Genomic DNA, 57,671 nt, shown 5'->3' on the forward strand with positions numbered 1-57,671 from the left:
TGGCTTTGAGGGTGTGGTTCCGGCGGCTGCCTGGAGTGCCTGGTACGCCAGTGGCACCACGCTTGCGCTCAGTACTGAGCAGGCACAGGCCGGCAGCCAGAGTCTGAAGGTTTCCACCCGCGCTGAGAATTCAAATCCGTCCTACGACCTGACGGCGGCGGTGGAAGCGGGTGCTGCGTATGACGTTGCGCTGTCTGTGCGGCATTCGGGGCCCAATGCGGCGCCGGTTCAGTTGACTCGAAAGTTGGCCTGCGAAGGAGAGGGTGACGACTATGCGGCTGTTGCCGGAACGGACAATGACCGGAACCCGATCAGTCTGGCGGCGGGTGAGTGGCACGACCTTACCGGCAGTTTTGAGGTGCCGGCGGGCTGTACCGTGAATGAACTGCGGTTGTATTTTGAAGGTACACCTCTGGAAGTGGAAACTTTCTATATTGATGAGTTTTCGGTTACTCCGCAGTGATTTGGGCTTTGTAGTTTAGTCCGGTGGCGGCAGGCCGCCGGGTACGGGTATTCAGGACCGGGCTGGGCGCCCCTCTTCAACCCATCCATGGGCGCTGCGGCGCAAACATCCTGTTTGCGACGCTCCTGAATACCCGCAACCGGCGGCCCGCCTTCGCTTTGTGGTTTTTAACTTCGTAGCCAGTGGTGGCTACGCCTGAAAATAGAATAAACATGCTCAAGAACGTTTTATTGAATTGGGCAGCAACTGTCCTTACCTCTGTGCTTTTTGCTGCCCATGCCCTCGCGCTAGGTAATCCATCCTTTGTGTCCAAATCCCCTACTCCGGAAGATTTCCGACTTGTGGATCGCAAGGTATCCGCGCACCTGCTTGTGGATAAGAACGCAGATGCGGCGATCCAGCTGGCGATGCGGAATTTACAGGCGGATATCGAGCGGGTCAGCGGTTCCAGGCCAGTACTACTCAATAAAGTGAACGACGTCAGCACCCATACCGTGATCGCCGGTGAAATTGGCAAGAGTGCACTGATTGATCGCCTGATCAGCGAGCAGCGGATTGATGTGAGCGAGATAGCGGATAAGTGGGAAAGCTACCTGATCCAGGTGGTGGACGAGCCGCTGACCGGTGTGGATAAGGCGCTGGTGATCGCGGGGAGCGACCGACGCGCGGTGGCTTACGGGATTTATGAGATCAGCGAACAGATTGGTGTTTCACCCTGGTACTGGTGGGCAGATGTGCCGGTACGCAAAGCTGAGCGGATTTACATTGATGCAGATACACGTGTGCTGGATTGGCCGCGGGTCAAATACCGGGGAATATTTCTCAATGATGAGGCGCCGGCACTGACGAACTGGGTCAAGGAGAAGTACGGGGATTACAACCACCAATTCTATGAAAAAGTGTTTGAGCTGATGATGCGCCTGAAGGCGAACTATCTGTGGCCGGCGATGTGGAACAATGCCTTCAACGACGACGATCCACTGAATATGGTGCGCGCGCACGAGTACGGGATTGTGATGGGAACATCCCACCACGAGCCGATGATGCGGGCGGACAAGGAATGGAACCGGTATAGGGAGAATTTCGGTTCAGGCCGCGGTAAAGGCGCGTGGGACTATGCCGTGAATGCAGATGGGCTCTACGATTTCTGGAAGGAAGGGGCGGAGCGCAACAAGCCTTACGACAGCATCTATACCCTCGGCATGCGCGGACAGGCGGATACGCCCATGAGCGAGGAGCAGAATATCGGCCTGCTGAAAACAATTGTGAAAGACCAGCGGGAAATTCTCGGAGAGGTGTTTGACGATCGGCCACTCACCGAGGTGCCACAGCTTTGGGCGCTGTACAAAGAGGTGCAAGGCTACTACGAAAGCGGTATGCGGGTGCCGGAGGATGTGACGCTGCTGTGGGCGGACGACAACTGGGGCAATATCCGCAGACTGCCGACGCCGGAAGAACGGCAGCGCAGTGGCGGTGCCGGGGTCTATTACCACTTCGACTACGTTGGCGGGCCGCGCTCCTACCGCTGGATCAATGTCACCCCTATTGCCAAAGTGTGGGAGCAGATGAATCTGGCTTATGCCTATGGCGCCGACCGGATATGGCTGGTGAATGTGGGCGACCTGAAGCCGCAGGAGTTTCCCACAGAATTCTTTTTGCGCATGGCATGGAATCCGGAGACCTGGCCGAAGGAGCGATTAGCGGAATTCGGCGAACTATGGGCCGCGCGCGAGTTTGGCGCCGAACACGCAGAAGAAATTGCCGCATTGATCCAGGGATACAGCCGCCACAATGGCCGGCGCAAACCGGAGCTGCTGGAGCCAGGCACTTACAGCCAACACCATTATCAGGAAGCCAGTCGGCTTGATTCGGAACTGGCGGAGATGGTCGCGCGAGCGGAGGACATCTACCGGAAAATACCCCCGCGGCACCGGGATGCGTTTTTTCAACTGGTGCTCTATCCAGTCAAAGCCAGTGCGGTGGTTTCTCAGCTCTATACAGCCACCGCCCGCAATCACCTCTACGCCAGCCAGGGGCGGGCCGATACCAATGCGTTCGCGAACAAAGTCGAAGACCTGTTTGCGCTGGATGCCAGCCTGAGCAAGCAGTTCCACCATATCAACGGCGGCAAGTGGAACCATATGATGTCTCAGCCGCATATCGGCTATACGCATTGGAACAACCCTCCGGCCAATACGATGCCCGCACTGGCCCGTTACCAGCCCCACGGGGAAGCGGACATGGGTGTCGCGGTGGAAGGCAGCGGACAATTCTGGCCGGCCAGCGGCAATCTGGTTCTTCCAGAGTTCAGCCCCTACGGCGAAGCGAGCCACACCATCGAGCTGTTCAACCGCGGGACAAAACCGTTCGATTTTTCCGCAACCACAAGCGCGCCCTGGATTCACCTCAGTAAAACCGAGGGTACCGTAATGCAGCATACACTGCCGCTGTCCGTATCCATCGACTGGGAAAACGCCCCCGTGGGGAGGCACCAGGAAAGCATCGACATCAGGGGTACTGGCTGGGGCAGCGCGCGCGTGCGGGTGAATAGCTTCAAACCGGATGCGGATACCGCGCAGAATAGTAAGGGCTTCGTGGAAGCGGGCGGCTACGTCGCGATTGAGGCGGCCAATTTCAGCCGCAAACGGGATGCGGACGGCGCAGCCTGGGAGGAAATTCCCCTGCACGGTCGCACCCATTCGTCCATCTCAGTATTTCCCGCGAGCGACCGGGTGTTTGAAAATCCGCAACAGGCGCCCTTCGTGGAGTACGATCTGACGCTGTTCACTGCCGGAGAGATCCGTATACAGGGACTGTTTGCGCCCAGCCTGAACTTTCGGCCTGGGCGCGGCATGCGCTATGCCATTGCGCTGGATGACGCAGAGCCGCAGGTGGTGGATATCCTGGCCGATCTGTCACCAAACGCGTGGGAAACGGCGGTGAAAGACGGCGTGCGTAAATCCGAGTCCATACACCGGGTCACGAAACCCGGGCAGCACAGGCTGCGTATCTATGCCATGGACCCTGGCGTTACACTGCAGAAGATCCTGGTGGATACCGGTGGCCTGGAACCCTCTTATCTCGGGCCGCCCGAGAGCCGCCTAGTTGGGACACCGTAACCGGAATCACTCCCCCTATAAATTTTCACGGCGGCCCCGCAAACAAAAAAGCCCACCGGTGCAACGGTGGGCTTTTTGTTTTGATATCAACAACGATGGCTAGCGAATAACCACGGTTGCTTCTGCAAATTGTGGCGCTGTCAGGTAGGCTCCCTGCCCCGATCCGACCGTGAGATGTACCCGGCCCCGATAAGGCTGGAAAATCCCCGTATTGTCCACGTAGGCGATATCGTCACTTTTGATGACGAACTGCAGCTTCGCCGATTCACCCGATGCCAGTTGCGTATGCCTGAATGCCTTGAGCTCACGAATCGGGACCTCAACCGGCGCGTCCGGCAGACTCAGGTAAACCTGACTGATTTCTCCACCGGCACGCTCACCGCTGTTGGTCAGAGTCACATCAATCGCAAGCTCCTCTCCCGGCGCAATGGTCTCGGGAACGCTCAAATTGCTGTAAGCGAACTGTGTGTAACTCAGACCGTGGCCAAATGGATAGAGCACATCGCCGGTAAAATAACGATAGGTGCGATTGGCAAACGAATAGCCCTTGAAGTCCGGCAGATCCTCGACACTGCGGTAGAAGGTTACCGGCAAACGACCAGACGGATTCGCATCGCCCCATAACAGGCGCGCCAGCGCGGTGCCGGTGGCTTCACCTGGATAGAACGCCTGCACGATCGCGTTGAGATTTTTGTCTTCCCAGTTGAGTGCCATCGCGCTGCCACTGAAGTTGACCATTACGATAGGTTTGCCCAGCGCTTTCAGTTTTCGCAGCAGGTCGTGCTGGACGGAAGGCAGTTTTATATGCGTGCGATCCCCGTGATCAAACCCTTCCAGCTGCACCGACATTTCCTCGCCCTCAAGCTCCGCAGAGATACCGCCGGTGAAAATGATGACTTCCGCCCCGCGCGCTATTTCTACCGCCTCGGCCGCGTAATCTCGGGATGTATTGACCCAGGTCAACTGGACTTCCGGTTCCAACGGGTCGCCCGATACCGTGCGTAGATACACGTCTGACAGGGTCAGGGAATATTCCCGCCCGGCGATAAGTGACACGGCACCGCCAACAGGTTGACCATCAAGCAACAGCTCACCACCGGTTTTGAACAGGTAGCTTCCCGAGGTTTGCGGAACCAGTACGCCTTTCCATACAACGCCAAAGTCTCCATTCACCGAGTCGTCAATGGGCGAGCGGGTCCAGTAAAAATCCACCACCGGATCGACGCGGGTGAACGCCGGGGCTTCCGCCAATGTCGTTGCCGGTATATAGCGGAAATCACGCGCTTTCTGGCCCCGCGCGAGATCGACGGGATAATACTCCGCTTTCAGGCCCGCCTGCAGTTCGCCAGCGCTATTGCGGTGAAACAGGTTTTCGGCACTGACGATTTCATAGTGTCCGTATTGATCGGCAATCAGTGCGGAGCCCGGCGCGTGGACCACATTGCCTGCTCCGGCACGCGAGCGAATCCCCTGAAGTGGGGTCACCGCATTGATCGGAGAACCATGGTAGTTCCCCACCAGTACCGAGAAATTGGTCGCGTTTGGGCCGATAACGGCAACTTTGGTGCCTTCCGCCAGGGGAAGTACGCCATCGTTTTTCAGCAGCACCATGGATTTTTCCGCGACTTTTTCCGTCAGCGCCAGGTGCTCTTCAGACCCCACGACCGACATGGGAATCTGCGTGTAAGGCACGGATTCGGCGGGGTCGAACATGCCGAGTTTGAAGCGCGTGGTAAACAGGCGTTTGACCGCCGTGTCGATGTCGCTTTCGTCGATCATGTCGCGCTGCAATGCGAACCCCAGGCTGGCGAAGGTGCTGAGGCGGCCGGTGCCGCAGTTCACATCAGTGCCGGCTTTCAATGCCCAGGCCGCGGCCTCCGCCGGGGCCCTGACCAGGTTGTGGGCATCGGGGTCGTAGAAATCGGCGATTGCGCCGCAGTCCGATACCACATGCCCGTCAAAGCCCCACTGGTCCCGCAGGGTTTCTTTCAGCAGCATATCGCTGCCACAGGCCGGCTCACCATTGACGCGGTTGTAGGCACACATGACCGCCTCCACATCCGCGTCCACCACAGCGGTCTTGAACGCAGGGAAATAGGTCTCGGCCAGGTCTTTCTTACTCGCCGTATAGTCATCGGAGTGACGGGATTTTTCCGGGCCGCTGTGCACGGCGAAATGTTTCGCCATCGCCGCAGTTTTGAGATAGCGGGGGTCGTCGCCCTGAAGTCCGTTGATAAAAGACAGCGCCATTTGCCCGGTGAGGTATGGATCTTCACCATAGGTCTCCTGCCCCCGGCCCCAGCGCGGGTCGCGGAAGATATTGATGTTAGGCGACCAGAATGTCAGTCCGGTATAGCGGAACGCCATACCGTTGTCGGCAAAGTAGTGGTGCTTGGCCCGCGCCTCATCGGAAATCGCCGTAGCTACTTCCCCCAACAGCTGATCGTCGAACGTTGCCGCCAGACCGATGGCCTGGGGAAAGACCGTGGCCTTGCCGGCGCGGGCCACGCCGTGCAGCGCTTCATTCCACCAGTCGTATTTTGCTACGCCCAGACGTTCAATGGCCGGGGCGTCATTGTAGAGCTGGCTGATTTTTTCCGACAGCGTCATCCGCGCCACCAGGTCGTCAACCCGCTGCGGCAGGGGAAGCGCAGTGTCTAGATACGGCATGCTGTCGGTAGCCGCCTGCGGCGCGGCGCCGGCATCAGCATGATCGGTGGTGCCTTCCGGCCCCTTGCTGCAGGCAGTGAGCAGCAGGATGCACAGCGGCAAGGTGAGAGCTTTATTCATTGTTATCTTCCTCAGTCTATCGCGGCAAAAAGTGTAACCAGTGTACCTGTATATTGTAAACGTTTACATTTGTTGGTAGCGTTACCCTTAACGGGTGCAGAATCCGCGCATGACGGCGCGCGACCGCTGGCGTAAAGCGCAAGAATAACAACCACCTGCACCACTGCGATGAGGAAGCAACAATGCAAGTCCGCCTGTCCCCTCGTGTGTGTCTGACCCTAGGACTCATCACCACTCTGCAACTTACAATGCCGGCTGCCGCGGAGGTCAGTCTGCCGCGGCTCGTCAGCGATGGCATGGTGCTGCAGCGGGATGCCGCCGTAAATATCTGGGGCCGGGCGGATGCGGGAGAAGAGGTCCGAGTTGAGTTTCAGGGCCAGCGGTACACAGCGGAGGCCGGCGACAGCGGCAACTGGTCGGTAACGCTCAAATCGCTTCCGGCCGGCGGCCCCTACACAATGACCATCGCCGGGGAAAACCGTATCGAGCTCAAGGATATTTTCATCGGCGATGTGTGGCTGGCTTCAGGACAGTCGAACATGGAGTATCCCATCAACCGGATCGTCCACCGCTTCGCCGATGAAATCGCCGCGGTCAACAACCCGCGTATTCGCCAGTTCCGGGTGCCCCAGACCTACGACTTCCATACCCCACGCACGGATCTGGAGGCAGGACAGTGGCTGCCGGCTACCCAGGAAAATATTCAGGACTTTTCGGCGGTCGCCTACTTCTTCGCCGCCGACATCGAGCACTCTGAAAGGGTGCCGATCGGCATCATCAACAGCAGCCTGGGAGGCTCGCCGGCGGAGGCCTGGGTCAGCGAGGAAACCCTGAAAAAATTTCCCGAACACCTCAATGAGCTTCAGCGTTTCAAGGACGATGGACTGATTGAACAAATTGAACGCTCGGACCGCAAACATAGCGAAGCCTGGCACCGGGAAGCCGATCACAACGACAGGGGTTACAAGCGCTGGCACGTGGAAGATCTGGAAGTCGACGATTGGTCCACCATGGCCGTACCCGGCTACTGGGCCGACACGGCTCTGGGAAAAACCAACGGCGTTGTCTGGTTCCGCAAAACCATCACCCTACCGGAAACACTCGCCGGAAAATCCGGTCTGCTGGAGCTAGGCCGCATCGTTGATGCAGACGAAACCTGGATCAACGGAGAGAAAGTGGGCAATACCACCTATCTCTACCCTCGCCGGCGCTACAGCGTGCCTGAGGGACTATTAAAAGCCGGTGAAAACACCATTGCCATCCGCGTGACCAATGGTGGTGGCCGCGGCGGCTTCGTCGAAGACAAACCCTACGCACTCACGGTGGCCGGCGAGCGCATTGATCTGCGCGGTAAATGGCACTACAAGCTGGGTACAACCATGGAGCCCGTGGGAAGTCAGACCTTTGTGCGCTGGAAACCCGCCGGCCTGTACAATGCCATGCTCCACCCGCTGCAGAAATATTCTGTCCGCGGTGCGCTCTGGTACCAGGGCGAATCCAATGTTGGGCGTGCGGACGAGTACAGACGGTTGTTACCGGCACTGATCCGCGATTGGCGCGAAGGTTGGAAACAAAATACCGGCAACAAGGAACTGCCCTTCCTGTTTGTACAACTGCCGAATTTCCTGGAGCCGCAGGACAAACCCGGCAACAGCGGATGGGCGGAATTTCGCGAAGCTCAGACAAGTGCACTCGAACTGCCCAATACCGCCATGGCGGTTACCATCGATGCCGGTGAGTGGAATGACATACATCCTCTGGATAAAAAAACGGTGGGCCAACGATTGGCACTGGCGGCGAGAAAGCTGGTCTACCGCCACGACAACATCACGGCTTACGGCCCGCAACTGACATCGGCGACGTTCACCGGAGATAAAGCGGTGCTGCGTTTTTCAAGCGCCCAGGGCGAGCTGATAGCGAAACCCTGCAATACGGATTGCCGTCATCGCGAAGCAGATTCTCCGCTGTTTGAATTTGCCATTGCCGGCAGCGACGGCCGCTATGTCTGGGCCAACACCCGAATTTCCGGTGACAGCGTCGAGGTCTGGAGCGATCAGGTGAGCCAACCGCATTCCGTACGCTATGCCTGGGCCGATAATCCGGCAGAGGCCAATCTTTACAATCGCGCGGGTCTGCCCGCGGCGCCCTTTCAGGTGGATCGAACAGACACCGGAAAAGCCTCTCAGCAGAAGTCTCCCACCACAGCAGCAGGAGTAACGCAGTGAACTATCGCCAACTGGGAAAGACCGGTTACCGGGTCAGTGAAATCGGCCTTGGCTGTTGGCAGCTGGGAGGAGATTTTGGGCCCATAGCGGACGATACCGCGAACGCGATTCTCGACGCAGCTGCCGCACATGACATCAACTTCTGGGATACCGCCGACGTGTATGGCGGCGGCCAGAGTGAACAGCGCATCGGCAACTTCCCACACAAACCCGACAATCTGCTGGTGGCAACCAAGGTGGGGCGCAACCCAACGCTGTACCCGGATGGTTACAGTCTCGCGACAGTGCGCGCGAGCCTGCAGGCCTCTGCCCGGCGCCTTGGTGTACACACCATCGACCTGGCCCAGCTGCACTGTGTGCCGCCTGCCGTGTTGGAACAGGGGGACATCTTCACCTGGATGGAAGAACTGCAGAACGAGGGCCTGGTCCGCCATTACGGCGCCAGCGTGGAAACCATCGAGGAAGCCTTTACCTGCCTGGAAAACCCGGGGCTCGCCACCCTGCAGATCATCTTCAACCTCTTCCGCCAGGACGCCGCAGAGGCGCTGTTGGACGCGGCAAAGGAAAAAAACGTAGGCGTTATCGTGCGCCTGCCGCTCGCCTCCGGCCTGCTTTCCGGCAAATTTACCCGCGACAGCCGCTTTGCCGAGGGCGACCACCGCAACTACAACCGCGATGGTGCCGCCTTTTCCGTAGGCGAAACCTTTGGCGGTATTCCATTTGAAAAAGGGGTAGAGCTGGCAGAAGGACTCAAGGCACTATTGCCAGATAGCGCGCATTGCGGTCAGGCAGCACAGGCACTGCGCTGGATTCTGGATCACCCGGCGGTTTCCACCGTCATTGCCGGCGCATCGAGTCCCCAACAAATCGCCAACAACGCGTCGGCTTCCGACCTTGCCCCCCTTTCCGAATCTACACATCGAACGCTGGCGGAGTACTACCAAAAGCAGGTGCGCCCGTATATTCGCGGCGCGATCTGAACCGACAGACGGTACAGAAACGGCGCGGCAAAAGCGGCAAGAGTGCCAATAAACTGGAGAAAAACATGGCAGCGTCAAAAAACAAAACATTCACAGCCGGCTGCGCGCTGTTACTGGCCACCACCTTTGGCGGTGCTCCCTGTATACAGGCCAAGCCGACCGTCAGCGGTGATCTTCGTTTCAATCAGTTGGGATTCTCCCCGCTGTCGGAAAAGATCGCCGTTCTTGTCACGCAAGACTCTCCAGAAGTTTCACCAAAGTTTGCAGTGCGCGCCGTCGAGACCGGCGAGGCGATGCTGACCGGTCAACTGAAACCGGGCCACGAGAAAACCTTAAGTGGTAAAAGCACACTGGTTGCGGACTTCTCCGGCCTGACAACACCCGGCCACTACTATCTGGAAATTACCGGCACCGAAGCTGCCGATGTGCTTCGATCAACACCGTTCGACGTAGACCAAGAGATTTACCAGGACCTCGCCGCTGCCAGTATCAAAGCGTTCTATTACCAGCGCGCCTCCACGGAACTCAAGGAAGTCCACGCGGGCCCCTGGCACCGCGCCGCCGGTCACCCGGACGACAAGGTACTGATTCACGCGTCCGCCGCCGACGACACGCGCCCGGAAAATACCCTGGTGTCCGCCCCTAAAGGCTGGTACGACGCTGGTGACTACAACAAATACGTGGTCAACAGCGGCATTACCATGGGCACTCTAATGAGTGTCTACGAGCGCTATCCGGCGTACTTTCTCACACAGTCCCTGAATATTCCTGAGTCGGAAAATACCCTGCCAGACATTCTCGACGAGGTGCGCTACAACCTGGACTGGCTCGCTGCCATGCAGGACCCGTCCGATGGCGGCGTTTATCACAAACTCACCACCGCCGGTTTTGAAGGGATGGTGGCCGCACACCACGCCACACAACCTCGCTATATGGTGCAGAAAACCACAGCCGCAACGCTGGATTTTGCCGCGGTGATGGCGCAGGCCGCGCGCGTCTATGCGCCCTACGGAGAAAAGGAAAGTAAACGCTATTTACAGGCGGCCCTGGCCGCCTGGCAGTGGGCAGAGAAACACCCAGCGGTAACGTATCGGCAGGACGAACTCAACCGCCAGTTCGACCCGGATGTGACCACCGGCGCCTACAACGACGAGCAGCTGGACGACGAGCGCCTGTGGGCGGCGGCGGAACTCTTTCTCGCCACCGACGACGCAAATTACTGGAAAGTGATCCGCTCCGCGCCCTCCGAATATGAGTTGCCCACCTGGGCAAGTGTGCGCTGGCTCGGCTACTACAGCCTGCTCGCCCACAAAGAAAAATTGCCGCAGGACAGCGGCCCCTGGCGCAGCGCGCTTGAGAAGAATCTCACGGTCGCCGCGCGGCAATTGCGCAGCGCCGGCGAGCGCAGTGCCTATCGCGTACCTATGGTGAGCGATCCCGATCTGTTTGTGTGGGGCAGCAATGCCGTGGCGGCCAACCAGGGCATCCTGTTTCTCGAGGCCTTCCGGATCACTGGCGACAGCGGCTTTCTGCGCAGTGCCGAAGCCACACGGGACTATTTGCTGGGCCGCAATGCGACCGGTTTTTCCTACATCACCGGTTTCGGCCACAAAACGCCCCAACAACCCCACCATCGCTTGGCGGCGGCCAACCCCGACATGCCACCGCTGCCCGGCTTCCTGGTGGGTGGACCCAACCCTTCACAGCAGGACGGGTGCGAGTACACCAGCAAGGTGGCCGACGAGTCCTACACCGATCACGTGTGCAGTTACGCCAGTAATGAAATCGCCATTAACTGGAATGCGCCACTGGCCTATCTGGTTAACGGGTTGAATGCCATCGAACGTCAGCACAGTGACGGTTGTCCACATCATGCGCAGAGCGGCGACGCCGGCAAACACAATCAACACAAGTCTCACCAGAAAGAACACCACCATGAATAAGTAGCGGAAGTCACTGGTTGCCACGACGTGCTGGCGGCACCTCTGGCCAGCGTCTCTGCACTGCCCGAGCTGGTAGAGCGGAGCAGCCATCACGCCAGGGCGATGAGTATCGCTACATTGCCGGTGCCTGTGTACTGGGCGCTGCATTGATGAAATCCACGCTGTAGAGGCTTGATGTAGGAGCTTGATGTAGGAGTTTGCTTGCAAGCGAACATTTGGTACCTGGGCCGAGCAGCCATCCCTGGAGCGATATCCGGCCCTGCAGGCAGGCTCCTACAAAAATGAGGCACAAAAGGAAGTCTATGAAAAAAATAAAACCTGGTTTGTTCGCGGCACTTTTGCTGTCGCTTACTGCAAACGCAAAGACCGAGAACGCCGCTACCTTCGACTGGTTCGAATACCGCGGCGAAGACGCTGTTTTCGATCAACCTATCGAGAACGATGAATACCGCAATCCTATCCTCGCCGGCTATTACCCGGACCCGAGCATCGTGCAGGTGGGCGGCGACTATTATCTGGTGAATTCGAGTTTCGCCCACTTCCCCGGCATCCCTGTATTTCACAGCCGCGACCTGGTGAGCTGGACCCAACTCGGCCATGTGATCGACCGCCCCGGGCAGCTGGATTTTTCCGACCTCGGTATTTCCCGCGGCATTTTTGCCCCGGCCATCAGCTACCACGAGGGGACATTTTATCTCGTCACCACCTGTGTGGACTGCGGGGGCAATTTTGTGGTCACCGCCAGGAATCCCGCGGGTCCCTGGTCGGACCCGGTGTGGCTACCGGAAGTGGGTGGCATCGACCCCTCACTGTTCTTCGACGACGACGGTAAAGCCTATATCCTCAACAACGATGCGCCGATCGGTGAGCCTCTGTACGATGGCCATCGCGCCATCTGGGTCCAGGAATTCGATGCGAAGAACCTGAAAACCACCGGGCCGCGCAAGTTGATTGTCAACGGCGGTGTGGACCTCGCGGCAAAACCGGTGTGGATTGAGGGCCCGCATCTGCAGCGCAGAAACGGTCAGCTTTACCTGACCGCCGCCGAAGGCGGTACCAGTGTGAATCACTCGCAGGTGGTGTTCAAAGGCGAATCGCCATTCGGGCCGTTTACCCCCTGGGATAAAAACCCCATCCTCACCCAGCGCCATCTGGATCCAGTGCGCCCGGATCCCGTCACCTCCGTGGGCCACGCAGATTTCGTACAGGATGCGGAAGACAACTGGTGGGCAGTATTCTTGGGCACCCGCCCCTACGAGGGGGATTTCTACAACACGGGGCGCGAGACCTTCCTGATGCCTGTGACCTGGGAAGACGGCTGGCCGGTGATCACCCGCGGCGAGCAGCGGATTCCATTCGTAGCCAAACGTCCGGCGCTGCCAGCGCAACCCGCCGCCGCCATACCCACGACCGGTAACTTCACCCTGCGGGACGAGTTCGATTCACCGCAGCTGCCTCTGCACTGGTTGCAGCTGCGCAATCCATCCCCGCAGCCCTGGTACAGCCTGGAGCACACGCCCGGAAGCCTGCAGCTCACCCCCACAGCTACCGCCCTCGGCGATAAAGGCAACCCGGCGTTTGTGGCCCGCCGCCAGCAGCACCTGCAGGCCGTCGCTACCACACAGATGCACTACCGCCCGCGCCAGGAGAGCGACCGCGCCGGGATGGCGGTTTTCCAGAACAGTGAGCACTTCTACTTCTTCGGTGTCACCGGCAACGCCAAGGGTGGCGCAGAGGTGATCGTCAGCCGCCGCGATGGCGGAGCCTCCACTCAGGGAGAGACCATTGCCCGCAGTCCCCTGGCAACCGCTACAGACAAACCAGTCGATATCCAGCTGCGCCTCACCACCCGCGGCCCCGAATACGACTTCCACTACAGCCTCGACAGCGGCAAACACTGGCAGCCATTGCTGCTGGCGGCGGACGGCCGTGTAGTGAGCACGCGCAACGCCGGGGGCTTCGTCGGCGCGGTGATCGGACTTCACGCCTTCCGCGGTATGGAATGACGGAGGCTCCTCCCCTTCGGGGGAGGACGCGGAGCAAATAGGGGGCTGGCAGACTCAGAGTGTACAATTGCGCCTGAACACGTGCGTCTTACACACTGCGACCGGTCAACGCCATGCTCCTAGCCTCCAAGTACAGCCTCCCCGACTGCCCGGAACACACATTGCAACGGCCGCGGCTACTGTCGCTGCTGGAGCAAAGCCAGAGTGACCAGCTGTTGCTGGTCACTGCCCCTGCGGGTTATGGCAAGACCACCCTGGTCACCTCCTGGGCCGCGGAGCGGGACCACCCTGTGGCCTGGTACTCCCTCGACAGCGGCGACAACGAGCCCGGTCAATTCTGCCGCTATCTGGTCGAGAGTGTGCACCGCGCCACTGGCAATGGTGTACCGGAAACCAGCAGGATTCTCGCCGCCCAGCACAGTCTCGACCCATCTTTGGTTATCAGTCAGATGCTGGCGGAACTGCGCCAGCTCCCCAGCGAGCTGCGCATCGTCCTCGACGACTACCACCAGATCGACAATCCCGCCGTACACGATGCCACCCGCTTCCTGCTGCGCCACGCCCCCGCCGGCATCGGCGTGGTCATCACCAGCCGCAGCCAGCCCCCACTGGGGCTCGGTGCCCTGCGCCTGCAGGGCCGTCTGCTGGAATTGACCGCGGCAGACCTGGCGCTGACCATCGACGAGACCACGCAACTGCTGGCGCGGCGCCTGCCCTTTACCCTCGGCAGCGACCGCGTGGCCCAGCTGCATCATTTGTCTGAAGGCTGGCCACCGGCGGTGCAGATGTTCGCGCTCTCGGTCCGCGATCGGGAGGAGGTGGATCGCTATCTTGGCGAATTGGAACAAGGCCACGGACACATCCTCGACTACCTGGCAGAAGAAGTTCTCGAGCGTCTGGAGCCAGCGCTGCGCCAGCTGTTGGCGCGCACTTCCATCCTCACCCGCGTCAACGGTCTGCTGGCTGAGCGCCTGAGCGGTCAGAGCGGCGGCCAGCAGCAGCTGGAAACCGCCGCCAGCCGCGGCCTCTTCCTGCAGGCGCAGGATTCCAGCCGCCAGTGGTTCCGCTTCCACCCGGTATTCGCGCGTTTCCTGCAGCGCCAGTTGGGCGACGGCGAAGAGCTTACCCGCCTTCACCAGACCGCCAGCGACACCTGGCAGGAACTCCATCAGCCACTGGAGGCCCTGCGCCACGCGCTGAAGGCGCAGGACCGCCTGCGGGTGCACCGTCTGATCGCCGAACAGGGCGAGCAGTTCCTGCGCGAGGGACAGTTCCGCGTACTGAACGACAGCCTCAACTGGCTGGGCGAAGAGCAGATCAAACAACACGCCTCGTTCACCCTGCTGGCGGCGCGCCTTGCCCGCGACAGTTTCGACTACGAGCGCTGCAACAAACTGCTGGCCGCCGCCGAGAGCTGGCTGCAGCGGGAAGACCCCAGACAGTGGCAGGCCTTCGAGGGTGCCTTCGCCGCAATGCGCGCACAGGTGTCGGTTTCCCGCGGCCAGATTCTCAAGGCCAAAGAATACGCCCAGGAAGCGCTGGAGTTACTGCCGAGAGACCAGGAAAACGAGCGCATCGCCGCGCAGCTGGTGATCGGCGAAACCAGCTTTTGTCTCGGTGAATTGGACCAGGCCATGCACCACATGGAAGCGGTAGAAAAGGCCACCCTCGCCCGTCACGATCTGCCCAACGCCGCCTGGGCCCTGTGCCAGCAGTCCGAGATCGCGTTCGCCAACGGCCTGCTGAAGAAAGCCGCCGCGCTGCAGGCGCGCGCCCAGCGGCTGGTCGAGGAACACCACTTGGTGGGCCTGCCCATCTCCGAATTCATTTACCGTCTGAAAGGCCAGCTGCAGTGGGAGGCCGGCGATCTGGATGGCGCCGCAGAGTCCGCCCGCCGCGGTATGCAAATCAACCGCAAGGTGGGCGAACGCTGGTTGCTGCCGGAATACACCCTGCTACTGAAAGTCGCGCTGGCGCGCGGCGACAAAGACGAAAGCCTGGAGTGGCTGGAGCGGGTGGAACACCTGCTTGCCGGTGAACACTACCACCGCGATTGGGTCGCCAATGCTGATGCCGCAAGAATGAGAGTCTGGCAGGCGCTGGAAAATACCGAGGCTATCGCCACCTGGCAGGAACAGGCAGAGCCGGTGGCCGACCGCCCCAGCAACCACTTCGAACAGTGCCACGGCCGCAACCATGTGCGCGCACTCATTTCATTGCACCGCTGGTCCGATGCCAACCGTCTTTTAGGCCGCCTGCAACAGGTGGCCGAAGAGTGCGGGCTGATTACCGACCAGCTGCGCAACCGCGTACTTGCCGCCCACCTGGCGTGGCTGCGGGAACGCCGTGAAATGGCCTTGGAGCACCTCCGCTCCGCACTGAACATCATGCAGGAGAGCGACCTGAGCGCGAGTTTCCTGCAGGTCGGCAAACCCATGATCGTGCTGTTGAAAGCCGCGATGGAGGAAACCGGAGAGTTCGCACTCAACGAGCAGCAGACGGAGAAAGCCCAGCAACTGATCCGACTCGCCCAGCAGCAACCGGAACTGGGCGGCGGCATTCGCATCGAGCTGGACGAAACCATCGTGCGCGAGATACTTGCCAGCGACGCCATCCCCGACTTCCTGCGTCACTCCCCCCTCACCCCGCGCGAGTGGCAGGTGCTGAACGCCATCCACTCCGGCCTCTCCAACGAACGCATCGCGCGACACTTCAAGGTCGCCCCAAGCACCATCAAAACCCACATCCGCAGCCTTTACCAAAAGCTGGATGTGAAAGATCGCCAGGAAGCGATTGCACTGGCGGAGCAGCTGTTGCGGTCGGTGCAGGACAAGCCCTAAGCGCGAGCGCGGAGATCCTGATCGAAGATCCGGAAGCCTACAAAGCATTATTTCTTGTAGGTGAAGACGGTAAAGAGATTGTTACTCCCTGGTGCCATGGCTACATGCGCGCTGTGGCCATGCGCCCGCACAGTTGGCTTGGTCTACCGGACGACATCCAGCAACACCAGGGCAGCATTGCCCTGTTCGGCTCGGCGACGGGGGAGGAATCGCTGAACCAGCAAACGGAAGAAATTGTTGAAAAACTGCAGCGCAAAATCGACCCCGCCGCCCGCGCCATTCACGCCTACTGGCTGGAGCAGCGCCGGGACCAAATACCCCCCGCCCAGCCGCACATCGCCGATCCCAAAACAGGTCGCAATGATCCCTGTCCCCGCGGTAGCGGCAAAAAATACAAGAAGTGCTGCCTGCACTGACATTTTTCGCAATCGGCCTTCAGCTTGTCGGCGCTGGCCTGGACTTCCGGGCCAACTTCCGGGGAAATTCTATTGAAGACCTCATTTTGCAATTCTTGCATTGACGTGACATCGAAGACTGGACGATGTTCGAAATCGAAACTATAAAAATTCTGCGCAAAACAGTTCCCGACAAAGTGTCCATCAGTAAATGAGTTTTTTACCTGCACCATCCGCCGGCAAGACAAACTTACCTAATCGCAACGAGCTGGATGCTCGACCGCCCCCGTTGCCCAGAGGTAGCCAGACCTGTACGTTCAACATATTTGCCGCCTTGCAAACAAAGGTTGTGGCCCACTCTTGGAAACCCGGAAGCACGGAGAGCGTGGGCGCACCGCAGTGGCAGGAAAGCCGGACTAAGCAGTCGAGCATAGGCGGGAACTACCCCAATACAGTGACCCCTCCCCCCCTATCGGGGAGGAGGTAAGCCACAACTGGCAACGCCATACTGACCCTAATGTAATAAGTATCCAATAACGGACTCACGGTATGAGCGGTAATCACACAGGCAAAGCGAACGGGGAATGGTGGCGCAACGGCGTTATTTACCAGATCTATCCGCGCAGTTTTTGCGACGCCAACGGCGACGGTATCGGCGATCTGCCGGGTATCTGCCAGAAGCTCGACTATGTGAAATCTCTCGGTGTCGACGCCATCTGGATTTCACCCTTCTTCAAATCCCCGATGGTGGACTTCGGCTACGACGTGTCTGACTATCGGGACGTGGACCCGATCTTCGGCAACCTCGAGGATTTCGACCGGGTAATCGACAAGGCCCACGAGCTCGGCCTGAAGGTCATTATCGACCAGATCCTGAGCCACACCTCCGACCAGCACCCCTGGTTCGAGGAGAGCCGCCAGAGCCGCGACAACCCTAAGGCCGACTGGTATGTGTGGGCAGATGCAAAGGCCGACGGCAGCGCGCCGAACAATTGGATGTCCAACTTCAGTGGCAGCGCCTGGCGCTGGTGCACCCGCCGCCGCCAGTATTACCTGACCAACTTCCTGAAAGAGCAGCCGGACCTGAACCTGCACAACCCGGAAGTCCAGGAACAGCTGTTGGCGGACCTGAAATTCTGGCTCGACCGCGGTGTTGACGGATTCCGCCTGGACGCCATCAACCACGCATTCCACAACCGCTCGCTGGAAAACAATCCGCCGCGCCCCGTGAAACTGGACAAGAACGGCCTGCCGCCGGTGAACACCTACGAGCACCAGTGGCACATCCACGACAAGTCGCAGCCGGAGAACCTGGTGTTCCTGCAGCGCGTGCGCGCCCTGCTGGACGAGTATCCGGGCACCACGACCGTGGGCGAAGTGGGCGACGACAACACCCACAAGATCATGGCCGAGTACACCACGGAAAACCGCCTGCACATGGCCTATTCCTTCGACCTGCTGTCGGAAAACTGCTCGGCGCAGTTCCTGCGCGACACTTTGGAGAAGAACCGCCAGGTGATTGAGGACGGCTGGCCCTGTTGGTCGATCTCCAACCACGATGTGCCGCGCTCCATAACCCGCTGGAACAAGGGCTTCGACCCGGAAACCGCCCGCGCGCGCGCGCCGCTGTTCTTCTTGATGCAATTGATGCTGCGCGGCAGCGTGTGCATGTACCAGGGCGAGGAACTGGGTCTGCCGGAAGCAGAATTGGCATTCGAGGACCTGCAGGATCCCTACGGCATCAATCTGTGGCCAGAATTCAAGGGCCGCGACGGCTGCCGCACACCCATGCCCTGGTTCAACAGTGGCGAAATCAATGCCGGCTTCTCCAAGGTGAAGCCGTGGCTGCCGGTTGCGGAAGAGCACTATCACCTGGCCGCCTCGGTGCAGGAGGATGACCAGCACTCCATGCTGAACCGCTTCCGCGGCCTGCTGAAATGGCACGCCGACCTGTCGCCGGCACTGGCCACCGCCGACCAGCAAGTTCTGGATACAGGTGATGACCTGCTGGTGTTCGAACGGCACAGTGAAGAGGAAAGCTATTTTGTGGTGTTGAATCTGGGCAACCAGCCCGCCGTGTTCGCGCTGCCGGAGAAGTTTGCCGACAGCGAAGACATCACTCCCAGCGAGTTCGCGGGCGCGGTCAAAGGCACGCAGTTAGAACTGCCTGCGGCCGGCGCACGGGTCCTTCTCAAGAAATAAACACCGCCACCAGAACAGGAAAAAATTCGGATTTGTTGAGAAATTGGCGCCCACTTGCGCAAGTGAGGCGAACCAGACCCGGGGCAATAGGCTCAAAGGGTTACCTCTCAATAAGATCGTCAACTTTGTTGCTCTCTCGTCAAAGCACGCTTTCCAGTCTTTCTGGAATGTTTGAAGCCGGCTCTCGAGCCGGCTTTTTTTTGCGCGTATTTTGGTCTATCCATAAAGCTCTTCATTCCATTTAAATGTAAAAGGCGCCATTTCCCGACCCTACCATGCCTCTCACTTGCCTGGCGGTCTGCAATCTCGCGGCACCAAGCGGCAGGGCTCATCCCGCGGCCAACCCGGGGCACACCGGCGCGTCGCTTTGGGGAAATTCAATGTTCAGGTATGTGTACTCCCGTGCAGGGGTTTGTTCGCTCTGAAAATTCTGCGGCCTCGCCGTCAGAATATGCGCGATGGATTCCGGCGTCACCGCACAGGCCTGATCTGTAATTCGCTCGCAAGAGCAGATGAGGTACGCATGCAAGGCTCTTCCACTCTTCTGAAACGCTCCCTCAAACACATTCTGATGGGCGGCAGCCTGTTGCTCGCCGCGTCCGCCATGCTCGCGCCGATGGCCCAGGCGGGTGACTATCCCCACCCCTACCAGCAACACAGGTCCATGACGGATGGCAGCGCCTGGTGGCGCCCGGAAGTCATCGGTGGCACGCCGCATATCATCATCGACCTGAGCGAACAGCGGGCTTATTTCTACAAGGGTGGGCAACTCGCAGGTATCTCTCCGGTCGCCACGGGGGTTGCGGGCAACCGCACGCCGACCGGCAGTTTCCGTGTTTCTGAAAAAGAGGTTTACCACCGCTCGAATCTTTACGGCCACTATGTGGATCGCGCGGGGTATGTGCGCATGAGCAGCGTGGACGTGCGCAAGGACCGGCGCCCGCCGGGCACGGTATTCCGCGGCGCCTCCATGGACTTTTTCATGCGTTTTAATGGTGCCGTGAGCATGCACGCGGGCAAGGTCACCGGGCGCCCGGAATCCCATGGTTGCGTCCGACTGCCCTGGCATATGGCGAAGATCTTTTATGAAAATACCCCTATGGGGACCAAGGTGACGGTGCGCCATTGAGGTTTTCTTCTGGCAAAAAAATGGGCAGCGTTCGCTGCCCATTTTTATTTCCGACTAGCCCAGACTTTCCAACACACTGCGCATAGTCCAGAAATCCCAGCCTTCCGGCAATTTGGCCCGATCCTCTTCTGTGGCGACAATACCGCGGCGATGCTCAGGCCAGGCCAGCACAGCAACACCTTCGTAACCGGCAAAGTGATGGAAAAGATCCGGGGCAGACAGGCGCCGCTCCAGTTGTTCACACAGCGGGTGCCAGGCCAAGGGCAGTTGCCGGCGCACCCAGGACCAGCTGCGCGGCTCTTCGGGCTCCGCCGACGGGAGCCTTTCAGCGAGCGCGGTGCAACGCGCCTGGCTGGCATCAAGTGCGCTGGTATCCGCGAGCGTTAACACGCCCATGGCCTGTTGTTGTGCGCAGAGTACACAGGCATCCAGCGACAGTCCGAGTACCAGGCCGCGCTCGACCGGCACAAACCAATCCTGCCCCGGCGGCACTTGCCAGCTGCAAAAGCCACATGTGCCGCTGTCTGCGGCATCGGGCGCAATGCGCCGCAGGGGTTGCACGGGTTTACCCGGGCCCCAGAACGTGGTTTCACTTGCGGGAAAATACTCATCCGCGTACTGGTTCACATGCCAGTGGAAACTGAGGGCCCCCGCTACCCGGCTGCGATCCCGCGGTCCCAGGCTGCGAAATCCGCGGTGGTTGACCTTGGCAAGGCAGTATTCACAGGCGTGGGGAGCGGTATCCAGCCCCGGAGCCGCCAGTGCATCGCGGGCAGTGCCGATCCACACCACCTGTGCGGGATCTTCCAGTGCGCCGCAGCAACTGGTCAGGTGGATCCGCTGGAAAAACTCCCGGCGCACCTGCACGTCTTCCACCATCGCCACGTCCACCGCATACACCATCACCGGATTGCCCCGGTAGAGCCAGCCGTGCCGGGTCGGCTGCAGGTCCCCAAGCTTTACTTCCATTCCCTGAATCAGGGCCTGTTCAATGCTGTCCGCCGGCGTGTCCGGCGCAGCGCCGGTTTCAATCGCATCGGCATCGTCTACGGTTTCCTGCTCAGCCACGGAATCCGCCTGGGCTTCACGGGAGGTGCCCATACCGGAAACCACCTGAGTCAGTGCCTCCAGATGCCGAATCCAGCGGCCCATCAAAAGGACTCCTCGAGAATACTGTGGATCTTGGTTTCGGAGTTGGTGATCACGCGGAAGGCCACTCGTTTGGATTGTTCGATGTTCTCACTGCCGTCGCCATTGTAAATCGGCCGCGACGAGGAATATCCGACGGCCGCCACATTCCGCATCATCCAGGCATGGTGAGTGGTTACTTCAGCGAGGGTATATACATATCTCAGCACCGAGCGCGCGCGATCCTGGGACAACCGCAGATTGTTGAAGTACGTGGTGTTGCGGTCACTGGACTGCCCCCAGCCAGAACTGGTGTGCCCTTCGATACGCACCGACTCGATGGACGCCTTGAACGGGGCCAGCACGTTCATGTAACGGGGAAAAAACTCCTCGAAAACCACCTGGTAACTGGTACTCAGCGTTGCTTCACCGGTGTCGAACATGGCGTCGGAGTTGTTGAACGCCACCGTCAGAGTATCGCGGTCGATGGTTGCGCCCCAGCGCGGCAGATCCGCGGCAAATTCACGCTGCAGCGTTTCGTAAATTGCGAGCTGGTTTTCCTTGTAGGACATGGCGATGGTGCGGATCTTCTCCCGCTCGATCATCACCGAGCGCATCATCGCCACGGCTATGCACAGAAACACCATCATCAGCCCCGCCATCAGATCGGATACGCTGATCCACGAGGCCTCGCCTTCACCGCGGCTGCGCCCGGCGGGGCGGAAAAACCCGGACCGGGACGACATCAGGCCACTTCCTCGTGCGCGCGTTCCGCGGCGGTCTGGGTCAAACGCTGCATCTGCGCCACCAGCTGGCGGTAGTCGCGGGTGAACTGACCGCTGATCGTCGCCAGCGCCTGGCCCATGGCGGAGATAACCCCCTCCATTTCCTCTTCCATCCTGCGCTCCACCATCTGGTACTGCTTGCCGATGGAACTCTCCGCGTCGCCGATGCTTTTACGGATGATATGACTGAGGGCGTCGACCATCTCCTTATGCGTACGCGCCTGCTGCATGGCCAGTTCCTGCATACCATTGCGATGGGTAACCACAGACTCCTGCACCAGATTCTGGATGAAGTCCGCATCCAGGCTGGACATTTTCTCGAAGGCACCGGAAACCGCTTCGATCTGCGCACCCAGCAGTTCGCTCTGCCTGGCAATACTGACCAGCGACTGCTTCATATCGCTGGTCATGACCTGTTGTACCACGTCGATCCCTTGCACAAACTGTTCGATGCGATTGCCGAGCTGTGGCAGCACATCCTGTATCTGCGCGCTCACCCCGCGGTAGCGATCCAATTGCTCGTTGAGTGATTGCATCTGTTCGCGCGCGTGATCACCGAAGCGCTGCAGTCCGTCAAAGAACTGAGGCATTTCCGCCAGCTGCTGGTGAATCTGCTGCAGGTCCCGCGCCACCTGCACCAATCCCATCACCGCGGTGTCGCAGTGTTCAGACCAGTATTCCACGCGCTCTTCATGCACCTTGTATTCACGGGTCAGGGTTTCCACCATGGCATCAAAGCGGGCAAAATTTTCACCGAAGCGGGTCATATTCTCGCCGAACTGGGACTCCACACGCTGGTTGAAACACTCAACCACCTGCGCCATTTCACGCACCAGAGCCTGCGATACCTGCAGGGAAAAATTTTCCAGTTGGTCTTCACTCTGTCTGATCTGACGCTCCTGCCCTTCCACAAGCGCAACGTGCAACTGTTGCAGGGCGGTGCGGATCTCGCCAAGTTCCGTCACCGCGGAGTCTTCTCCCGGCATCGGAACAAAGCGGGTCAACGCGCGCAGCAGAATGGAAAGGCCGATGCCACACACACTGGTAATAAACGCCGTTTTGAGTCCGTCCAGCAGATTGGCGATGCTGCGGTCTATGTCCGGCAGGCTGAACTCAAACAGTCCGATGATGACCCCGGTAAACGTGCCGAGGATCCCCAGCGAGGTCAGCAGCCCGGGGGCCTGCTCAACAAACTCACCGGCGCGTCTCAGCACCCGGCACAGCAACGCCAGCGCAAACACACCCAACATCAGATACAGAAACCCTTCGGTGACCGCATCCGGGCTCAGGGCGATAAAGACAGAGCGCAAAAATTCAGACATGCAGGCAATCTCTCTTGAAATCTTCTCGATGTAGTTTTTTATGATAAATGCCGGTCAGCCCTTCAATTGCAGTACGAATTCCTGCACGGCGTCTCCGGAGGGCAGGCGCCCAAGATGATGACTGAACAACCGGTAACCCGGCAGCAATCGCATAAGGTCAGCGGTACTTCCCAGACGGCGCTCGCAGCGCTCCTCGGTACAACCTGTCACGACGACACGCGCGTCCTCCAACACTTCAAACATGGCGGGCCGCCGCGGTTGTCGGCTGGATTTGTATACAAGAAAATGCAGAATGCCCCCGGGCCTCATCCTTCCCGACAGCAGCTCGCCAAGTGCCTGTATCTGCTGCTGGCTGCAGAAATTCAACAGGTCCCATAGAAAGACCCCGTCGAGCCCGGTACCCGGGTCAAAACTGAACATAGACTCACTGAAGCCACTGTTTTCCCCGTGCATTTTTTTGCGCCAGGCCAGCGACGCATGCAGGTCCTCCACATACAGTGTGCCAACTTTTTTCTTCAGGGCGTCGATATTACGGCCGTTCTTACGCCCACAGTCGAGTACCGAAGATTCCTCAACCAGAACTTCCAGTGCTTTTTGTACGCCGACAAACGCCATGCGCTCGTCATCACGCACATGGCGAAAATACGCACTCACATCGGACGCGCCACCACTGCGCACCTGGTTGCGCGACACCACGCTGTCATACTCGAGAAAATGCTCAGTAACATTCTGGTCCATACCCTCACGCTTCATCAGTGAGTTAAACAGGCTGAACCTGTCCATGCATTTCAACAGGGTAACGGTGGAATGCCCCCTGGATGGTACTTGCGGGTAATCCGGATCATCCACATATTCGAAGCAAAAATTGTCCAGCAGGCGGAAGCGGCGCGGTTTCTGCGGCTGGTGGCGGCCGGTATAGCGCATGGTATGAAGAATCGTGCCCTGCTTGAGATGGGGTTCCAGTAGACGTATCAGATGCTGAATGACCTCGAGATCAAGAAAATTCAGCAAGTCCCAACACAGAATGACATCAAACTTGAGGCTGGCCGGCTTGGGTAACAGGTGCTCTTCCAATGCCACCAATGGATCACTGGCGAATTGGCTGTCCGCCAGATATTCCACCAGGTCTTCGATATGACACTGGCAGTTGAGGCCGAGAAATGCCTGGGTGGTACCGGACGAGAGTGGCCCGAGGTCGAGAATTCGGTCCCCGCTTTTGACCATCTCGGTCGTTAACGCTGCGAGGCCAAAAGAACGGTGTTGCATTATTTTTCGCAAGAATTCTGGGCGTGAGCCGGAGGTTAAAATGCAGCGCCGCCCCGGGGGAATGACGGCGGCGCTGCTGCGGAAAATCAGCTGTCAGCCAGCTCCGCTTCTTTGGCCTGATCCTTGGCGCCTTCTTTCGGAGCAAAAGATTTCCTGGCCGGCGCGTATTTTCCGCTCACTTCCTCTTTCGGTGGCAGGTTGGGGTGAACCAGCTTGTCTTTGAACTCGGAGTGACGCGCTTTCATCTCGTCATCCGTATCCACCATATCCATAGAGCCGCGGAATTTACCGCCATCGTCAAGCTGGATGCGCGGGGCAATCAGGTTGCCCTTAACCACCGCGGTGTTGCGAATTTCAATCAATTCATCCGCCAGCGCATCGCCCGTTAGTTTGCCGTTGATCACAATGTTTTGGGCATGGATATTCGCGTTGATTTCGCCCTCGCGACCGATGGACAGGTCGTGCCCTTCCATAATCACGGTACCCTCAATGGTACCCTCGATATGCAGGTCTTCCGTTCCGATCAGTTCACCGCGGAACTTGATGTTCTTGCCGATAACAGAACGGTCCTTCGCCATACCGGCATCGAGTTTCTCTGCGAATGGTCGCTCACCCGCGTTGCGCTCGTTCATTCCGGAAAGAAAAGAGTTGGAGTCCAGATTCGCATCCGGCTTGGGATCGAGAGGGTTAGCCATTGTTCCACCTAAAGTAACCGTAGAGTGATTATGGTTTTAATGAAAGCACGTTTTTAGCGCTTTTCTCTAACAGTTCCCATAGCGGTTTAGACAAATTTCAATGATTGCGCTGACTTTGTGAGCACCCTCACAATAATTTTTTTCACGCCACTCGAATCCCTCCCGCATTCGTCTAAAAAGCGCACAGTGCGCTTCTCCGGCTCAGGCGCCGGGGGTTTTGCTAAAGTAATCGTGCGCCGCCTGGTTCACTTTTCCGGATAGCAGCAGTGTCGAGATCATGGTCGGGATCGCCATCACCGCGTACATGCCAATAATGATGTTATTGACAATACTGAGCGATGCCACCGCACCGAGCACAATCAGCACAATATAGATACCTGTGTACACAGACTGCCAGCGCGGGCCGAACAGAAAATTGAAACACTTAACCCCGTAATACCAGTAGGTGACGATGGTGCTGAATGCGAGAGGCACCACCATCACCAGCAACAACAGCGGGCCCCAGCCGCCGAATACCTGGGAAAATGCGCTCGCGGTCAGCGACACCCCCTCAATGCCCTCACCGTGCTGCCACACACCGGTGAGCAGAATGACCAGCGCGGTGCATGTACACACCACCAGGGTATCGACAATGGGCCCCAGCATTGCCACCACCCCCTCCCGTACCGGCTCGGTGGTTTTGGCAGCACCGTGGGCGAGGGATTCTGAACCGATCCCCGCCTCGTTGGAGAATGCCCCGCGGCTGATGCCGGTGGCAACCACGGTACCCAGCACACCGCCGGCGGCGGCCTGGCCGCTGAAGGCATCAGTGAAGATAAGGGCAAATGCAGCGGGCACTTCACGCCAGAAATAACCAATTACGATCAGGGTGAGCGCCATGTAGAACACCACCATGGCCGGCACCACGCGCACCGCAAAACGGCCAATACGCTGAATGCGCCCGACAATCACTACCATTGCGGCAACGGCCAGGGCAACACCGAGAGAAAGATCAAATACAAAGGGATTTTCTGCGGCCACCCAGCCAAGCGGCAACGCGAAAGACTCACGCAATAACTGCACCGTCTGGTTGGACTGGAACACCGGCAGCAGACCGCAGAGGCCAGCGAGCGCAAACAGATAGGCGAGCGGCAGCCATTTTTTCCCCATACCCTCGCGAATCACATACATGGGGCCGCCCTGCAGTTCGCCACTGCCGTCGCGCCCGCGATACATCACCGCAAGCGTCGCGGTAAAAAATTTCGTCGCCACCCCCACCAGTGCCGTCACCCACATCCAGAAAATCGCACCGGGCCCCCCGGTACTGATTGCAAGCGCCACGCCGGCAATATTACCGAGACCGAGTGTGCCGGACAGCGCGGTGGAAAGCGCCTGACGATGGGGGACCTGGCCTGGATCATTGGGATCGTCGTACTTGCCACGCAGCAGATCGACACTGTGGCCGAGATGGCGATAAGGACGGGCGCGAGAGCTGATCAGCAGAAACAACCCGCCGCCAACCAGCAACACCAGCAGTGGCGTGCCCCAAGCGTAGGCGACGAAGGTTTCGAGGGCAGATTCAAACGATTGGAGAAAAGACATGACGCTAAAGCATTTCCAGTGACGAAACTGGCAATGCTCTCGCAAACAGATGGGAATCTCAAACCGGCGCGGTCACATCGACGTTGTGTTCACGCCGTCATCGTTTCACCCCAGGGCGGAATCCACTTCCGCCATCCGCATCGACAGGCGGCTTTCGATCAGCGCCAGCGCCTCGGACTGCATGGCCGCGGAGGCGCCGCTCGCACCCGCCGCATCGCCGCGCTCGATCGCATCATACAACCGCTTGTGGTTGGCGTAGCTCGCGGTCTCAACCCCCTTGATGCGGTTGGTGTAGCGGATACTCACCCGCAGCGCGGTCTCGATAAAGCTGCTGAGCTGGATATAGAAAGGATTATTAGTGGCATTGAGAATATTGATATGGAAGGCGATATCCGCCTCCACCGAATCGCCTAGCCCCTCCTCTGCGGCCTTCATCCGCGCCAGCGCCGCTTCAATACCGGCAATACCCTCGCGGTCCTGTTCCGCGGCCGCCAGCGCCGCAGCCTCCTTTTCAATCGCCATGCGCAGCTGCATGAATTCGCGCAGCATTTCCAGGGTGGGGCTGGCACGCAGTATCCAGCCGAGCACGTCCGGGTCGAACAGGTTCCAGCGCGCGCGCGTCTGCACGCGGATTCCCTGACGCGGACGCGAACTGATCAAGCCCTTGGCGGTGAGCATTTTGATCGCCTCGCGGGTGGCGCTGCGGCTGATGCCGTATTCCTCGCACAGGCTGGCCTCGCTGGGCAGGCCATCGCCTGGGAGGTAGCGCCCGCTGGCGATGGCCTCCCCGAGAGTGTGCACCAGTTGCTGGGTCAGATTGCGTCCGCTGTGGTTACTGTCCACGGTTCAGCCTCATGAGTCTTGTTGTGGAATAAATATGACAAATATCGCTATCGGCGCCAAGTCCAGAAGTTGCCAGTGGCGCAAAGCGCACGCCGAAAAGACGACACTGAAAGCCCTGTAGGAATAGCCGCCAAACAATTTAGCATATAATTGCGATAAATATTGTAAACGATTACACGCGATGATACTTTCATCCTGAATCCGGACAGAGACCCGGGTCAGTGCGCTTAGCGCGCACCAGACGTCACACGTTATAAAAACAGTAAATACAGTGACTCAGCGATGAACCGAGATACCTTCCACCGCCCCGTGGAAAATTTGACGACGCCGCTCGCTCGCCCCCTGGCAGCCCTGTGCCTGCTTGCCGGTATTGTTACCAATACCGTATTCGGCAGCGAGCTGCCTGCGACCAGTGGTTCACCGCTGCAGATCCGGTTTAATCATCCCGCGCACGACTGGGAAACCGAGTCCCTGCCGATCGGCAACGGCGCCCTCGGCGCTGCGGTTCAGGGCGGCATAAGCCGCGATACCTTGCAATTCAACGAAAAATCCCTTTGGACCGGCGGCCCCGGCGCAAAAGACAATCCCGCGCAGGGGTACGACTTCGGCCTGCCGCGCGAGTCCCGCGCCACTGCACTCACCGAAATACGCAGCGAACTCGCCCGTCAAGGCCAGCTGCCACCGGAGCGGGTGGCAAAGGTCCTCGGCAACCAGGTCACCGCGTACGGCAACTACCAGAGTTTCGGCGACCTTGTGCTGGAGTTTGCCCACGGTGAACAGGTGCAGGATTACCGCCGCGTTCTGGATCTCGACAGTGCCTTGGCAAAGGTCAGTTACACCGCCAATAGAGTCCGCTATACCCGGGAATATCTCGCCAGTTATCCGGACCAGATCATCGCGGTACACCTGAGCGCCGATAAACCCGCCAGCCTCAATTTCTCCGCCAGCCTCGACATCCCCGACAATCGCAGTGTGCAGCGGAAAAGCGAACACGGCCGCATTACCATTTCCGGCAGGCTGCACGACAATGGCCTCGGCTACGAAACCCAACTGCAGCTGCTGGCCGACGGCGGCCGGATAGAGACCGAAGAAGGCGGCAAGCTGACCATCCACGGCGCCAACAGCGCCACCTTGCTTATTGCCGCGGGTACCGAATACGCGGCGGACTACCCGCGCTACCGCGGCACACATCCCCACAGAAAGGTACAGACTCGCCTGGACCGGGCCAGTAGCAAGGTGATTGACGGCGGCTACCCGGCCCTGCGCGATACCCATATCACCGACTACCGCGAACTCTTTGCCCGCGTCGATTTCTCTCTGAACACGCCCTGTAGAAGCCTGCCTGCAGGCGAACGATCAACGGCACCCGCGGGGTTCGCCTGCAAGCAGGCTCCTACAGCCCCCGTGCCGCCCATCGACCAGTGGCTGAAAAGCTACGGCACCGGCAACGAAGCACTCGACCGCGCCCTGGAACAACTCTACTTCCAGTACGGCCGCTACTTGCTGATCAGCAGCTCGCGCCCAGGCTCCCTGCCTGCCAACCTGCAGGGGGTGTGGAACAACTCCGCCACGCCGCCGTGGAATGCCGACTACCACGCCAACATCAATCTGCAGATGAATTACTGGCCGGCGGAAGTCACCAACCTGGCGGAGACCACGGCCCCGCTGTTCGACTTTATCGACAGCCTGCAAAAGCCAGGTGCCGTAGCCGCGGAAAAGCTTCTCGGTACCCGTGGCTGGACCCTGTTTCTGAATACCAATATCTGGGGTTTTACCGGCGTCATCGAATGGCCCACCGCCTTTTGGCAACCCGAGGCCGGTGCCTGGCTCGCAGACCACTATTACGAACACTACCGCTTCAATAACGACGAAGACTTTCTGCGCAGCCGCGCCTATCCGGTCATGAAAGGTGCGGCACTTGTGTGGCTCGATGGACTGGTGACCGACCCGCGGGATGGGAAACTGGTGGTCTCCCCAAGCTATTCACCGGAGCACGGCGACTTCACCGCGGGCGCCGCCATGTCTCAGCAGCTGGTTCAGGAACTGCTCAAAAACACCCGCGATGCCGCCTCGCGGCTGGGCGACATCACCTTCGTCAACGAGCTCAATCGCGCGCTGGAAAACCTCGACCCGGGCTTGCGCATCGGCAATTGGGGGCAGCTGCAGGAGTGGAAACAGGATCTCGACGATCCGCACAGCCGGCACCGCCACGTCTCCCAGCTCTACGCGCTGTTTCCTGGTGACGAGATTGGCGAGCAAACCCCCAACCTGCTGAATGCCGCACGCGTATCTCTGCAAGCCCGTGGCGATGCGGGCACCGGCTGGAGTCGCGCCTGGAAAGTGGCCCTCTGGGCACATCTGCACGATGGCGACCGCGCCCACAAGATCCTCGCCGCGCAACTGCGGGACAGCACCCATCCCAACTTGTGGAGCACCCACCCGCCGTTTCAGATCGACGGCAACTTCGGCGCTACGGCCGCCATGGCAGAGATGCTGATTCAGTCCAACGACAACACCATTCAACTGCTACCCGCCCTGCCCAAAGCCTGGGATGACGGCAGTGTTACCGGCCTGCGCGCACGCGGCGACGTCACCGTGGATTTGCACTGGCGTGCAAACCGGTTGAGCGAAGCCCGATTTACTGCCGGCCGCGATAGAACGATTGAACTGCAGCTTCCGCAAAACGCGGACGCTGAATACACGCTGCGCGACGCCAGCAGCAAAAAAATTCTCGCCCTGGATGGAAAAGGCAAACGCCGCAGTTTCTCCGCCAGGGCTGGAAGAAGCTACCTCCTCAGCCGCCAATCATTACAGCAGAAAAAGGCCGGAGAGAAGTAGTGAAAATGTGGTACCAAAACGTCTTAGAGATATAACAACTTAACCACAAAGATGGGAGAAGAGAGATGTATAACTATAAAAAAACATTCACCAGAAACCGACTGTACCACTACATTCGCGTCGCCTCCGGAATTTCCCTGATGGCGCTGGGATCTGTGGCGCTGGCACAAAACGAGAACACCGAAGAAAACACCAACACGGAAAGCATCGAGGAAATCCAGGTTACCGGCCAGCGCGCCAGCGTTCTTTCTGCGCAGGATATCAAGCGTGACTCGAATGAAATTGTCGATTCAATCGTGGCTTCCGATATTGGCAAACTGCCGGACCGCAGTATCACCGAAGCCCTGCAACGGGTCCCCGGGGTGACCGTCACCCGCTATGACAGCATGAGCGATCCCGAGCACTTTGCAGGTGAGGGTGCCGGCGTAGCTGTGCGCGGCCTGAGTCAGGTCCGTGCGGAATTGAACGGTCGCGATGTCTTCTCGGCGAATGGTGGCCGCAGCCTCAGCTTTGACGACGTACCGGCGGAACTCATGGCCGGCGTGGACACCTACAAAAGTCCTTCGGCAAATATGATCGAGGGTGGCCTTGGTGGCGTGGTCAACCTGCGCACACGCATGCCCTTCGACAGCGATGGGCAGGTCATCAGCGCCACGGCAAAAGGCAACTACGGTGACCAGATCGAAGAGGCAAACGGCGAGTATTCCGCTCTGTTCAGTGATCGCTGGGAAACAGGCATTGGCGAATTCGGCTTTCTGATCAACCTCTCCACCTCCGATCTGTCCAGCCGCGCTGACAATATCTACACGCGCGCATACTTCCCGCGTACAGATATTGAAGAGGGTGAAACTGTGTGGGTTTCCCCCGGTGCCGACTGGCGTCGCAATGACTATCAACGGGAGCGAGACGGACAGTACATTGCTTTGCAATGGGCGCCCAGCGACGACCTCGAACTTTACGCTACCGCTTTCAACTCCAAGCATGAACAACAGTGGGACGAAGCGGCCTTCTTTATTGATGCCGGAAATTACACCGCAGCCGTGAAAGGCGCCGATGACTGGGTCTATGACAGCTCCGGCGCACTGGTTTCCGGCACTATCACCACCAATAACGGCAATGGAATGGCCTTCGGTACCAGTAGTCGTTACTCAAAGAATATTTCTGAGACGACGGATTTTTCCCTGGGAGCGAACTGGCAAGTCACTCAACAATTGAGTATTAAGGGGGATCTGCAGTACATCGACTCCACCTCGGAAACTGAAGATTACACGCTTGGCCTCGTAACCTTTCCAGGTGAAATTTACGTAGAAGACCTTAATGGGGCACCATCCATTACGGTCGCTGACAATTTTCTGGCGGATGCTAGTAATTACAGCTACGGCCAGATGATGTCTATGCCATCGGATAATCAGGGAGATTCAGTCGCTGTACGCATCGATCTGAAATATGATCTGGAAGACAACTTCATACGATCCGTACAGACGGGTGTTCGCTACACCGACAAATCCACCAGCAACGCGGAAGCATTCAGCTGGTCCGCCATGTACCAGCCCTGGCAAACCGGCTGGTTATACCCCAATACGGATGCGTTCCCCAGCGCACAAGCCAGTGACCTCATAGAGTTTTCTTACGGCAGTTTCCAGCGCGGAAACGTCAATGTCCCCGGCTCCGCCTACCTGCTGGATCATGTGCTATTGCGCGACTATCGCGGCACCACCGACAGACTGCGTGAATTCTATTACGACCATGTAGACGCACTGTCGGATCCAGCCGGGGTCGACTGGCACAACCCGTCGGTTCGCTGGAACGAGCTGGATCTTGCTTCCCCGGCAAACCTAAACACCCAGGACGAGACCACCGAAGCAGTTTACCTGCAAGCCAATTTCGCTTTTGATGAACTCGCACTGCCCATCGACGGTAACGTCGGTGTTCGCTATGTACGCACTGATAACGTCGCACATGGCCATCTGCGCTATGGCAACTTCGTCATTCCCGGCACCAGCGACCCACTATTCCCAACGGAACCAGTCGTCATCGACGCTGAAAACGGTTATGACCACGTGCTCCCGAGCCTGAACTTGCGCCTGCATGCAACAGACGATCTGATGATCCGCTTCGCCGCATCCCAGGCCGTGTGGCGACCGGAATTCTGGCGGCTCAAATCACTGATTGATTTGTCAGTGAACTGGGTCGATGGCATCGAGCCACCACAATCCGCGGAAGAATTTGATCCAAGCATGATCTACTTCTCTCTGACATCTACCGGCAACCCGACTCTGGAGCCAATGACGGCGAAACAGTATGACCTGTCAGCCGAGTGGTATTTCGATGACAACGGCGGCATGGCGCACCTAAACCTGTTCCGCAAGGATGTCTCCGACGTATTCGGCACTGTGACAGAAAATACAGTCGTCGAAGGTATGGATGTAGTGGCCAGCTGGATGGGCAACGTCGGTACCGCGGACATCCAGGGCGCGGAACTGGGCTTCACCAAGTTCTTCGACTTCCTCCCGCAACCCTGGAATGGATTCGGTGTGCAAGCCAACTACACCTACATCGACAGCAGTGTCGGCGTGCCGCCAGAAGTGGAACCTTCAAACACCGATGGCTCCACTTATGCCGACCTACCGTTCGAAGGCCTCTCCGAGCATGCCTACAACCTCGTGGGTATGTATGAGCAATACGGTTTCTATGCCCGTCTGGCATGGAACTGGCGCAGCGAGTATCTGGTCAGCGCGAATGCCAATGGCTGGAAGGATGACGGCGCCGGCTGGCACCTGCCAATCTACAACGACGACTACGGTCAACTGGATCTCTCTATCGGCTACAACATTACCGACAATATGTCGGTCAATTTTGAAGCTGCCAATGTTACCAAAGAGGAAACCGTTGGCCTTATGGACCAGGGTGAAATCGGAAAACGTCATGCCTACACTTACTCACAGGATGTGCGTTACGCGACCAGTATTAGAGTAACCTTTTAATCAACGCTTCATGATCTCGCGGTTCCCGGTAGGGCCTTCTGGCCCCACCATTTACCCAAATCATTGCTACAGATAGCGAGCATAAAATTTTGAAAACCTGAATTCAGGAAAAGAAATTTCATATGAACACACATAAAAACCTCCCCCTCCCCTCAAGAACAAAAATAAAAAAAGGAAAGTACTTATCAGCAGTCGGAATAATATTTCTACCAATGATTGCGACTGCTGGAAATTTAGGCGTTCCCAAACACGACGAAGATGGAAAATTCAAAGTTTGGTACACAACATATGACAACGAAGAAGCATGCGTAATACACGAAAGGGCGGGGACAAGTGGAAGCTGGTCTACTATGGATGGATCCTGTCAACCCGGGTCAGGTTTCTTTGAAGTTGAAAAATCCACAGGCACACACCAATTCTACATGGCTTGTTACGAGTGTTGGGCGTACGGTTGCACAGAAATAAGGACGCCAGAATATACTACATATGTAGGAACTATTGAGCATACACGGAAGGTATATCACCACAGTTCTATTACGTTCAGCAACTCTCAGGCAGATTCAATTCTTTCGAGTGCCTCTAGCACATTACAAACTGCCGACACCGGAAATGATATTGGCTGCCCTGTAAAGATTTCTCGAGAAGGAAATGTAACATCCTTCTCAAACGGAAATGGCTCTATAACCACGCAATCAGATTTTGGAAGCCTTTCAGCTGGATTTAATGTTGTTTCCGACATTACCTGGTGCGGAGGGATAAAAGCAAACATCATTGGCTGCGCCGACGAACCAGGAAACCGAATAGCGGTTGTCAGGCACACTAGCGCAATGGAAGGATTTTTGTGGGCACATGAATTCGGGCACAATCAAGGATTAGGCCACAGGAATATTAACGGCGCAATAATGAGAGACATTATTTATTCAAATAGCAAAGAAGTAAGCAATCATGAATGCAATTACTACAGACAATAAAACACCGGAAAATTAAAATGAAAAGAATATCCATAATATTGGCATTTGCGATTTCATACTTTTCATCCATAACAACGGCAAACTCTCAAACCACAATAGAGATGGATATTGATGACTTTGTCCGATTGGCATTTATCGAAGGAGTACCATATGAAGATGCTGCAAAATATGACCAAACATATCTACCAATCCTAATCAACATGTTGAAAGATCCTAATGAAATTGATCACTGGGGAAATATTGTGGCGGTCATGGGAATAATCGGAGATGAATCATCTCTCGATGAAATGATCGCATTTATCGAAGGTAAACCTTCACTGGAATACACGGAGACATACGATAGAGCAAAAACCTCAGCCATTGTGAGCATAGGCTACCTAATTAACAAATCCAATAGTGACCGAGCTGTCAAGTACCTTGAAAAAATGTCATTCCCAGAAAACTGGGAAGCCAAGAAAATTCCCGGTCTTACCAAAAGGCAAAAAACATACGCCAATAGAAATAGAAAATTCAGTAGATATGCTGTGATAGGACTCGGGTTAGCAGGAAATGAAAAATCTGAACTTGCGTTAAAGCGCATAAAATCCATCAAATTCAAAGATAAAGCCTATCAAGATGAAATAGACGGAGTTGTCGACTCTACTATTTCCGAAAATAAAAAAATTAGAAAGCTCGGATTGAAAAAATACTACGAAGAGGAAAGTATGTAGTCATTATGAAAAACGCCCCTCTCAAACTTTGCCTCGTGTTGCTTTCATATTTCATGAGCGGCATGACTTTAGCCAAAGTAAACGATACATTTCCTCACCTTGCATCATCCAAAGGCCGCCACGCCCTGATGGTCGACGGAAAACCCTTCCTGCTCCTGGCCGCCCAGACCAACAACTCCGCCAACTATGCAGCCGCACTACCGGATGTGTGGCCAGTAGTGGAACAGATGCACGCGAACACGCTGGTCATTCCTGTCGCGTGGGAGCAGGTAGAACCGCAGGAAGGTAAGTTCGATTTTTCCTTTGTGGATACGCTGATCGCGCAGGCGCGTGACAAGGACGTGCGGCTGGTACTACTGTGGTTCGCCACCTGGAAAAATAACGCCCCGCACTATGCACCGGGATGGGTGAAGCTCGACAACCAACGTTTTCCCCGGGTAAGAACTCCAGAGGGAAAAGCCGTGAACTCCCTGTCACCCCACTATCGCAGCACCCTGGAGGCAGACAAAAAAGCCTTCGTTCAGCTGATGCGCCATCTTAAAAAAGTGGACAGACAGCGTACGGTGATCATGGTGCAGGTGCAAAACGAAGTGGGTACCTATGGTTCCGCGCGCGACTATTCTGAAACCGCGGAAAAAATCTTCCAGCAGCCGGTTCCGGAAAAACTGCTTGCGGACACCAATAAAAAAGCGGGAAGCTGGCGCGAGGTGTTTGGCAAAGACGCGGATGAATATTTTCACGCCTGGCATATCGGGCGCTTTGTGGATGAAATCGCTGAGGCAGGCAAGAAGGAATACCCCCTGCCCATGTATGTGAACGTGGCGCTGCGCAACCCCTACAATCCCGGTGAGCCCGGCCAATATTCCAGTGGCGGCGCCACCGACAATGTAATCCATATCTGGAAGTCCGCCGCGCCGCATATCGACCTTGTTGCACCAGATATCTATTTCCGCGATCACAAGACCGCCACCCGCGTCATGGACCTCTATGCCCGCGAGGACAACCCGCTGTACATCGCTGAAATCGGCAACGACCAGCCCTACGTGCGCTATTTCTTCGACGCCCTCGGCCACGGCGCCCTCGGCTTCGCGCCCTTCGGAATGGACAACACCAAGTACTCCAACTACCCCCTGGGTGCGGAGACCATGGACGAGAAGGTCATCAAGCCTTTTGCAGAACTGTACAAGGTCTTCGGCGCAATGGGATCCGAATGGGCGGAAATCAGCCTGAACAACCGCACCTGGGGCTTTTCCGAACCGGTGGATACCTACGCGCCGGACAAGGCCTTGTGGAATGCGAAAGGCAGCGACGAGGAAATCAAAGAGACACGCGCCCCGGAAGATTACACCCAGCGCCAGAATCTTGGCGATTGGACCGCGGAAATAACCTACGGTCGCCCGGCCTTCTGGATCGACCCACCCAAGGGCAACAACCCCGCCTCCGGCGGCGCGGTGATCGCGGAGCTCGGCAAGGACGAGTATCTGGTGGTTGGCTACCGCGCGCGGGTGAGCTTTGCTCCAAGCCAGGCGTTGGATGGAGAGCAATACACCTTCGAGCGCGTGGAGGAAGGGCATTTCGAAAATGGTGAGTGGGTGTTCGAGCGGGTGTGGAATGGAGACCAGACCGATTGGGGACTGAATTTTATATATCAGCCACATGTGCTGAAGGTGAAACTCGCCAAGTACAAGACTGATTGAACACTGGACGGTGGACACCCACCGCGGCGCCGCTACGCACCCTGTAGGCGCCTGCTTACAGGGCTGATCTTAGCGTTTGGCGAGCACTGCTCGCCGCTATGATCAGCGACCGGCCACGGATGGCCTGGCCGGCGGCGGCGCCATGGATGGTTGCTTGGTATGAGGCCCGAAAATTCGCCTGCAAGCAGGCTCCTACAAGTGCTCAGAAATGTATAGAACAGAAAATAAAAACGGGAAGACCATGAAAAACTTCAAACCGAAAAACTCATTGCTCGCTCTTGCGCTTTTTCCGGCACTTTACGGCTGTGAGGGAAAGCAGAACACGCAGATCTCCAGCTGGGAAAAAACACCTCACGGCGCGGTGGTGACGCTGCAAGGCAGCGAATTCAAGAAAGTTCGCCTGCAGGTCATCGACCAAGACATCATCCGCGTCTCGGCCACTCCGCAGCAGGATTTCAGTAATCTGCCGGATACCTTGATGGTCACCGCGCAACCAAAAGACATCGCATTTACGCTGACCGAAGAAAACGGCGAACTGGTTGTCAAAACCGCGGAATTGTCCGCGGAGGTCTCGCTCGCCACCGGTGTGGTGGAATTCAAAGATGCCCGGGGTGTTTCCTTGCTGACCGAGGCCGGCCGCAGCATGGCACGAGTGATGAACGAACCGGGACCCATCGACCCGGATTCTCACTCCTTCCGTCAGCGTTTCCAGCCGCTCGACGGCGAAGCCTTCTACGGTCTCGGCCAACAACAGGACGGGCGGGTGAACTATCGGGGTGAGAACATCGAACTCACTACTTACAATCTGGAAATCGCGATTCCCTATCTGGTATCCAGCCGCAACTACGGCCTGCTGTGGAACAACACCGGTATCAGCCGCATCGGCGATCCACTACCCCCCCAGCCGCTGCCGGAGGGTTTCCAACTGTACGATGCCAAGGGCGAACCCGGCGGACTCACCGCGCGCTACTACGACGGCGACGAATTAAAACTGGAGCGCTCGGAAGCGGACCTCAACTATCAGTTCCTGTCCCACGCCAGCGTGCGGGAAATCCCGCTTCCGGAGGAAGTTGCAGACGCGAAAGACCTGCGCATCCAGTGGACCGGCAGTATCGAGCCCACCGCTAGCGGTGAACACGAATTCAAAATGTACTCTTCCGGTTACGCGACTCTTTCGCTCGATGGTGAGGAACTGTTGAATCGCTGGCGCATGAACTGGAACCCCTGGTACCACAATGCGGAGGTGGATCTACAGGCGGGGAAAAAGTACACATTGAATCTGGACTGGCAGCCACAGGACGGCTACATGCGCCTGCTGCAACACGGTCCGCTGCCTGAACAGGAACAGCAGGAGCTGTCGTTTACTGCGGATACCGGTAAAGCGGTGGACTACTATTTCGTCGTCGGTGACAACAAGGACGACGTAATCTCCGGTTATCGCGAGCTCACCGGCAAGGCCACCATGCTACCCAAATGGGCATTTGGCTTCTGGCAGAGCCGAGAGCGCTACAAATCCCAGGACGAACTACTGGGCGCGCTGGAGGAGTATCGCGAGCGCAAGATTCCCATCGACAATATCGTGCTTGACTGGTCTTACTGGCCGGAAGATGCCTGGGGCAGCCACGACTTCGATGAAGAATTTTTCCCGGATGCAAAAGCAATGGTTGACCGGGTGCACGAGCTGGATGCCAATATCATGATTTCCGTGTGGCCGAAGTTTTATCCCACCACGGAAAACTACAAGCAACTCAACGCCCGCGGCTGTATGTTCAATAAGAATATTGAGGAGAAAAACCTCGACTGGATCGGCAGCGGCTACCTGAATACATTTTACGATGCCTACAACCCCGAGTGCCGGGAAATCTACTGGGGCCAGATTCGCGACAAACTCAATACTGTCGGCTTCGATGCCTGGTGGCTGGATGCGGTTGAACCCGACATTCACTCGAACCTGAGCTTCAAACACCGCAAAGAACTGATCACGCCCAATGCCATGGGCACCGGAGCGGAGATGTTTAACGCCTACGCTCTGCCCCACGCGGAAACCGTGTATCAGGGCGAACGCAAAACCGATGGCGACAAGCGCGCATTTATCCTGACCCGCTCCGGCTTTGGCGGTATCCAGCGCACAGGTTCGGCGATCTGGAGCGGCGATGTGGTTTCCCGCTGGTCCAACCTGGAAGAGCAGATCGCTGCAGGCATCGGCGTTGGCATGGCGGGCATGCCCTACTGGACCTTCGACATCGGCGGCTTCACCCCGGAAAATCGTTTCCGTTACAACGGCGATATCACGGTGGGCAATTACAAGGAGATGGCCCCGAGCGAACAGCAGGAGTGGCAGGAGCTGAATCTGCGCTGGTTCCAGTTCGGTGCATTTACGCCGTTGTTCCGCGCCCACGGCCAGAATCCCTACCGCGAGATTTTCAACCTCGCCGACGAGGGCAGCGATACCTACAACAGCATGGTGGAATACACCAAACTGCGCTACCGCCTGATGCCTTATATCTATACCCTGGCCGGCGACGCGCACCACAAGGACAGCACCATGATGCGCGGCCTGGCGATGGACTTCGGTGCTGACCCGAACGTGCGCGACATCAACAGCCAGTACATGTTCGGCCCTGCCCTACTGGTAAATCCGGTCACAGAATTCGGCGAGCGCTCCCGGGATGTCTACCTACCTGCAGGCAGCGACTGGTACGACTTCAACAGTGGCAAAAAGTACTCCGGCGGCCAGACGATTAACGCCGAAGCCCCATACACTCAGATGCCGCTTTTCGTAAAAGCCGGCAGCATCCTGCCCACTGGTCCGGAAATTCAGAGCACCGCGGAAAGTATCAACACTCCGCTCACTCTGAATGTATTCACTGGTGCCGACGGCAGCTTCGAAATCTACGAGGATGATGGCAAGAGCTACGGTTACGAAACGGGTGAGTGGTCACGTATCCCCGTCAGCTACAACGAGGCCAAAAGTGAGCTCACCATCGGCGAGCGCAGCGGCAGCTTCGACGGCATGGCCAAAGAGCGCACCATCAATATCCGCTGGATCACCCAGAGCGACACTCCGTCCAATCTGGACAGCAATCCCGCACAAACTATTCGCTACAGCGGCAAACAAGTAACCGTACCGCGCGGCTAACCCGGGAGCTGGAGCTTTCTGCTTGGCAGAAGGCTCCAGCGCTATCCGCAAAGGGAACGCCAGGCCTGGGCTGGAACACGCCCGAAAGCCGTCGCCCTTGATAATGAAGACCCAATATGAAAACAACCCTGACCTCCGTCTTCCAGTCTTCTTGCGAAGCCGCCGGGCGGCAACTGCATGAAGTGGGGTCGGACATAATGCTCCACGGCAGCACCGATCAAAACTGCGGTATTGTTCGCGGTAGAGTGGAGATTACCAGTCTGAACCGGGTGCCAGCGATGAATAGGGAGCGCACCTGATGCAAAGGATTGTAGTGGATTGGGGTACGACGAATTTCCGCGCGTACCTTATCGACGAGCATGAAAGAATTGCAGAGCGCCGCATCGCACCCCGTGGCGTACACAATTGCGATGGTAGCTACAGCAATGTACTACGGGAATTCTGCGGAGACTGGCAGTCCCGCTGGCCGGACATCCCTGTTTATCTCTGCGGCATGATAGGCAGCCGCACAGGTTGGTATGAAGCTCCCTATGTGGCAAGCCCGGCTCCTCCGGATGCGCTCTTTCGCGGTCTGTTGCCAATACCCGGTGAGCAGAACGTTTTTGTGATACCGGGTATGCGCTGCCTCACGCCGGCGGGAATGCCCGACGTGATGCGGGGTGAGGAATGCCAGGTACTGGGCGCCATTGGCGAAACGGACAACACCAATACGCTGGTTATTCTTCCGGGCACGCACAGTAAATGGGTACGCGTGCAGGATGGGCGCATTCATGATTTCGCCACTTTTTTTACCGGAGAAATGTACGCACTGCTGCACCAGCACAGTTCCATCGGCGCTGTGCTGGACCCTGCGCATCACCACCACGAGAGCTTCCGGTATGGACTGTCGCAAAGTACCAGTGCCGGAGGTCTGCTGAACCAGATATTTTCCGCCCGCACCCGTAGTCTCTGTGAGGACACCAGTGGTCAGTCCATGTCCGCTTACCTCTCGGGCATCCTGATTGGAAGTGAGTTCATCCACGGCCGTAAACTGTTTGATACCGACAGCGAACTTCTCTTAATAGGCGACGAACCACTGGCAACACTCTATCAGTTGGCGGCAGCTTTCTTCGGTCTCAAGTTGCGCACATTGGACCCCGCGTGGGCGGTTACCAGCGGCATCGCCCGGATTTGCGCCGCCGGCGCCGTTCACGGCCCTACATCCGGCCGGGAAGTAGTGGTGTCCGGTTGAACCCACTGTGGTGGGCGGGCCTGAGATTTAAAGTAAATGAATAACAATAAACTGTAATGAGGCGAACACTATGCAACTGTCAGCAATAGACCTGGCAATTTTCATTGCCTATGTGGCGATACTGGTCACCATCGGCTATCTCGTATCACGGGAGAAAACGGGCCATGAGAAAAACACCAGCGACTATTTTCTCGCCGGCAAGGGATTGCCATGGTGGGCGGTGGGTGCATCGCTGATTGCAGCGAATATATCTGCAGAGCAGATCATCGGCATGTCCGGCTCGGGCTACGCCATCGGGCTAGCCATTGCCTCCTACGAGTGGATGGCTGCTATCACACTCATACTTGTAGGAAAATATTTTCTGCCAGTATTCGTCAGGAAAGGCATATACACCATGCCGCAGTTTCTTGAACAGCGCTATGACAGCCGAGTGAAAGTGGTTCTGGCCATTTTCTGGCTGGGAGTTTACATATTTGTAAACCTGACCTCGGTATTGTGGCTGGGTGCGCTCGCCATCAATGCCATTGCTGGCGTAGAACTGTTGTTCGGTCTGCTGTTTCTGGGCGTGCTCTCCGCGGGCTATTCGCTATACGGTGGTCTCAAGGCGGTGGCGCTCACGGATATTATTCAGGTCGTGCTGCTGGTGTTCGGCGGACTGATGATGTCATATCTGGCTTTAAATCTGATCGGCGAACAAAATGGTGGCGGACTGCTGACGGGGTTCACCGAGCTTACCCGAGTAGCGCCGGAAAAGTTCGATATGATCCTGTCGCGAGACAACCCGCACTATATGAGCCTTCCGGGGCTCTCTGTGCTGCTCGGTGGCATGTGGGTAGTGAACTTCGCTTACTGGGGCTTCAATCAGTACATTATCCAGCGCGCACTGGGAGCAAAAAGCATTGCGGAAGGTCAGAAAGGCATTGTTTTTGCCGCCTACCTTAAGTTGCTGATGCCAATCATTGTGGTGTTGCCCGGAATCGCTGCGGTGGTGCTTTTGCCGCAACTTGAGCGCCCGGATCAGGCTTACCCGCAGCTGATGAACCTGATGCCTGTGGGCTTCAAGGGGCTGATCTTTGCCGCGCTGGTTGCCGCCATTGTGTCTTCACTGGCGTCGATGACCAACAGTATCTCTACCATTTTCACCATGGATATTTACGCGCGCCATCAGCCCGGCCGCAGCGAGCAACACTACGTGCGCGTGGGTCGACTCGTCGCACTGGTATCACTGATTCTTGGCATGATCTGCGCGCAACCATTGCTCGGTCAGTTTGACCAGGCATTCCAATACATCCAGGAGTTCACCGGTTTCTTTACACCAGGTATTACCGTGCTGTTCCTGCTTGGGGTGTTCTGGCCGCTGGCCACTGCCAATTCCGCACTGGTGGCGGCGATCGGATCGGCGGTGTTGTCGTTATTGTTCAAATTCTGGTGGCCCGAGCTGCCGTTTATGGACCGGGTGGGAGTCACTTTCCTGATCTGTCTCGCACTTGCGGTGCTTTTGTCTCTCTGGGAACACAACCGTGCATCCGCGACAGTTCGTTCGGACAACGGTCAAATGATTTCTCTTGCGGAAGTCAATTTCGCTACCGGCGGCACGTTCAATCTGGCCGCGCTGGGGGTAACCCTGATTCTGATTGCACTCTATGCAACCTGGTGGTAACAGAGGGGGGCACGGCCATTCACCAACGCCGGCGTCTATACGCCGGCCGTTGGGTTCCGTGATAACTTTTCTATGTCGTCAATAGATGTGTCGACTACTTTGTAGTGGGCGCTACACCCTGACACTGCATTTCCGACTTAATCCAGTGGTCCATGCGAACAGTTACACAACTTTCCGCATGAACCACTAGGCTTCAGCTAATGAAGCCAACTGCTTCATTCCTTTATAGCCCTGGCGAATGGTGTTAATCAGGTCGTCGGTTTGATCCCGCTCCACAAAACCGTGCTCAAGTCCCGCCATGCCCGCGGCGGCAAAAATCGGCGGGAAATCAATGACGCCCCGGCCAACGTCGGTGAAGTCACCTTTATCGTCCATATCCTTGACATGCCAGAGCGGGAAGCGCCCTGGGTACTTGCGGAAATATTCCAGAGGATCCCTCCCGGCTTTGGCAGTCCAGTAAAGATCCAGTTCCATATACACATGCTGTGGATCGGTTTCCTCCAGAAGGACATGGTAGGGGATCTGGCCGTCCACCTTGTCGAATTCAAATGCATGGTTATGGTAGGCAAACTTGAGCCCGGCTTTGGAGCAGCTTTCACCCAGGATATTGAACTGTTCAGCCAGGCGTTTGTAAGTATCGATACCGGTGCCCCGCTGCTCATCACTGAGATAAGGCACAACTATGTATCTGTGCCCCAGAATCTGGGCCGCGTCTATCAAAGGTTCAAAATCTTTTTGCAGACTTTCCAGCGGCGCATGGGCGGATGGTGCAGTGAGCCCCTCGCCATCCAGTATCCCGCGCAGCACCTCGGGCTTGTGGTCAAAATAACCGGCAAACTCCACTTCCTTGTAGCCGATACTGGCCGCGAGCTTAAGCGTTTCCGGTACGCTTTTGGCCATTAAGTCACGCAGAGTGTATAGCTGCAGGCCTATTTTTTTCTGGGGCGTAGACTTGGCCAAGGGGCTCAACCCCGGAATTGCCATTAGCCCCAGCCCTGCGCCCAAGTACAGCAATTGGCGCCGGCTCATTCGCAGATCCTGCTTTATTTCCGCTTTATTATTATCAGTCATTGCACTGTCTCCTTGTTTGAAGTTGGCCCTGTGCTGGACCTGACTACCAATTCGAAGGGTAAAGTAACTTTGGGGGCCTTTTTTATCCGCCCCTCAAGTAAATCAATCAGCAGCGAAACCGCAGTACTGCCAAACTCTTCAGCGGGCTGGGCTATGGTCGTCAGAGGCGGATCACTGAATTGCGCGAAGGCAATATCGTCAAACCCCGCAACCGAAACATCTTCGGGCACCCTGAGGCCGCTTTGCTTGAGCCGCTGTATCGCGCCCATCGCCATTTCGTCGTTTTCACAGAAAATAGCGGTTGGGCTGTCCTTGCGCTCGATTAACTCACCGGCGGCCTTGCGCCCGGAATGCAAGGTGAAATCGCCGGGACATAAAAGACTTTCATCGAAAGCTATTCCAGCCTCCTGCAGGGCATCTCGATAACCCGCAAGGCGGTCGCGGGTCAACGGGCTGTTCTTCGGCCCCATGACTACCGCAATGCGCCGGTGGCCCAACTGGAGCAAGTGTTCCGTCATGGCGCGCGCCGCCGCGCGATTATCCAGGGTAACCGTGGGAACGGTTGTGTTGTCCAGCACCTCACAGGCATTCACCATCGGCAGCGCGGTGCTGCTACCGCCAGTATCTTGTGCCGGGAAGGGGTTGTAGGCACGCAGCTGGATGACCCCATCCGCCTGGCAGGTATGCACCATTTTCGCGTACCCCTCCTCCATTTCCGGATCGCCGAAGGTGTTGCACAATAAAATGGAGTAGCCTTTTTTGTGGGCCGCCTCCTGCATCCCACTGATAACTCTCGCAAAAAACAGGTTGGCAACGGTCGGAACAAGTACGACCAGATTCCCCGTCTTGCCCGAGCGAAACTTCGCGGCCATCAGGTTGGGCCTGTAGTCGAGTTTCTTGATTGCCGACAAAACCTTGTTGCGGGTTTTCAAGGACACGAGTTCCGGCTTTTGCAGGGCGCGTGACACCGTAGCCACGGACACTCCCGCCAGCTTCGCGACCTCTCGATTGTTTGACATTCCCCCTCCACGGACGCCTGCCATGCAGGACACTACTTTTCAAACATCGAGATTGTATCCGGTATCATAAATAAGCGCCAACCAAACCAAAGGCACAGAAAACACTCGGAAAAACATCAATTTACTACGCAAAAATAGTCTAACCATGTCGATATAGTAGTAACCTGGCTTTCAGCTAAAAATGTATCCGGATACATTTTTACGTTGACGCCCACAAATGTATTCGGATACATTTTGCTTATCAAGCGATATTCTTCCGAGGAAAGTCTCAAAGCTGAAACGGCCCCGGAAGAGACCCAAGGAGCCCCATGAAAACAAACCAAAATAAAGTCCGTATGGGTATGGTAGGCGGCGGCGAAGGAGCCTTTATTGGCGCCGTCCACCGCAGTGCCGCGGCGCTGGATGCCAGGATCGAACTGGTCTGTGGCGCCTTCAGCCGCGATCCCGGCAACAATCAGCGCACAGCAGCCGATCTTGGGCTGACCAGTGAGCGCACCTACCACTCCTGGCAGGCACTCATCGAACAGGAAGCCCAGCGTCCAACCTCTGAGCGCATGGAGATGCTGGTTATCGCAACGCCCAACCATCTGCATGTACCCATTGCGCTGGCCGCGATCAACGCCGGTTTCCATGTGTTTTCCGAGAAACCCGCCGCCGTTTCCCTGGAGGAGGCCCAGCAACTGGCCCAGGCCCTGGAGGCGTCCAACTGCCTCTACGGCCTTGCGCATACCTACCTGGGATACCCCATGGTGTGGCAGGCGCGGGAGATGGTGCGCGAAGGCGCGCTCGGCACCCTGCGCAAGATTTACGTGGAATACCCCCAGGGCTGGCTCAGCGAAAACCAGGAGGCCCAGGACAACAAGCAGGCCGCCTGGCGCTGCGACCCATCACTGGCCGGCGCGAGCGGCTGCATGGCTGATATCGGCACCCACGCCTTCGGTCTGGCTGAATTTATCGGCGGCCAACAAATTACCGCCCTGTGTGCCGAATTGAATACGCATCTCCCGGCTCGCCAGCTCGACGATGACGGTGCCGCGCTCTTTCGCACCCGCAACGGCGCCACAGGTGTATTGATCGCCAGCCAGGTCTGCGCCGGCGAGGAAAATGCACTGAAAATCCGGGTATACGGCGATAAAGGCGGCCTGGAATGGCAGCAGATGTCGCCCAACAGCCTGATCCATCGCCAGCTTGGCCAGCCGATGCGGGTACTGCGCGCCGGCGTCGATCAACCGGGCCTGGGGACAGAGGCGTTGCGGCGCTGCCGACTGCCGGGCGGCCACCCCGAAGGCTACCTCGAAGCCATGGGCAACCTGTATCGGGATTTTGCGGCCGCCATTCGCGACGGAGCAGCAGGTTCCGCACCCGGCGTTCCCGGTATCTCGGCGGGCCTGCGCGGCATGGCGTTTATAGAGGCCGTTGTCGCCAGCCGGGAGAGCGACACCAAGTGGATTGAATTGCCCGATGTCGGTTGAGACCGAATAACAATAAACGAGGAGTATTGAGATGACAGGTATCAAAGGGCCGGCAATTTTCCTGGCCCAGTTCCTGGCGGACGAGGCGCCCTTCAACCGCTTGGATACCATGGCCCAGTGGGCCGCGTCCCTGGGCTACAAAGGCATTCAGGTACCGACCAGCGACAGTCAGTTTTTTGACCTGAAGAAAGCGGCAGAAAGCCAGGCGTACTGCGACGATGTGCGCGGCATCTGTGCCGAGGCAGGGGTAGAAATTACCGAACTGTCCACGCATCTTCAGGGGCAGCTGGTGGCGGTGCATCCGGCCTATGATGAGTTGTTCGACAACTTCGCCCCCGCCGCCCTCGCGGGCAACCCCAAAGCGCGTACCGAGTGGGCCATCGACCAGCTAAAGCTGGCAGCCAAGGCAAGCCAACGGCTGGGGCTGAAAGCGCACGCGACCTTTTCCGGCGCCCTGCTCTGGCACCTGGTCTACCCCTGGCCCCAGCGCCCAGCCGGTCTGGTGGAACAGGGCTTTGCGGAGTTGGCGCGGCGCTGGCGGCCGATACTGGATGCTTTCGATGAAGCCGACGTTGATCTCTGCTACGAAATCCACCCGGGCGAGGACCTGCACGACGGCGCCTCTTTTGAGCGGTTCCTGGCAGCAGTGGACAACCACCCGCGCGCCAATATCCTGTTTGATCCCAGCCACTTTGTCCTGCAGCAACTCGACTACCTGGATTTTATCGATCGCTATCACGACCGTATCCGCATGTTCCACGTCAAGGATGCGGAGTTCAACCCCAACGGCCGCTCGGGTGTTTACGGCGGCTACGAAGATTGGGTGAATCGCCCGGGCCGGTTCCGCTCACTGGGGGATGGCCAGGTAGACTTCAAAGCTATCTTCAGCAAACTGACCCAATACGACTTCAAGGGCTGGGCAGTACTCGAATGGGAGTGCTGCCTGAAAGACGCCGAACAGGGTGCGGCCGAAGGTGCGGCTTTCATAAAAGAGCGAATGATCACCAAGGCCGCGCGCTCGTTCGACGACTTTGCCGGCGGCAACACCAGCGAGGCGCGCAACCGCCGCATACTGGGCTTGTCGGACTAGGAGCGGAAAACTTCTGTCCTGCAAGAAATACCAATAAAACCAATAAGAGTGTGGGCAACCATGAATATTATAAAAATACGCCTCAGCGCGATGATGTTCCTGCAATTTTTTATCTGGGGAGGCTGGTTCGTCACCCTGGGCACCTTTCTCGCCCACAACCTCAACGCCACTGGCAGCCAGACCGGTATGGCCTTTTCGACGCAATCCTGGGGCGCCATCATCGCTCCCTTTGTTGTCGGTCTGATCGCCGATCGGTACTTCAATGCCGAACGCATACTGGGCTTCCTGCATCTCGCAGGCGCGGTTCTGATGTATCAACTCTACCGGGCCGAGAGCTTCGACGCTTTTTATCCCTTTGTACTGGCATACATGATTCTGTATATGCCGACCCTCGCCCTGGTCAACTCGGTCGCCTTCCGGCAAATGAACGACCCGGCCAAGGATTTTGCCAACATCCGGGTATGGGGCACGGTGGGCTGGATTGCCGCGGGACTCCTCATCAGCTATGGCTTCTCCTGGGACTCTCAGCAAGCCATTGCGGCGGGCCTGCTGAAAAATACTTTCCTGATGTGCGCCCTGGCATCCCTGATTCTCGGCATCTTCAGCTTCACCCTGCCCGAGACGCCACCCGCCGCCTCACGGGGTGACAAGCTGGCGCTCCGTGACGCGCTGGGGCTGGATGCACTGGGTCTGCTGAAAGACCGGAACTTCGCCCTCTTCTTCCTCTCTTCGGTCCTGATCTGCATTCCCCTGGCGTTCTACTACCAGAACGCCAATCCATTCCTGACGGAAATCGGGGTCGAGAATGCCACCGGAAAAATGACCATCGGACAAATTTCCGAAGTACTTTTCATGCTGGTGCTGCCAATATTCCTCAAGCGCTTCGGCATCAAGCTGACACTGCTGATCGGCATGATTGCCTGGGCGTTGAGATACACCCTGTTCGCCTTTGGCGATGCCGACAATCTCGCGTTCATGCTGATCCTCGGCATTGCCCTGCACGGCATCTGTTACGACTTTTTCTTCGTATCCGGTCAAATCTACACAGACTCCAAAGCCGGTGAGAAATTCAAGAGTTCCGCGCAGGGCATGATAACCCTCGCTACCTATGGTGTCGGCATGCTTATTGGATTCTGGGTGGCCGGGCAGATCACCGAAAACTTTACCCTGGCAGATGGCCACCTCTGGAAGAACATCTGGCTTTTCCCTGCAGCCTTTGCACTGGCTGTCTTTGTGCTCTTTACACTGACGTTCAGCAAAGAAAAGACATCCTCTTCCGAGGAACCGTTACCACATGGCTCTATAGAGAGAGGGTAAATAAAAGTGACTTTTGATCCAAACCGACGCACGCTGCTCCGCAACCTTGCCGCGGGCACATTGGGTGCTACCGCGATGAGCACGCTGAGCGCGAACACCCTGGCGGGCCCCAAACTCCCGGAGCCCTTCACGTTAAAAGGCAATATTAACCACTCCGTCAGCCGCTGGACCTATGGCGACCTCTCCCTTGAGAAGCTATGCATGGTGATCAAGGACCTGGGCTTTGCCGCCATTGATCTCGTTGGCCCGAAGGACTGGGCCCTACTCAAGCGCGAAGGCGTGGACTCTTCCATGTGTAATGGTGCGGAAATCAGCCTGGAGGATGGCTGGGGAGATAGCCGGTTTCACACTCAGCTGATCGACAACTACCGCAAGCATATCGATCTGGTAGCCGATGCCGGCTACCGGAACCTGATCTGCTTCAGTGGCAACGCCCGCGGAATGGACCCGGAAACAGGGTTGAAGAACGCCACCGAGGGCCTCAAAAAAATCCTATCGCAAGCAGAAAAGCGCGGCGTCGTCCTGCAAATGGAACTGTTCAACAGCAAGATCGACCACCCCGACTACCTGTGTGACAACTCCGCCTGGGGAATAGAACTGTGTAAACGGCTGGACTCCCCCAATTTCAAACTCCTTTACGACATCTACCATATGCAGATCAGCGAAGGCGATATTATCCGCACCATTCGCGACCACCATCAATACTTCGGCCACTATCACACCGCGGGCGTTCCCGGCCGCAACGAAATAGATGATACGCAGGAGCTCTACTACCCGGCCATTGCCCGCGCGATCAAAGAGACCGGCTTTACCGGCTACATTGCCCAGGAATTTATTCCCACAAGAGGAAGTATCGAAGGGAATATAGAATCATTGAAATCGGCGATACGGATCTGTGACGTCTAGCTGGGAGGCTTGAGATACCTGACGCAGCAGATATTAAAAGCAAATCTGAAATTCGAGTTAACAGAGACTTTTTAGAATACGGCAAACGATTCACTTCATAAATAATAATATACAAGAGGTATAACCATGGCGATTGGTAATCATTACGATGCTATTGTTGTCGGCTCTGGCATCAGCGGTGGATGGGCCGCGAAAGAACTTACCGAAAAAGGGCTCAAAGTTCTGCTACTTGAACGCGGGCGCAATATCGAGCACATCAAAGATTATAAAAATGCGCTCAAGGAAGCCTGGGACTATCCACACAGGGATACACCAACCCAGAAGATGAAGGAAGATGAGCCGGTCCTGAAGCGCGAATATACGCTGAATGAATCCACCGCCGGCATGTGGGCAAGCCACAAAGACTCCCCCTACGTGGAAGACAAGCGCTTCGACTGGTTTCGCGGTTACCATGTCGGTGGTCGGTCACTGCTGTGGGGACGCCAGAGTTACCGCTTCAACCAACTGGATTTTGAAGCCAACCTGCGCGAGGGCATCGCCGTCGACTGGCCCATTCGTTACAGCGACCTCGCGCCCTGGTATGACTATGTCGAGCGCTTTGCCGGCATCAGTGGCAATCGCGACGGCCTGGATGTACTACCGGACGGACAGTACCAGCCAGCATTCGAGATGAACTGCGTGGAAAAGGATGTAGCCGCGCGAATCCAGAAGGCCTTCAAGGGCCAGCGCCATCTGATTATGGGGCGCACTGCAAATATCACGCAGCCCAAAGCAGAACAGGGCCGGGTAAACTGCCAGGCCCGGGCCAAGTGCTGGCTGGGTTGCCCCTTCGGCGGTTATTTCAGTACCCAATCCGCCACCCTGCCGGCGGCGATGAAAACCGGCAATCTTACCCTTCGCCCCTATTCCATCGTGACCCGCCTGCTCTACGACAAAGACAGGAAGCGCGCCAGCGGCGTTGAAATTCTCGATGCGGAAACCAACCAGACGTACGAGTTCACCAGCAAAATCGTTTTTCTGAATGCCTCCAGCTTCAACTCCACCTGGGTGCTGATGAACTCGGCCACCGATATCTGGCCCGATGGCCTTGGCAGCAGCAGCGGCGAGCTCGGCCACAATGTAATGGACCACCACCTCAACGTGGGGGCCAGCGGCGATGTGGAGGGCTACCTGGACGAATATTACTTCGGCCGCCGCCCCACCGGTTTCTATGTGCCGCGATTCCGCAACTGGAACGGCGACCAGCGCGATTACCTACGCGGCTTTGGTTACCAGGGGGGTGCCAGTCGACAGGGCTGGAGGAGAGACGTCGCGGAACTGAATATTGGCGCCGACCTCAAGAGTGCCCTGAGCGAGCCGGGAGGGTGGAGAATCGGCATGGGTGGCTTCGGCGAGATGCTGCCCCATCACGACAACCGGATATACCTGAATCGCGACGTCAAAGACAAGTGGGGCTTGCCGGTACTGGCGATGGATGTGGAGATCCGCGAGAACGAGATCGCCATGCGCAAGGACATGATGCAGGACGCCGTGGAGATATTGGAAGCCGGTGGCGCAAAGAATGTACATGGATATTCTGGCGAATACGCACCGGGCAAAGGCATTCACGAGATGGGAACCGCGCGTATGGGGCGCGATCCAAAAACCTCCGTGCTCAACGGCCACAACCAGGTTTGGGACGCCCCTAACGTTTTCGTTACCGACGGCGCCTGTATGACATCTGCATCCTGTGTAAATCCCTCACTAACCTACATGGCGCTCACCGCCCGGGCCGCCAACCACGCTGTGGAAGAACTAAAGAAAGGTAACCTCTAGCCATGAACAGACGCGAACTGATAAAAATGATCGCCGCCGCTACAGGCGCAGCCTTTGTTGGTGGAAATGTACTGCTGACAGGCTGTACCCGCAGGGAGCCCGCTGCAGAATATCTTTTTAGCTCTACCGACATATTACTTCTGGATGAAGTTGCCGAAACCATTATTCCGAGAACAGATACCCCCGGCGCAAAGGATGCGCAGGTAGGCCAGTTTATGACGGTTATGGTGAACGACTGCTATACCGCGGAAGATCAGCTCGTTTTTCATCGCGGTATTACCCAGCTACAGGACTTCAGCCGGGAAGCCCATGGTGCCGCCTTTATGGAACTGACTCGGGAAGACAGGCACGACCTCCTCGTGCAACTGGACCGCGAGGCCCGGCTGCATAATGCGGGGCAGAATGGCCCGCATTACTTCACCATGATGAAGCAGCTCACCCTGTTCGGATTCTTCACTTCGAAGGTCGGCGCGACCGAAGTCCTTCGTTACACGGCTGTACCGGGCCGCTTTGATGGCTGTATACCTTATACCGAGGGTGATCGAGCTTGGGCGACCTGACCATGAAATACAATCAAATGACACAACGCATGCGCTCCATAGAAAATAATCGCCTCCCCACCTTCAGATCAACGGCCTTTGCCATGATCATTCCGTGTTTTTTTACGGTGTTATCCTGCACCGCGGAGACGACAGACAAAGCACTGGAGCCCTGGCAACTTGCCGAAAAATCTGAACAGTGGGAACCCGTACCTAAGGTAGTGGAAGCACCAGCGGACGCGCCACCCTCGGACGCTCTGGTATTGTTCGACGGTACCAATTTGTCGCAATGGGAATCCGCGAAAGGCGGCAAAGCCGAATGGGCCTTGGAGGAGGGAGTCCTGACCGTAGTGCCGGGAAAGGGTGACATCCGCACCAAGCGCGCATTCTGTGATGCGCAAGTACACCTCGAATGGCGCACTCCTGCCCAGTTCGGCGATCGCGATGGTCAACGGCGCAATAACAGCGGCGTCTTTTTGCAGGAGCGCTATGAAGTGCAGATCCTGGATTCCCACGCAAACCCGACCTACTCCAATGGCCAGGCCGCTTCGATTTACAAGCAGCACATTCCCTTGGTGAATACCTCGCGGCCACCGGGCGAATGGCAGACTTACGATATCATTTTCAAAGCGCCTCGATTTGAACATAAGAAGCTGGTCGAGCCGGCGACGATCACTGTTCTACACAATGGTGTGCTGGTGCAGAACCACAAGGAGATACTGGGTACAACCGTGTGGATAGGGGAACCTGAATATGAATTCCACGACTGCGCGCCTATCGCCCTACAAGACCACAACGATCCTGTGAGTTTCCGCAATATCTGGGTAAGAGAGCTGTGACTACAGATACCGCTCAATGAACTGGGCGGCCAGGGCCGTATGCGACAGTATGCGCACGGGGCGATTGGTTAGCCCGAGCGCGGGCGGCGGAGTACTGACCACCGCCCGCGCGGATGGATCTGCCGGGGCGGTGGCAGGTATACGAGCCTTAGTTAAAGTGCATCAATCGCAAACGGCAGTGCCGGAAGACTCGCGGAGTTGTACAGATTTACCTCTGGATAATCGGCCCAGGCATATTTGAGTGCTGTTGGCTTCTTCACATCATCATTCCAGACGATAACCGTATCGCCGGATATTTTCGCTTCTGCCCGGTGATATTTACCGGCACTATCCGCGAGAATAAATCCCTTGACGCTATCACCCTCGCTCACTTGCAATCCATCGCCGATATGGGCGAACTTTATGATCGCCTTATTGCCATTAAGCCGGTGAGAAATGTAGGTCGGGCCGCGGCTGAGAACGTCTTCGCCAAAGCTGACACGTTTGGCCTCTCCCCATAAACGTGCGGCTACATCCTGTTTGTTGCGCGGATGTATGTCGGTTGCATCGCCGATATCAATGGCGGTGGCCATGCCGGTTCCGGGTAAGCTTAGTGTACGGCTCTGCATATTCCGCAACAGCGCCCAGCTGCTGTCCGGCTGTGGATTTTGTGGCTGCATAAATGCGGCCAGCTGTACGAACAGAAATGGAATCTCCCGCTGCCACTGATTGCGCCAGTCTCGAATCAGTGCACTGAACAGGTCGTGATACAGCGGCGCTTCGGCCACATTGGCCTCGCCCTGATACCAGATAACCCCGCGCAGGCCATAGCTGCGGATGGGATAAATCATGCTGTTGTACAGGAACGTGGGCTTGTGTTCGTAACGGATGTGTTCAGGTATTGGCGGTTCCACATGGTTGCTGTAGCGCCAGCCGCCGCTGAGATCCAGCTTGCGCTCGCCGAGCTGCAACCAGAGCTGGTCTGCGCGCCCCACATAGGGTTTATTGTGCCAGCTGTTGCCAACCCGCAGGGCAATCAGATTGCGGCCTTTTTTCAGCATTTCTGCGGGAATCGTGTAGTGGGCGTTCTGTGACCGCCAGTCTTCGACGGAAATCAACTGTTCATTGATCCAAACAAACGCTTCCTGCTGCAGATCTCCCAGTTCGAGAATCGCTGTTTCCGGCACCTTGTCGATGGTGAATTCCCGGCGCAACCAGGCGATATGCTCAAACTCCTGCGGCAGGGTCTGCGCGCTCCAGCCAGTGGTGGCAAATTCAAAGCGGTGGGCTCCGGATTCCAGCGCGTCTTCACGGCTGCTGAGTCGGTGCATTTTTTCGGCGGCATTCCTGTCGTTGAGGGCAAACTGCGCGGGCCAGTCAATGTCCGGCTGGTATAGCGCCTGGGTGCGTGCGCGGTAATCCGGCAGTGCCAGCAGTGCCTCCTTGCTCATCCAGGCTTCCGCCGGCGTGCCGCCCCAATTGTTGTCGAGAATACCCACGGCAACGTTTTTTTCGGTGTGGTTTTTAAGCGCAAACAGGTAGGCGACTGCGGAAAATTCAGCAGCATTTTCCGGCGTGGTCTTTTTCCAGGTGCCGCCACTCAGGTCTTTCTTGGGTGTTGGGGATATTTCACTGGGCACATCGAAAAAACGGATCAGCGGAAAATTTGCCGCGTCGATAATCTTGTCGGAATCGTTGATCTCCCAGCTGAGCTTCCATTCCATATTCGATTGGCCGCCAGCGAGCCAGACATCGCCGAAGTAAACGTCGTGAATGACAGTTTCCCCATCGCCACTGAGTGTCAGGGTGTAGGGCCCGCCGGCCTTCTGAGGTGGGACAGATATTTTCCAGTTGCCGCTGTCATCACTGCGGTCGCTGTAGATATAGCTGCCAAACCTCAAAGAGATTGAAGTATTCGGCGCGGCGCTCCCCCAGATTGGGACATCCTGTCCTCGCTGCAGCACCATATGATCGGAGAAAATCCTGGCCGGTATTATCTCTGCATGGGCCGACCACACAGTACCGGTCAACAAAAGGAAGAGTGCGATCCGCGCCTGCAATTTAATGTTGGTTGCGGCAAACATTCTGGCCATAGATCCAGTCCTGCTGAGTTTCGTTAGTTTATTGCCTGGGTATCCATGAAATACAAGAAGATCCACGCCTCTTCGCCGGTATTTCAAGGGCGGCAATCAAATAGTTCACGATGAACTATTTGATTGCCGGGTGAAGAGCATCCTCCTTACGATGTAATTACATCCGCATACGCACTCCCAATGCCAGACGGCGCTCCTGCACATTGATTGACCGCAGCTGGCTTTCGAACTGCGCGTAGTTGCGATAGTTGGTCTCGGTCAGATTGGTTCCCTGCAGATACACGGAAACGTTATCGAACAGATCGTAGTTGATCGACGCATCCAGGTAACCCGCAGCTTCTGCCCAGTTGCCGAGACTGATAGGAGCCTCATTGGTGTTCAGGCCCGCCTCGCCCTGGAAGATGTCGCTGCGCCAGTTGTAGGCAAGCCGCGTGCTCAATCTATCGCCCTGATACCAGAGAATCATATTGGCCTGGTGCTTGGAATTGGAATTGAGCGGGAAGCTGTTGCCAACCAGGTCGACGCTGCCGGAATCGTTATCCGAGTAGGTATAGTTTGCCTCGATGCCGGTATTCGCCAGCAGGCCCGGCAGCGATCGAAACGCCTGTTTGTAACCCACTTCGAATCCTTTGAGATCCGATGCGGGAACATTTTTTGTGGTCCAGATATTGGCGGTGCGCCGCACCACGCCATCGGAGTCCGGGTAGGCGCGCGCCTCCTGCAACGTCTGGGTGGCACTTTCCACTTCGATCAGGAACAGGCCGAGACCGAGTATGCCGCCCTCGCCGAAGTACCACTCGGTGGAAACGTTGTAGTTGTTGGCGCGCCACGGCTTGACGTGGGGATTACCCTGATGGTTGCCCCCGCCGGGGCTGGTCACCATTTTGTACCTTTCACCATTCTCATCCACCTGATTGCCGTCCGGTGTGTAGACACGATACTCCTGATACCAGAGAGTCTCGCCCTCCCCCACGTTGACCAGATCGTTGCGCGACATGGTTTCGGCATAGCCGAAGCGGACAACCACATCTTCCCGCGGGAAGAAGTTGATATTCGCCGAAGGCAGCACATCGGTGAAGGAAGTTTTGGTGGTTTCAGTACCCAGGCTCTTGTACATGATCTGCCAGCCCTGCGGCTGACCGTAGGTGGCGGGATAGCCACCACCATAGTAGTTGCCCTCCTCCGGTACCGCCTGCTGGTCGTACACGGCATTCACCACTTCGCGCCGGGTCTCGACGACACGTAACCCCAGGTTGCCCTCAAACGGAATGCCGAACACACCACTTTCGTTGGCAAAATTCAGTTGCCCATACGCGGACGTCTCGTCCTCGGTGACAGAGTAGGCGCGCGAGGGATCGACGAAGCGCTGCGCTCCCGGATACAGAAAGTTCATAAAACCGTTAACGTCATCCAGCGCTTTGGGGTCGAGCGCCGCCACCCCATCGCCCCAGCCTTTGAAGGGGCCAAAGTCGTTGTAGGAAATCAACATATCGCGCAACGCATCGAACGGCTCGATACCCAGTTGCGCGTTGCCGGCGAAATCGTTCCAGTCCGGGTATTGCTGCCATACGAAGTCACCCGGCAGCGGCTGGTACCACAGTTCTTCCGGCACATTGGGGTCCGCCCAGGTGGAGTAGTAACCCGTCGGGGTCATATAAATAAAGCGCTGGCTCTCCACATCGCGGCGGCCGTGGCGCAGACCAAAATCGACCGAAGTGAAGCTGGCGATATCGAACTGGTAGCTGCCGTCCGCGCGGAATACATCCAGTGTGGCTTCCTGTTCCGTGCCCTCACCAAATCCCTGGAACAGATTCAGCCGGTCTGTGCCGGAGAGATCCTCGTCGAACAGGAAGGAGGGATATTCATCGCGGAAATCCACGGTGACCCAGAAGGGTTCCACCGGATCGTCCATGCCATCACCATCTTCATCCACCCAGTACCACTCCGGGGTCCCCTGCTGGAAAACGGCTTTTTCATAGGTTTTTTCCGCCTTGCCGCGCACATAGCGCAGGGAGCCGGTGAAGGGGCCGCCGTTGTCGAACTTTAATTCGATGTTCGCGTTAAGTGCATCGGTATGATTCTGAATACTCTGAGTCGTGGCCTGGAAATCCGGTGCCTCCACCACGGCAACCTGTAGCGAGTTGATGACCCGCTCGGGTGTGTCTCCCTCCGCCGGCAGAACCACTTCCCGGCTGGTGATGGTTCCCGGGCGCAACACATCGTAATTGTCGCTGTTCATGCCGTTGAAGTTGGTTTCCACACCGCGGTCAAACTGATCCATCTTGGTGTAGAACACATCGGCACTGAATTCGAGACTCGGAGAAATATCGAACTGGAAGGAGCCCGCGTAACCTTCGCGCTCCCGCTCCATCACATAGGCGTTTACCCCGTAGCCCCCCGGTACCAGGTAGCGGTCGTTGAGATCACCGTTCCCATTCAGGTCCAGCGGATCGCCACCGGCGTTGACGAAACCAAGGCGCATATCCTCCCAGATCTGGTAGTTGGCGGAATTACTGTTGGACTTGAACGCGCCCAGGGTGAAGCCGAAGCGCTCGCCATTGAAGCCGACAAAGGTATCGGCGCTGTAGT

General features: G+C 57.3%; 37 protein-coding genes (2 of these 37 running past the window's edge). 25 read left to right on the plus strand and 12 right to left on the minus strand.

The features are described 5' to 3' along the window. Both GNX18_RS10595 and GNX18_RS10600 read left to right on the plus strand, forming a co-directional pair. Positions 1–463: the 3' portion of an endo-1,4-beta-xylanase gene (locus tag GNX18_RS10595; protein WP_166217840.1), read on the plus strand. 2,183 nt of this gene lie to the left of the window's left edge; 463 of the gene's 2,646 nt are visible here — the last part of the coding sequence; its start codon lies beyond the left edge, outside the window; the stop codon is at positions 461–463. A 305-nt stretch (positions 464–768) separates the two neighbouring features. Further along, complete coding sequence (locus GNX18_RS10600; RefSeq protein WP_240913970.1) at positions 769–3,582, plus strand: glycosyl hydrolase 115 family protein; 2,814 nt, start codon at positions 769–771, stop codon at positions 3,580–3,582. Between the two features lie 99 nt (positions 3,583–3,681). On the opposite strand, the gene GNX18_RS10605 is transcribed toward GNX18_RS10600, so the two are convergent. Then, complete coding sequence (locus GNX18_RS10605) at positions 3,682–6,372, minus strand: glycoside hydrolase family 3 C-terminal domain-containing protein (RefSeq protein WP_166217845.1); 2,691 nt, start codon at positions 6,370–6,372, stop codon at positions 3,682–3,684. Between the two features lie 182 nt (positions 6,373–6,554). On the opposite strand from GNX18_RS10605, the gene GNX18_RS10610 reads away from it, so the two are divergent. From GNX18_RS10610 to GNX18_RS10640, 8 genes are all read left to right on the plus strand, one after another. Further along, positions 6,555–8,597 (plus strand): sialate O-acetylesterase, encoded by a 2,043-nt coding sequence (locus GNX18_RS10610; RefSeq protein WP_166217848.1) that lies wholly within the window; start codon positions 6,555–6,557, stop codon positions 8,595–8,597. Further along, positions 8,594–9,577 (plus strand): aldo/keto reductase, encoded by a 984-nt coding sequence (locus GNX18_RS10615; protein WP_166217851.1) that lies wholly within the window; start codon positions 8,594–8,596, stop codon positions 9,575–9,577. Before GNX18_RS10610 ends, GNX18_RS10615 begins: the two co-directional genes overlap by 4 nt. Before the next feature lie 65 nt (positions 9,578–9,642). Next, positions 9,643–11,520: a glycoside hydrolase family 9 protein gene (locus GNX18_RS10620; protein WP_166217854.1), complete on the plus strand. Its 1,878-nt coding sequence runs from the start codon at positions 9,643–9,645 to the stop codon at positions 11,518–11,520. Between the two features lie 302 nt (positions 11,521–11,822). After that, positions 11,823–13,526, plus strand: coding sequence for a glycoside hydrolase family 43 protein (locus GNX18_RS10625; RefSeq protein WP_205827861.1), 1,704 nt, complete (start codon positions 11,823–11,825; stop codon positions 13,524–13,526). A 113-nt stretch (positions 13,527–13,639) separates the two neighbouring features. Then, positions 13,640–16,366 (plus strand): HTH-type transcriptional regulator MalT, encoded by a 2,727-nt coding sequence (gene malT / locus GNX18_RS19655; RefSeq protein WP_240913971.1) that lies wholly within the window; start codon positions 13,640–13,642, stop codon positions 16,364–16,366. Between the two features lie 20 nt (positions 16,367–16,386). Beyond that, positions 16,387–16,782: a UPF0149 family protein gene (locus GNX18_RS10630; protein ID WP_240914360.1), complete on the plus strand. Its 396-nt coding sequence runs from the start codon at positions 16,387–16,389 to the stop codon at positions 16,780–16,782. A 528-nt stretch (positions 16,783–17,310) separates the two neighbouring features. Further along, complete coding sequence (locus tag GNX18_RS10635; protein WP_166217863.1) at positions 17,311–18,963, plus strand: alpha-glucosidase; 1,653 nt, start codon at positions 17,311–17,313, stop codon at positions 18,961–18,963. Positions 18,964–19,486: 523 nt separating this feature from the next. After that, positions 19,487–20,092 carry a L,D-transpeptidase family protein gene (locus tag GNX18_RS10640; RefSeq protein WP_240913972.1) on the plus strand — a complete coding sequence of 202 codons (606 nt, stop codon included), beginning with the start codon at positions 19,487–19,489 and terminating at the stop codon, positions 20,090–20,092. A 54-nt stretch (positions 20,093–20,146) separates the two neighbouring features. On the opposite strand, the gene GNX18_RS10645 is transcribed toward GNX18_RS10640, so the two are convergent. The 7 genes from GNX18_RS10645 to GNX18_RS10675 form a co-directional block, all read right to left on the minus strand. Beyond that, complete coding sequence (locus GNX18_RS10645; protein ID WP_166217866.1) at positions 20,147–21,244, minus strand: hypothetical protein; 1,098 nt, start codon at positions 21,242–21,244, stop codon at positions 20,147–20,149. Beyond that, positions 21,244–21,966 carry an OmpA family protein gene (locus GNX18_RS10650; RefSeq protein WP_166217869.1) on the minus strand — a complete coding sequence of 241 codons (723 nt, stop codon included), beginning with the start codon at positions 21,964–21,966 and terminating at the stop codon, positions 21,244–21,246. The genes GNX18_RS10645 and GNX18_RS10650 overlap by 1 nt, the downstream gene beginning before the upstream one ends. After that, complete coding sequence (locus GNX18_RS10655; RefSeq protein ID WP_166217873.1) at positions 21,966–23,327, minus strand: hypothetical protein; 1,362 nt, start codon at positions 23,325–23,327, stop codon at positions 21,966–21,968. The genes GNX18_RS10650 and GNX18_RS10655 overlap by 1 nt, the downstream gene beginning before the upstream one ends. 54 nt (positions 23,328–23,381) lie before the next feature. After that, on the minus strand, positions 23,382–24,593 hold the full coding sequence (locus tag GNX18_RS10660; protein ID WP_138236791.1) for a hypothetical protein: 1,212 nt from the start codon (positions 24,591–24,593) through the stop codon (positions 23,382–23,384). 86 nt (positions 24,594–24,679) lie between these two features. Then, positions 24,680–25,288, minus strand: coding sequence for a polymer-forming cytoskeletal protein (locus GNX18_RS10665; protein ID WP_138236792.1), 609 nt, complete (start codon positions 25,286–25,288; stop codon positions 24,680–24,682). Between the two features lie 201 nt (positions 25,289–25,489). Continuing rightward, positions 25,490–26,869, minus strand: a complete 1,380-nt coding sequence (locus tag GNX18_RS10670; protein WP_166217876.1) for a sodium:alanine symporter family protein — start codon at positions 26,867–26,869, stop codon at positions 25,490–25,492. Positions 26,870–26,974: 105 nt separating this feature from the next. After that, a complete protein-coding gene (locus GNX18_RS10675; RefSeq protein ID WP_138236794.1) occupies positions 26,975–27,712 on the minus strand; it encodes a FadR/GntR family transcriptional regulator in 738 nt (245 codons plus the stop codon). 282 nt (positions 27,713–27,994) lie between these two features. On the opposite strand from GNX18_RS10675, the gene GNX18_RS10680 reads away from it, so the two are divergent. The 8 genes from GNX18_RS10680 (at position 27,995) to GNX18_RS10715 (ending at position 42,942) form a co-directional block, all read left to right on the plus strand. Further along, positions 27,995–30,550, plus strand: coding sequence for a glycoside hydrolase N-terminal domain-containing protein (locus GNX18_RS10680; RefSeq protein WP_166217878.1), 2,556 nt, complete (start codon positions 27,995–27,997; stop codon positions 30,548–30,550). Between the two features lie 65 nt (positions 30,551–30,615). After that, positions 30,616–33,534, plus strand: a complete 2,919-nt coding sequence (locus tag GNX18_RS10685) for a TonB-dependent receptor (protein ID WP_166217881.1) — start codon at positions 30,616–30,618, stop codon at positions 33,532–33,534. 122 nt (positions 33,535–33,656) lie between these two features. Further along, entirely contained in the window at positions 33,657–34,505 is an 849-nt protein-coding gene (locus GNX18_RS10690; RefSeq protein WP_166217884.1) for a matrixin family metalloprotease, read from the plus strand. Between the two features lie 17 nt (positions 34,506–34,522). Next, complete coding sequence (locus GNX18_RS10695; protein WP_166217887.1) at positions 34,523–35,215, plus strand: hypothetical protein; 693 nt, start codon at positions 34,523–34,525, stop codon at positions 35,213–35,215. Positions 35,216–35,277: 62 nt separating this feature from the next. After that, positions 35,278–36,912, plus strand: a complete 1,635-nt coding sequence (locus GNX18_RS10700) for a DUF5597 domain-containing protein (protein WP_240913973.1) — start codon at positions 35,278–35,280, stop codon at positions 36,910–36,912. 241 nt (positions 36,913–37,153) lie between these two features. Next, positions 37,154–40,051 carry a TIM-barrel domain-containing protein gene (locus GNX18_RS10705; RefSeq protein WP_166217890.1) on the plus strand — a complete coding sequence of 966 codons (2,898 nt, stop codon included), beginning with the start codon at positions 37,154–37,156 and terminating at the stop codon, positions 40,049–40,051. A gap of 298 nt (positions 40,052–40,349) precedes the next feature. Further along, entirely contained in the window at positions 40,350–41,282 is a 933-nt protein-coding gene (locus GNX18_RS10710) for a 2-dehydro-3-deoxygalactonokinase (RefSeq protein WP_166217893.1), read from the plus strand. 70 nt (positions 41,283–41,352) lie between these two features. Beyond that, positions 41,353–42,942 carry a sodium/sugar symporter gene (locus GNX18_RS10715; RefSeq protein ID WP_166217895.1) on the plus strand — a complete coding sequence of 530 codons (1,590 nt, stop codon included), beginning with the start codon at positions 41,353–41,355 and terminating at the stop codon, positions 42,940–42,942. Positions 42,943–43,128: 186 nt separating this feature from the next. On the opposite strand, the gene GNX18_RS10720 is transcribed toward GNX18_RS10715, so the two are convergent. Continuing rightward, positions 43,129–44,013: a sugar phosphate isomerase/epimerase gene (locus GNX18_RS10720; RefSeq protein ID WP_166217898.1), complete on the minus strand. Its 885-nt coding sequence runs from the start codon at positions 44,011–44,013 to the stop codon at positions 43,129–43,131. After that, on the minus strand, positions 44,010–45,056 hold the full coding sequence (locus GNX18_RS10725; protein ID WP_371808069.1) for a LacI family DNA-binding transcriptional regulator: 1,047 nt from the start codon (positions 45,054–45,056) through the stop codon (positions 44,010–44,012). The genes GNX18_RS10720 and GNX18_RS10725 overlap by 4 nt, the downstream gene beginning before the upstream one ends. A 284-nt stretch (positions 45,057–45,340) precedes the next feature. Between GNX18_RS10725 and GNX18_RS10730 the strand changes: the two genes are divergently transcribed. From GNX18_RS10730 to GNX18_RS10760, 7 genes are all read left to right on the plus strand, one after another. Next, entirely contained in the window at positions 45,341–46,504 is a 1,164-nt protein-coding gene (locus GNX18_RS10730; RefSeq protein WP_166217901.1) for a Gfo/Idh/MocA family protein, read from the plus strand. Between the two features lie 31 nt (positions 46,505–46,535). Further along, positions 46,536–47,594: a sugar phosphate isomerase/epimerase gene (locus GNX18_RS10735; protein WP_166217903.1), complete on the plus strand. Its 1,059-nt coding sequence runs from the start codon at positions 46,536–46,538 to the stop codon at positions 47,592–47,594. Between the two features lie 60 nt (positions 47,595–47,654). Beyond that, positions 47,655–48,911, plus strand: a complete 1,257-nt coding sequence (locus tag GNX18_RS10740) for a nucleoside permease (protein ID WP_166217905.1) — start codon at positions 47,655–47,657, stop codon at positions 48,909–48,911. Positions 48,912–48,986: 75 nt separating this feature from the next. After that, a complete protein-coding gene (locus tag GNX18_RS10745) occupies positions 48,987–49,817 on the plus strand; it encodes a hydroxypyruvate isomerase family protein (protein WP_138236805.1) in 831 nt (276 codons plus the stop codon). Between the two features lie 126 nt (positions 49,818–49,943). Next, positions 49,944–51,632: a GMC oxidoreductase gene (locus GNX18_RS10750; RefSeq protein ID WP_166217908.1), complete on the plus strand. Its 1,689-nt coding sequence runs from the start codon at positions 49,944–49,946 to the stop codon at positions 51,630–51,632. Between the two features lie 2 nt (positions 51,633–51,634). After that, positions 51,635–52,192, plus strand: coding sequence for a gluconate 2-dehydrogenase subunit 3 family protein (locus GNX18_RS10755; protein ID WP_166217910.1), 558 nt, complete (start codon positions 51,635–51,637; stop codon positions 52,190–52,192). After that, positions 52,180–53,010 carry a DUF1080 domain-containing protein gene (locus GNX18_RS10760; protein WP_240913974.1) on the plus strand — a complete coding sequence of 277 codons (831 nt, stop codon included), beginning with the start codon at positions 52,180–52,182 and terminating at the stop codon, positions 53,008–53,010. Before GNX18_RS10755 ends, GNX18_RS10760 begins: the two co-directional genes overlap by 13 nt. Before the next feature lie 152 nt (positions 53,011–53,162). Here GNX18_RS10760 and GNX18_RS10765 read toward each other — a convergent pair whose 3' ends face one another. Further along, entirely contained in the window at positions 53,163–55,082 is a 1,920-nt protein-coding gene (locus tag GNX18_RS10765; protein WP_166217913.1) for a sialate O-acetylesterase, read from the minus strand. Positions 55,083–55,239: 157 nt separating this feature from the next. Continuing rightward, a protein-coding gene (locus GNX18_RS10770) for a TonB-dependent receptor (RefSeq protein ID WP_166217915.1) crosses the window boundary here: on the minus strand, positions 55,240–57,671 show its 3' portion. 595 nt of this gene lie beyond the right edge of the window; 2,432 of the gene's 3,027 nt are visible here — the last part of the coding sequence; its start codon lies off the right edge, out of view — the gene reads right to left on this strand; it ends in the stop codon at positions 55,240–55,242.

Origin of the sequence: Microbulbifer sp. SH-1 (genome assembly GCF_011326135.1) — a bacterium.
Lineage (GTDB): Bacteria > Pseudomonadota > Gammaproteobacteria > Pseudomonadales > Cellvibrionaceae > Microbulbifer > Microbulbifer harenosus.

Coding starts and splice junctions, on each gene's coding strand:
- GNX18_RS10710 (WP_166217893.1), top strand. CDS start 40,350: ATGCAAAGGATTGTAGTGGATTGGGGTACGACGAATTTCCGCGCGTAC.
- GNX18_RS10605 (WP_166217845.1), bottom strand. CDS start 6,372: ATGAATAAAGCTCTCACCTTGCCGCTGTGCATCCTGCTGCTCACTGCC.
- GNX18_RS10660 (WP_138236791.1), bottom strand. CDS start 24,593: ATGCAACACCGTTCTTTTGGCCTCGCAGCGTTAACGACCGAGATGGTC.
- GNX18_RS10755 (WP_166217910.1), top strand. CDS start 51,635: ATGAACAGACGCGAACTGATAAAAATGATCGCCGCCGCTACAGGCGCA.
- GNX18_RS10645 (WP_166217866.1), bottom strand. CDS start 21,244: ATGGGCCGCTGGATTCGGCATCTGGAGGCACTGACTCAGGTGGTTTCC.
- GNX18_RS10635 (WP_166217863.1), top strand. CDS start 17,311: ATGAGCGGTAATCACACAGGCAAAGCGAACGGGGAATGGTGGCGCAAC.
- GNX18_RS10750 (WP_166217908.1), top strand. CDS start 49,944: ATGGCGATTGGTAATCATTACGATGCTATTGTTGTCGGCTCTGGCATC.
- GNX18_RS10665 (WP_138236792.1), bottom strand. CDS start 25,288: ATGGCTAACCCTCTCGATCCCAAGCCGGATGCGAATCTGGACTCCAAC.
- GNX18_RS10610 (WP_166217848.1), top strand. CDS start 6,555: ATGCAAGTCCGCCTGTCCCCTCGTGTGTGTCTGACCCTAGGACTCATC.
- GNX18_RS10740 (WP_166217905.1), top strand. CDS start 47,655: ATGAATATTATAAAAATACGCCTCAGCGCGATGATGTTCCTGCAATTT.
- GNX18_RS10620 (WP_166217854.1), top strand. CDS start 9,643: ATGGCAGCGTCAAAAAACAAAACATTCACAGCCGGCTGCGCGCTGTTA.
- GNX18_RS10745 (WP_138236805.1), top strand. CDS start 48,987: ATGAGCACGCTGAGCGCGAACACCCTGGCGGGCCCCAAACTCCCGGAG.
- GNX18_RS10680 (WP_166217878.1), top strand. CDS start 27,995: ATGAACCGAGATACCTTCCACCGCCCCGTGGAAAATTTGACGACGCCG.
- GNX18_RS10705 (WP_166217890.1), top strand. CDS start 37,154: ATGAAAAACTTCAAACCGAAAAACTCATTGCTCGCTCTTGCGCTTTTT.
- GNX18_RS10655 (WP_166217873.1), bottom strand. CDS start 23,327: ATGTCTGAATTTTTGCGCTCTGTCTTTATCGCCCTGAGCCCGGATGCG.
- GNX18_RS10690 (WP_166217884.1), top strand. CDS start 33,657: ATGAACACACATAAAAACCTCCCCCTCCCCTCAAGAACAAAAATAAAA.
- GNX18_RS10765 (WP_166217913.1), bottom strand. CDS start 55,082: ATGGCCAGAATGTTTGCCGCAACCAACATTAAATTGCAGGCGCGGATC.
- GNX18_RS10720 (WP_166217898.1), bottom strand. CDS start 44,013: ATGACTGATAATAATAAAGCGGAAATAAAGCAGGATCTGCGAATGAGC.
- GNX18_RS10640 (WP_240913972.1), top strand. CDS start 19,487: ATGCAAGGCTCTTCCACTCTTCTGAAACGCTCCCTCAAACACATTCTG.
- GNX18_RS10715 (WP_166217895.1), top strand. CDS start 41,353: ATGCAACTGTCAGCAATAGACCTGGCAATTTTCATTGCCTATGTGGCG.
- GNX18_RS10685 (WP_166217881.1), top strand. CDS start 30,616: ATGTATAACTATAAAAAAACATTCACCAGAAACCGACTGTACCACTAC.
- GNX18_RS10725 (WP_371808069.1), bottom strand. CDS start 45,056: ATGGCAGGCGTCCGTGGAGGGGGAATGTCAAACAATCGAGAGGTCGCG.
- GNX18_RS10625 (WP_205827861.1), top strand. CDS start 11,823: ATGAAAAAAATAAAACCTGGTTTGTTCGCGGCACTTTTGCTGTCGCTT.
- GNX18_RS10700 (WP_240913973.1), top strand. CDS start 35,278: ATGACTTTAGCCAAAGTAAACGATACATTTCCTCACCTTGCATCATCC.
- malT (WP_240913971.1), top strand. CDS start 13,640: ATGCTCCTAGCCTCCAAGTACAGCCTCCCCGACTGCCCGGAACACACA.
- GNX18_RS10730 (WP_166217901.1), top strand. CDS start 45,341: ATGAAAACAAACCAAAATAAAGTCCGTATGGGTATGGTAGGCGGCGGC.
- GNX18_RS10695 (WP_166217887.1), top strand. CDS start 34,523: ATGAAAAGAATATCCATAATATTGGCATTTGCGATTTCATACTTTTCA.
- GNX18_RS10735 (WP_166217903.1), top strand. CDS start 46,536: ATGACAGGTATCAAAGGGCCGGCAATTTTCCTGGCCCAGTTCCTGGCG.
- GNX18_RS10670 (WP_166217876.1), bottom strand. CDS start 26,869: ATGTCTTTTCTCCAATCGTTTGAATCTGCCCTCGAAACCTTCGTCGCC.
- GNX18_RS10650 (WP_166217869.1), bottom strand. CDS start 21,966: ATGTCGTCCCGGTCCGGGTTTTTCCGCCCCGCCGGGCGCAGCCGCGGT.